This is a genomic window from Bacteroidales bacterium, from assembly GCA_021648725.1.
Classification (GTDB): Bacteria; Bacteroidota; Bacteroidia; order Bacteroidales; family JAADGE01; genus JAADGE01.
The window spans coordinates 1-53585 of sequence record JAKISF010000024.1 but is presented as its reverse complement, the minus strand read 5'-3'; the positions used below and the strand labels follow the sequence as shown (position 1 = coordinate 53585).

43 protein-coding genes and 1 pseudogene are annotated in these 53585 nt (G+C 30.8%); 24 read left to right on the top strand and 20 right to left on the bottom strand.

What is annotated here, in order from left to right; all coding sequences use genetic code 11:
• The first annotated feature begins 247 nt into the window (after positions 1 to 247).
• The 7 genes and pseudogenes from L3J35_09755 to L3J35_09725 all read left to right on the top strand — a co-directional run bounded on the left by L3J35_09755 (position 248) and on the right by L3J35_09725 (position 9395).
• The gene (locus L3J35_09755; protein MCF6366470.1) at positions 248 to 1228 is read left to right on the top strand and encodes a TPM domain-containing protein; all 981 of its coding nucleotides are present in this window, start codon (positions 248 to 250) and stop codon (positions 1226 to 1228) included.
• 32 nt (positions 1229 to 1260) lie between these two features.
• Entirely contained in the window at positions 1261 to 2178 is a 918-nt protein-coding gene (locus L3J35_09750; GenBank protein MCF6366469.1) for a TPM domain-containing protein, read from the top strand.
• Positions 2179 to 2200: 22 nt separating this feature from the next.
• Entirely contained in the window at positions 2201 to 2851 is a 651-nt protein-coding gene (locus L3J35_09745) for a hypothetical protein (protein ID MCF6366468.1), read from the top strand.
• Positions 2852 to 2927: 76 nt separating this feature from the next.
• Positions 2928 to 3488 carry a hypothetical protein gene (locus L3J35_09740; GenBank protein ID MCF6366467.1) on the top strand — a complete coding sequence of 187 codons (561 nt, stop codon included), beginning with the start codon at positions 2928 to 2930 and terminating at the stop codon, positions 3486 to 3488.
• Positions 3489 to 3602: 114 nt separating this feature from the next.
• A pseudogene (uvrA, locus tag L3J35_09735) lies at positions 3603 to 6011 on the top strand (excinuclease ABC subunit UvrA).
• 516 nt (positions 6012 to 6527) lie between these two features.
• Positions 6528 to 8513: an excinuclease ABC subunit UvrA gene (gene uvrA, locus L3J35_09730; protein ID MCF6366466.1), complete on the top strand. Its 1986-nt coding sequence runs from the start codon at positions 6528 to 6530 to the stop codon at positions 8511 to 8513.
• A 159-nt stretch (positions 8514 to 8672) separates the two neighbouring features.
• Complete coding sequence (locus L3J35_09725) at positions 8673 to 9395, top strand: geranylgeranylglyceryl/heptaprenylglyceryl phosphate synthase (protein ID MCF6366465.1); 723 nt, start codon at positions 8673 to 8675, stop codon at positions 9393 to 9395.
• Here the strand turns inward: L3J35_09725 and L3J35_09720 are convergent.
• The 15 genes from L3J35_09720 to L3J35_09650 all read right to left on the bottom strand — a co-directional run bounded on the left by L3J35_09720 (position 9392) and on the right by L3J35_09650 (position 29981).
• Entirely contained in the window at positions 9392 to 9781 is a 390-nt protein-coding gene (locus tag L3J35_09720; protein ID MCF6366464.1) for a DUF1987 domain-containing protein, read from the bottom strand. The genes L3J35_09725 and L3J35_09720 overlap by 4 nt on opposite strands.
• Positions 9782 to 9858: 77 nt before the next feature.
• A complete protein-coding gene (locus tag L3J35_09715) occupies positions 9859 to 10260 on the bottom strand; it encodes a DUF1987 domain-containing protein (GenBank protein ID MCF6366463.1) in 402 nt (133 codons plus the stop codon).
• A 43-nt stretch (positions 10261 to 10303) separates the two neighbouring features.
• The gene (locus L3J35_09710; GenBank protein MCF6366462.1) at positions 10304 to 10717 is read right to left on the bottom strand and encodes a DUF1987 domain-containing protein; all 414 of its coding nucleotides are present in this window, start codon (positions 10715 to 10717) and stop codon (positions 10304 to 10306) included.
• Between the two features lie 87 nt (positions 10718 to 10804).
• Entirely contained in the window at positions 10805 to 11218 is a 414-nt protein-coding gene (locus L3J35_09705; protein MCF6366461.1) for a DUF1987 domain-containing protein, read from the bottom strand.
• Positions 11219 to 11256: 38 nt separating this feature from the next.
• A complete protein-coding gene (locus tag L3J35_09700; protein ID MCF6366460.1) occupies positions 11257 to 11649 on the bottom strand; it encodes a DUF1987 domain-containing protein in 393 nt (130 codons plus the stop codon).
• A 2-nt stretch (positions 11650 to 11651) separates the two neighbouring features.
• Positions 11652 to 12737, bottom strand: coding sequence for a SiaB family protein kinase (locus tag L3J35_09695; GenBank protein ID MCF6366459.1), 1086 nt, complete (start codon positions 12735 to 12737; stop codon positions 11652 to 11654).
• Positions 12738 to 12818: 81 nt separating this feature from the next.
• Positions 12819 to 14258 carry a 23S rRNA (uracil(1939)-C(5))-methyltransferase RlmD gene (rlmD, locus tag L3J35_09690; GenBank protein ID MCF6366458.1) on the bottom strand — a complete coding sequence of 480 codons (1440 nt, stop codon included), beginning with the start codon at positions 14256 to 14258 and terminating at the stop codon, positions 12819 to 12821.
• A gap of 279 nt (positions 14259 to 14537) precedes the next feature.
• Entirely contained in the window at positions 14538 to 16592 is a 2055-nt protein-coding gene (locus tag L3J35_09685; protein MCF6366457.1) for a LamG domain-containing protein, read from the bottom strand.
• 27 nt (positions 16593 to 16619) lie between these two features.
• A complete protein-coding gene (locus L3J35_09680; GenBank protein MCF6366456.1) occupies positions 16620 to 18491 on the bottom strand; it encodes a T9SS type A sorting domain-containing protein in 1872 nt (623 codons plus the stop codon).
• Between the two features lie 226 nt (positions 18492 to 18717).
• Complete coding sequence (locus L3J35_09675) at positions 18718 to 20757, bottom strand: T9SS type A sorting domain-containing protein (protein MCF6366455.1); 2040 nt, start codon at positions 20755 to 20757, stop codon at positions 18718 to 18720.
• A gap of 231 nt (positions 20758 to 20988) precedes the next feature.
• Entirely contained in the window at positions 20989 to 22074 is a 1086-nt protein-coding gene (locus tag L3J35_09670) for a hybrid sensor histidine kinase/response regulator (GenBank protein ID MCF6366454.1), read from the bottom strand.
• Positions 22075 to 22092: 18 nt separating this feature from the next.
• Positions 22093 to 24165 (bottom strand): OmpA family protein, encoded by a 2073-nt coding sequence (locus tag L3J35_09665; protein MCF6366453.1) that lies wholly within the window; start codon positions 24163 to 24165, stop codon positions 22093 to 22095.
• A 13-nt stretch (positions 24166 to 24178) separates the two neighbouring features.
• Entirely contained in the window at positions 24179 to 25195 is a 1017-nt protein-coding gene (locus L3J35_09660; GenBank protein MCF6366452.1) for a PorP/SprF family type IX secretion system membrane protein, read from the bottom strand.
• 6 nt (positions 25196 to 25201) lie between these two features.
• A complete protein-coding gene (locus L3J35_09655; GenBank protein ID MCF6366451.1) occupies positions 25202 to 29539 on the bottom strand; it encodes a PKD domain-containing protein in 4338 nt (1445 codons plus the stop codon).
• Positions 29490 to 29981 (bottom strand): hypothetical protein, encoded by a 492-nt coding sequence (locus L3J35_09650; protein ID MCF6366450.1) that lies wholly within the window; start codon positions 29979 to 29981, stop codon positions 29490 to 29492. The genes L3J35_09655 and L3J35_09650 overlap by 50 nt, the downstream gene beginning before the upstream one ends.
• A 414-nt stretch (positions 29982 to 30395) precedes the next feature.
• Between L3J35_09650 and L3J35_09645 the strand changes: the two genes are divergently transcribed.
• The 5 genes from L3J35_09645 to L3J35_09625 all read left to right on the top strand — a co-directional run bounded on the left by L3J35_09645 (position 30396) and on the right by L3J35_09625 (position 38795).
• Positions 30396 to 34637 carry a PAS domain S-box protein gene (locus L3J35_09645; GenBank protein ID MCF6366449.1) on the top strand — a complete coding sequence of 1414 codons (4242 nt, stop codon included), beginning with the start codon at positions 30396 to 30398 and terminating at the stop codon, positions 34635 to 34637.
• Between the two features lie 19 nt (positions 34638 to 34656).
• Positions 34657 to 35031: a response regulator gene (locus tag L3J35_09640; GenBank protein ID MCF6366448.1), complete on the top strand. Its 375-nt coding sequence runs from the start codon at positions 34657 to 34659 to the stop codon at positions 35029 to 35031.
• 12 nt (positions 35032 to 35043) lie between these two features.
• Entirely contained in the window at positions 35044 to 36129 is a 1086-nt protein-coding gene (locus tag L3J35_09635) for a response regulator (protein MCF6366447.1), read from the top strand.
• A 163-nt stretch (positions 36130 to 36292) separates the two neighbouring features.
• Complete coding sequence (locus L3J35_09630; protein ID MCF6366446.1) at positions 36293 to 37477, top strand: response regulator; 1185 nt, start codon at positions 36293 to 36295, stop codon at positions 37475 to 37477.
• A gap of 37 nt (positions 37478 to 37514) precedes the next feature.
• A complete protein-coding gene (locus L3J35_09625; GenBank protein MCF6366445.1) occupies positions 37515 to 38795 on the top strand; it encodes a DUF1343 domain-containing protein in 1281 nt (426 codons plus the stop codon).
• 28 nt (positions 38796 to 38823) lie between these two features.
• On the opposite strand, the gene L3J35_09620 is transcribed toward L3J35_09625, so the two are convergent.
• Genes L3J35_09620 through L3J35_09610 form a run of 3 tightly spaced genes read right to left on the bottom strand, consistent with a single transcriptional unit; the run spans position 38824 to position 41557 of the window.
• Positions 38824 to 39399: a pentapeptide repeat-containing protein gene (locus L3J35_09620; protein ID MCF6366444.1), complete on the bottom strand. Its 576-nt coding sequence runs from the start codon at positions 39397 to 39399 to the stop codon at positions 38824 to 38826.
• 3 nt (positions 39400 to 39402) lie between these two features.
• Positions 39403 to 40236 (bottom strand): hypothetical protein, encoded by an 834-nt coding sequence (locus L3J35_09615; protein ID MCF6366443.1) that lies wholly within the window; start codon positions 40234 to 40236, stop codon positions 39403 to 39405.
• 43 nt (positions 40237 to 40279) lie between these two features.
• Positions 40280 to 41557 carry a DNA/RNA non-specific endonuclease gene (locus L3J35_09610; GenBank protein ID MCF6366442.1) on the bottom strand — a complete coding sequence of 426 codons (1278 nt, stop codon included), beginning with the start codon at positions 41555 to 41557 and terminating at the stop codon, positions 40280 to 40282.
• Positions 41558 to 41616: 59 nt separating this feature from the next.
• Between L3J35_09610 and L3J35_09605 the strand changes: the two genes are divergently transcribed.
• The 5 genes from L3J35_09605 (at position 41617) to L3J35_09585 (ending at position 44809) form a co-directional block, all read left to right on the top strand.
• Positions 41617 to 42975 (top strand): hypothetical protein, encoded by a 1359-nt coding sequence (locus L3J35_09605; GenBank protein MCF6366441.1) that lies wholly within the window; start codon positions 41617 to 41619, stop codon positions 42973 to 42975.
• 51 nt (positions 42976 to 43026) lie between these two features.
• Positions 43027 to 43452, top strand: coding sequence for a very short patch repair endonuclease (locus L3J35_09600; GenBank protein ID MCF6366440.1), 426 nt, complete (start codon positions 43027 to 43029; stop codon positions 43450 to 43452).
• Positions 43453 to 43502: 50 nt separating this feature from the next.
• Positions 43503 to 43916: a Holliday junction resolvase RuvX gene (ruvX, locus tag L3J35_09595; protein ID MCF6366439.1), complete on the top strand. Its 414-nt coding sequence runs from the start codon at positions 43503 to 43505 to the stop codon at positions 43914 to 43916.
• A gap of 3 nt (positions 43917 to 43919) precedes the next feature.
• Positions 43920 to 44483, top strand: a complete 564-nt coding sequence (gene def / locus L3J35_09590; GenBank protein ID MCF6366438.1) for a peptide deformylase — start codon at positions 43920 to 43922, stop codon at positions 44481 to 44483.
• 101 nt (positions 44484 to 44584) lie between these two features.
• A complete protein-coding gene (locus L3J35_09585; GenBank protein ID MCF6366437.1) occupies positions 44585 to 44809 on the top strand; it encodes a hypothetical protein in 225 nt (74 codons plus the stop codon).
• Positions 44810 to 44817: 8 nt separating this feature from the next.
• Here L3J35_09585 and L3J35_09580 read toward each other — a convergent pair whose 3' ends face one another.
• On the bottom strand, positions 44818 to 45618 hold the full coding sequence (locus L3J35_09580) for an alpha/beta hydrolase (protein ID MCF6366436.1): 801 nt from the start codon (positions 45616 to 45618) through the stop codon (positions 44818 to 44820).
• 31 nt (positions 45619 to 45649) lie between these two features.
• On the opposite strand from L3J35_09580, the gene L3J35_09575 reads away from it, so the two are divergent.
• The 7 genes from L3J35_09575 (at position 45650) to L3J35_09545 (ending at position 52001) form a co-directional block, all read left to right on the top strand.
• On the top strand, positions 45650 to 46498 hold the full coding sequence (locus tag L3J35_09575; GenBank protein ID MCF6366435.1) for an MBL fold metallo-hydrolase: 849 nt from the start codon (positions 45650 to 45652) through the stop codon (positions 46496 to 46498).
• Between the two features lie 70 nt (positions 46499 to 46568).
• Positions 46569 to 46949, top strand: a complete 381-nt coding sequence (locus L3J35_09570; protein ID MCF6366434.1) for a DUF6150 family protein — start codon at positions 46569 to 46571, stop codon at positions 46947 to 46949.
• Between the two features lie 145 nt (positions 46950 to 47094).
• Complete coding sequence (locus L3J35_09565) at positions 47095 to 47829, top strand: type III pantothenate kinase (GenBank protein MCF6366433.1); 735 nt, start codon at positions 47095 to 47097, stop codon at positions 47827 to 47829.
• Positions 47819 to 49090, top strand: coding sequence for a hypothetical protein (locus tag L3J35_09560; GenBank protein ID MCF6366432.1), 1272 nt, complete (start codon positions 47819 to 47821; stop codon positions 49088 to 49090). The genes L3J35_09565 and L3J35_09560 overlap by 11 nt, the downstream gene beginning before the upstream one ends.
• Before the next feature lie 69 nt (positions 49091 to 49159).
• Complete coding sequence (locus L3J35_09555) at positions 49160 to 50929, top strand: hypothetical protein (protein ID MCF6366431.1); 1770 nt, start codon at positions 49160 to 49162, stop codon at positions 50927 to 50929.
• A gap of 119 nt (positions 50930 to 51048) precedes the next feature.
• Complete coding sequence (yihA, locus tag L3J35_09550) at positions 51049 to 51645, top strand: ribosome biogenesis GTP-binding protein YihA/YsxC (protein MCF6366430.1); 597 nt, start codon at positions 51049 to 51051, stop codon at positions 51643 to 51645.
• A gap of 17 nt (positions 51646 to 51662) precedes the next feature.
• Positions 51663 to 52001, top strand: coding sequence for a hypothetical protein (locus tag L3J35_09545; protein ID MCF6366429.1), 339 nt, complete (start codon positions 51663 to 51665; stop codon positions 51999 to 52001).
• Between the two features lie 44 nt (positions 52002 to 52045).
• On the opposite strand, the gene L3J35_09540 is transcribed toward L3J35_09545, so the two are convergent.
• On the bottom strand, positions 52046 to 53585 hold a 1540-nt coding region (locus L3J35_09540; protein MCF6366428.1), incomplete at its 5' end, for a BamA/TamA family outer membrane protein.

Genomic DNA, 53585 nt, shown 5'->3' with positions numbered 1-53585 from the left:
TTACCCCCTATATATACCGTAAAAATAAATACTATTTTTAAAAAGCAAAATTTCAAAGAACTTTTTATTATATTTTTCTTATTTTTACACAGTTATGATTAATCCTTAACTAAACGACATTGATTCTGCTATATAAGAATTATACCGTTTTTTGTTCTCCTCAAAAAAAACTGCATTATCAATTTGTAATATTTTTTTGTTTACAATATTTTCATTATTTTTCGAATTTAATGCAAAGAAACCATAAATGAAAATTGCGAAATTTTTTATAGTTTATCTATTTTTAAATATCACAAATTTTATTTCGGCACAAACTATCCCTATTCCGGAATTAAAAAGCCCTGTTACTGATTTAACCGAAACCCTAAGCCAAATTGAGATAATTCAATTAGAAAACAAATTATTGAATTTTGAGAAAGACAGTTCAAGGCAAATTGCTGTATTAATGTTGCCTACTACCGGAGAAGAAAGTATTGAAGAATATTCAATTCGATTAGCCGAAAAATGGGAGATAGGGTCAGCAGAAAATGATGACGGTATCATTCTTTTAATTGCAAAAAACGACCGAAAATTAAGAATTGAAGTCGGCTACGGACTCGAAAATAAAATCACTGATGCAGATGCTGAATACATTATTGATAACATCATAACACCGGAATTTAAAAACGGTAACTTTTATAACGGAATTTATAACGGAATTGATGCAATTTCAGAATCAATAAAAGGAAATATTAATATTCAAGAAACTTTTGTCGAACTTAAAGTAAAAGAAAAGCCTGAAAAAGAAACAAAAGATGTTAGTATGCTGTGGTATGTAACAGCTATTATATTAATGTCGTTAACAGCTTTTATGCCATATGTTTTTTTAAAGAAAGGTATACTTTTTTACCTGATACTAATGATATTGATAGTCGGAATTAATCTGTTATTAGGTTTCTCATCCGGATTATTACTATTTGGTTTTATCTATTCCGTATTTTCTGTATTCCCTATTTTAATTATTTTAATAATAAAGACAGCTGCATATATTTGGGGAAAGAGAACCGGAAATGATCCGTCAGGTTTTTTCTCAAGAAGTTCGAGTTCTCATCCAGGTTCGTCAGGAAGTTGGAGTTCTTCTTCCGGTTCGTACAGTTCGGGCTCATACAGTTCAAATTCATCAAGCAGCTCAAGCTATAGCGGAGGAGGGGGCAGTTTCGGAGGAGGCGGTGCAACCGGTTCGTGGTAAAAACAAACAGATACATTTTAAAATAAGTTTATATGAAAAAAACAATACTGATAATAATAACATTAATAATTTGCAACCTTTCTTTTGCTGAAAAGATTCCTATTCCTGACCTTAAAGGTCCGGTTACTGATTTAACATATACGCTGTATGATTTTCAACTTAAGAACATTGAAAATAAACTAATGCAGTTTGAGCAAAATAACAGCGGGCAAATTGTTGTGTTTATGTTGCCTACAACAGGCGAAGAAAGTATAGAGGAATATTCAATACGATTAGCTGAAAAATGGAAAATAGGATCGGCGGAAAACGATGGCGGAATAATTTTACTGATAGCAAAAAATGACAGAAAACTCAGAATCGAAGTCGGATACGGACTTGAGGCAATAATAACAGATGCCGAAGCACAATACATTATAGATAATAAGATAACTCCTCAATTAAAAAGCGGAGATTTTTATGAAGGCATTGACGCCGGGATTGACAGAATTATCGGATTAATTTCAGGAGTATTGCCTACTGTTGATGAAATTTCAGAGATTAGTACTCCTGAAAATTCTTCCGCAGATAATTTGATTATAACTTTATTTATTATAATAGTGCTGACAATGTTTGTTCCCTACTTTTTGCTTAAATCAAAGTTTTGGGTAATGTCTTTGGTTATTATCGGAATTTTAGGAATCCAATTGCTCGCAGGAATTATTAGTAATGATTTTAGTGTGGCATACGCATTTATGTGGGCTACAGGCTTTATAAATATAATTCCGTTTTTAATTAATTTGATCGGAACATTAACAGGAAAAAAGAAATACTGGAACTTTTCAAGCGGAAGCTCATATAGTGGCGGCTCTTATTCATCAAGTAGTTGGAGCTCCTCATCAAGCAGCTCAAGTTCAAGTTACAGCGGAGGCGGAGGCAGTTTCGGAGGCGGAGGAGCTTCGGGTTCTTGGTAATTAAAATTAAAAAATAAAGAAAATGAAAAAAATAAAATTTACCGAACAAGAAAAACAAAATATTAAAGAAGCGGTAAGAAAAGTCGAAAAAACAACTTCGGGAGAAATAGTTACCTTTTTTGTAAAAAAAAGTGATAATTATAACGGAACGGTTGCATGGGCAAGTCTGTTTGCAAGTATTTTATTCCTTATAATTATTAATGCTCTTTCTTACTTCTGGCTTTTGCCTTTTAAGTTTAACATTCTTAATTACAGTATTTTCCAGATTGTACTCATGGGTTTAACATTTATTTCGGTAAGTTTTATTCCGTTTATTAAAAGAGTATTAATAAGTTCGAAAAAGAAAGAAGAAGCTGTTCATAAAAAAGCAACCGAAGCTTTCATAAACGAAGAAGTTTTTAATACGAAAGACAGAACCGGAATATTAATTTTTATCAGCGAATTTGAACACCGGGTAAAAATTATTGCAGATTCCGGAATTAATCAAAAAATTGAAGATAAGGAACATAAAGAGCTTGTAGATACTATTGTTTCAGGAATAAAAAAGAATAAAACAGCCGAGGGAATAATAACGGCCATACATTTGTACGGCAACCTCTTGTTAAAAAATGGTTACTCAATTAAACCTAATGATACTAATGAACTTAAAAATGATATAATAATTGAAGAATAAATAACAGAATATTTTTTATAAAAAAGTTTCTTTATTAATTTGCAACATATTATTTAACAATTCTAATTTAGATAAAATGAAATTCTTTAAAATCATTTCAACATTAATTTTTCTTATTTTGTTTGCATGCAAATCTGAAAAAACAGACAAAATACAAAAAACAGATACCGGAGATAACAAAAAAATAAATACCGAACTTGTTAATGCAAGTGACTCGGCAGTTGTTATTGCTGACAGCATAATGTATATTACAAATGTTATTAACCCCGAGCCCTCAGAAGAATACTATATGAAAGATTGGCTGGGAGGTGCAAAAACCGAAATACTTGCAAACCATATTTTTAAAGCCGTATATGACGGAAAACTCAAAGCATACGAATATACTACGGGTAAAGAAATGACAATTGAAGAAGTAAAGGAGTTAGATAGTCAATACAGCCGAAAAGATATAGGACAAATATTATTTACTGAAGATTGGTATTTCGATGAAAAACAATTAAAAATGTATAAACAAGTAAATTCAATAATGCTGGCCTATTTCAGATATGACGATGAAGGAAATATTATAGGAAATAAAGCCGGAATAAGAGTTTACCTTAACGGAACAAAACCGATGAGAGGTGCTTTGGATTATTAATAATCTCTTTCCGGAATATATAAGCAGCAAAATAAATTATTTTTTTACTTTTTAACTTGATGTACCACCATACCTAAGTATTGTACTTCCTTTGTATTAATAATTTAATCTAATTTGAATAAAAAGCTGAAAATAACCGGAGCATCCGAATATAACCTTAAAAATATTAATGTCGAAATTGAGCATAATAAAATTACTGTTGTAACCGGTGTTTCAGGGTCAGGAAAATCATCTTTGGTTTATGATATTATCTGCAACGAAGGGCAAAGACGTTACCTTGAATCATTTTCAACGCACGTAAGACAATACTTTAAACGGCTTAATCGTCCCGAAGTCATTAAAATAACCGGGTTACCGCCTACAATTTCAGTTAATCAAAAAACTGTTATTCGCAATCCGCGTTCAACGGTCGGAACAATGTCTGAATTGTACGATTATTTACGATTACTGTTTGCTCGCTTAGGAAAACCTGTACAACCTGCCAAAAAAAAGATTGAACGCCGATTATTTTCATTTAATTCACATTACGGAGCTTGTCCCAATTGCAAGGGCTTAGGTGTAGAGGATAAAATTGATGTTAATAAACTCATTGAAGATGATTCAAAAACTTTACGCGAAGGAGCATTAGTTATCACAACACCGAGTGGTTATACCGTTTATTCACAAGTTACCATTGATGTAATGAATCAAGTCTGCAATGCACACGGGTTTAACGTAGATATTCCCTGGAAAAACTTAGCAGAAGAACAGAAAAAGATAATACTTTACGGAACCGATAAAATAAAAGTTCTTTTCGGAAAACACTCTTTAGAAAGTCGTATGAAATGGAGCGGTATTACCGTAAAACCTCGTGAAGAAGGTTTTTATAAAGGAATAATTCCGGTAATGGACGACATCCTTAAAAGAGACAGAAATAAAAACATATTACGATTCGTTACAACGCAAAAATGTTCGGTATGCAAAGGTAAACGACTGAATAAAGATGCTTTAAACGTAATGTTTTACGACAAAACAATTGCCGATTTTACAGAACTGAATATTTCAGAATTACATCACTTCTTTAAAATAACCTTATTTGATTCTGAGAAAAAGAACATTGTAAACCCTGTTCGCAATGAAATTTTAAAACGAACAGATTTACTTTTACGCCTCGGATTAGAATATTTAACTTTAAACAGAGAATCAACAACACTTTCGGGCGGAGAAGCACAACGAATAAGACTGACAAATCAAGTTGCATCACAACTTCGGGGAGCTTTATTTGTTTTAGACGAACCTTCAATCGGTTTGCACCCGAAGGATAATAAAAAGTTGTTGTCAGTATTGCAAGAACTTACCGCCAACGGAAATACGGTTTTAATTGTTGAACATGATGAAGATACAATCAGAAATGCCGACCGGATTATCGATATAGGAACTTTTGCCGGTATAAACGGCGGAAACTTATTGTTTTCCGGCAGTATGAATGATTTTCTGACAAAAGATATAAAAGACAGCATCACACACGATTTTCTTTCCGGAAAACGGCAAATTAAAATTCCTTTACAAAGACGAAAAGGAAACGGTAAATTCATTAAAATAACCGGAGCATCTCACCATAACTTAAAGAATATTAATGTTGAATTTCCGCTTGGTGTGTTAAATGTTGTAACCGGGGTTTCGGGTGCGGGGAAATCAAGTTTAATTCATGATATTCTGGCAAACAAATTAAAAGCCGAATTGCAAGAAGCAACAAAATTGGTTATCGGAAAGCATATTGATATTCAGGGTGTTGGGCATATTTCAAAAATCATTGAAATTAATCAGTCACCCATCGGCAGAACGCCGCGAAGCAACCCCGCAACTTATACAAAACTGTTTGATTATATAAGAGATTTATTTGCCGATTTACCCGAATCAAAAGAAAAAACATGGAAAAAAGGTCGCTTTTCTTTTAATAACAAAGGCGGAAGATGTGAAACCTGCGAAGGTGCCGGTGTACAACAAATAGGAATGCACTTTATGGGAAACGTGAGCATTATTTGTTCTGAATGTAACGGAAAACGATTTAATAATGAAACACTTTCCGTTAAATATAATAGTAAAAGCATATACGAAGTTCTTGAAATGTCCGTAAATGAAGCTTGCGAATTTTTTAAAGACCAAACGAAGTTGATGCAGTATTTATCAACTTTGAAAGAACTGGGCTTGGGATATATTACACTCGGACAACCGGCAACAACGCTGTCTGGCGGTGAGGCTCAACGCGTTAAATTAGCTTCCGAATTAAGTAAAAAAGCTAAAGGGCATACACTTTATATTCTTGATGAACCAACCACAGGCTTGCATTTTTATGATATTGAAATTTTGCTGAAGTCATTAAATAATTTAGTCGATGCAGGAAATACGGTTATTATTATCGAGCATAATATCGATATTATTAAATCGGCCGATTATGTGGTTGATATAGGTCCGGGAAGCGGTTATAAAGGCGGTAAAATTATTGCAGTAGGAACCCCCGAAGCACTTATTGAAAACAAAAAATCAGTTATCGGAAAAGAATTAAAACAAATATTTGAAAATAAGCATTCTAAATCAATTAAGAGAAATCATTTTAATACATCAAAACCGATTGAATTTAAGGGGGTTACAACGCACAATTTAAAAAACATTAATGTTTCTATTCCTGTTAATAAACTAACTGTTATTACCGGTGTATCAGGAAGCGGAAAATCTTCTTTGGCATTCGATACAATTTTTGCAGAAGGTCAGAAACGTTATTTCGAAAGTCTTTCAACCTATTTGCGAACTTTTATAAAACAAAAAGAAGATGCTTCTTTTGAAGAAGCAAAAGGAATTACGCCGGCAATTGCAATAAACAGTAAGTCGAAAACACAAAATCAACGATCAACACTCGGAACACAAACAGAAATTTATGATTATTACAGACTTCTGTTTTCAAGAGCGGGAACAACTTATTGTTCCGATTGCGGAAGCAAACTTAACAAAAGAAGGTGCAGAAAATGTAATTCAGAAGAACATGAAATTTTAACAAGTTCAATGTTTTCATTTAATCATGAACAAGGAGCTTGTTCTACTTGCAAAGGTTTGGGTTACAGTATTGTTTGCGATGTTGAAAAATTAATTTCAAATCCTGAACTTGCTTTCGGGAAGGGTGCAATGAGCGGGCATAAAACCGGTAAATTTTACGATGATTATTTCGGTCAATATATTGCAATTTTATATGAAGTCGGTAAAACACACTTAATTGATTTTACACTTCCGTGGAACAGGCTAAGCTCTGATGCACAGGATATTGCAATGTTCGGAACAGGTAAGCAAACTTATGATGTTGATTGGAAATATAAACGGAAAAATGTTGAAGGCTCACACAAATTCACGACAAAATGGCTTGGGTTTTTAAAACTTGTTAATGAAGAATTTGAAAGAAAACATGCAGATAAAAGAGGCGACAGCATGCTGCCGATTATGAAACAAGAACAATGTAAAATATGCAAAGGAACACGTCTTAGAAAAGAGTCAACTTCGGTAAAATTTGCAGAAAAAAATATTGCTGAACTATCAGCTTTATCGGTTAAACAAAGCATTACTTTTTTTAATTCGCTTGAAAATATAATTAAAGATAAAGGCACTCTGAAGATAATTAAAAATATACGTGTCGAAGTTCTGAACAGATTAAATGTTTTAAATGACATCGGTCTTTCGTACCTTACAATTGACAGAAGAAGCAATACATTATCCGGCGGAGAATCAAGGCGTATGCAACTTGCAGGACAACTTGTTTCGGGTTTAACCGGCATCACTTATATTTTGGATGAACCGAGCATAGGGCTTCATTATAAAGATACGAAAAAACTGATAAACTTATTATACAAGCTTCGTAATGAGGGCAATACGGTAATTGTTGTTGAACACGATGCTGATATAATTTCTTGTGCCGATAATATTATTGACCTCGGACCCGGAGCAGGAAGCGGAGGAGGGGAGATAGTTGCAGAAGGAAGCCTGCAAAATATTATTTCTGCATCAGGCTCATTAACAGGTAAGTATCTGAGAAATCCGATAAGTTTAAATTTTAAGAAACGAAGATTAAGCAAGGGTATTTTAATTGAAAATGCTTATGCCAATAATCTGAAAAATATTAATGTTGAGTTTCCTTCGGGCGGAATTACGGCAATTACAGGTGTTTCGGGAAGCGGAAAATCAAGCCTTTTATTTGATGTGCTTTATAAGTCGGCAAATGCAAAACGTCCGGTAAATTGTAAAAATATTAAGGGTTTTGAAAAGTTCAGTAAAATTATTTATGTTAATCAAAACCTTCCGGGAAAAAGTGCGTCAAGCAATACGGCAACTTATATCGGCTTTTTTGACATAATCAGAACTTTATTTGCAGAAGAAGAATCGGCAAAAGAACAAGGCATTAAAAAAACGGATTTTTCGTTTAATACAAAAGGCGGAAGGTGCGAAAACTGCAAAGGAACAGGAAAGATAAAAACCGCAATGGATTTTTTGGCAGATGTTTATACAATTTGTGAGGAATGCAAAGGAAAAAGATTTCAGAATAAGGTGTTGAATATCAAATATAAAGATAAATCAATTTTTGAAGTTATGCATCTTACGGTTTCAGAAGCAAGTAAGTTTTTTTCAGATAATAAAAAGCTATTGTCTTATTTTTATGTGCTTTCGCAAATCGGACTTGATTATTTAACACTCGGGCAAAGTCTTAACACATTTTCCGGAGGAGAATTGCAACGTATAAAATTAGCTTTATCATTATCTGAAAAGCAGCATGGTAAAACCCTGTATTTATTTGATGAACCGACAACCGGGCTTCATTTTAAAGATACGGAAACGCTTTTAAAACTAATGGATTATATGTGCGATAAAGGAAATTCAATTATTCTTACCGAGCATAATCGAGATATTATTCGTTATGCTGATTATGTAATTGAATTGGGTCCGGAAGGCGGTAACAACGGCGGACACCTTATATCAAGTGATGATTTGAGTCAGTTTTTTATATAATTGAAGCAATAAGCATTTATTAATCGTATAAAATGTTATGCTTTGTTGTATTTTTAAGTTTACCTTTAAACTTTCGTTCATAATTCAAATTAAAAGTTATGTTTTCCGAAAAAAATATTTATTTTTGATAATGCTTATGTTATAAAATTAAACTATAAAGTGTTATATAATTCTATATTTAATTCGAACAGAAAGAAACTTGCAGTTTTAATAGATCCTGATAAACAATCGAATGACAGGCTTGCATTTGTTTCAGAGAAATCGCAGAATGACGGTGCAGACTTTTTTTTGGTAGGCGGAAGCCTTGTTTCTTCCGGTTTGGATGATACAATTGAAATTATTAAACAAAATTCAGACTTGCCGGTTATACTTTTCCCCGGCAGTATTTTGCAAATTTCTGATAAAGCAGACGGAATTTTACTTCTGTCCTTAATTTCGGGAAGAAACCCGGATTTATTGATAGGAAATCATGTAATTGCCGCACCTTTTCTTAAAAAAAGCAAATTAGAGATTATTTCAACCGGTTATATTTTGGTTGACGGAGGTAATAAATCATCTGTTGAATATATGAGTAACACAAAACCTATTCCGTTTAATAAACCTGATATTGCCGCTGCTACTGCAATTGCCGGAGAATTAACAGGTAATAAATTAATTTATTTGGAAGCCGGAAGCGGTGCAATAAATCATGTTGCCGAAGAAATGGTTAAAGAAGTCAAAGGCTCTATTAATATTCCGTTAATTGTCGGAGGCGGATTTAAAGATGTTGAATCTGTTGAAAAGGTTTGCCGCTCGGGAGCAGATATTATTGTAACAGGAACTGCTTTTGAAAGAAAACCGGAGTTAATTAAGCAATTTTCAGAGAAAATCCATTCTTTTTAATTGCTTAGTTCTATTTCTTGCAGTTTAAAATCAAGTTTTGTTGAGTTTTGAAGCTCTTTGCCTATTTCATATATTAATTCGTCATCATTTTCATACAGCCAAATTATCTTTATTTCTTTTTCGGCATCTTCATTTTTTTCTAACAAACTCATTAACCGATTAATTTGTATTGAAGATGATGAGTTTAAATATTCAAGTTGTAACTCTAATTTGGTGCATTTATTAGGATTTGTAAGATACTTTTCAAACCAAAGTATTATTTGTGAATAAAATTCGGCTGTATTAACTGTTATTGATTTGCCCGAAATTTTAAAAATATTTTTTTGTTTATCTAAGATAACTTCCGGTATAAGTTTTGACTTGTGAATTTCTAAAGGTTCTAACATACGTTTTGTTTTTGGTGTTATTCTATAGTAGGTTTTTATGTGTGTTTAATTTTGTTTTTAGATTTTGCGTTTAACAATTAAAATTCTAAATCAAATTCTTCGGCATTAAATTTTTTCACATCAAATTTCAGAGTATTTGAATATTGAAATTCTTTGCCCGTTTCTTTCATGGCTTCATCATCTTCGTCATATAACCATGTGATTTTTAGCTGATTACCCTTTTTGTTTTCTGAGAATAAGAATATAAGATTTGATATTTGAAGTGCCGATGAAGAATTAAGATACTCAATATAAAATATTAAATGTGTGCTTTTGTTCGGTTTTTTAAAATATTCTTTAAACCAATTCAGTATCGGGGTATAAAAATCATGTGCATTTTCAACAATAGATTTTCCGGACAAACAGAAAACCCCTGATTCTTGATCTAATACTACTTTAGGAGAAAGTGAGTCCTTTTTTATTATTATCGGAGCAAGCATTTTTTAATTTTTTAATTACTATAAAATTTAATTATTTTAGTGGTTATATTTCAAAATTAAAGTCCTCATTTAAATCAGCGTTGTAACTTTTTAACTTAAAATTAATTTCTGTTAATTGTCTGAACTCTTCTCCGCTTTCTTTTGCTCTTTCATCCTCTTTATTATATAACCATTTTATGCTCAGTATGTTTTTTTTATTTCTGTTTAGTTCAAATAAATTTATTATTTTAATAATTTGCAAAGAAGAGGGGGAATTCAAATATTCAATATTAAAAACTAATTCAGTCGTTTTATTCGGGTTCTCAAAATATTCTTTAAACCACTTTAATATCGGTGTATAAAAATTTAAAGCATCTAAAATAATCGACTTTCCCTTAACATGAAAAACATTGTTTTCTTTATCTAGGATTATTTCGGGTGTTTGCTCTGTTTTATTTAAAATTATCGGTTTAAACATTTTTTGTATTCTTTTTTTGAAAACAGAGTTTTATATCTCAAAAAAGTTTTTTACAGAAAACTATTTAGTGTGCCGAAATTTTTATTGTCAAAATTGAAAATCGAATTCTTCAAATTCTTCATTTTCAAAACCTTCCAGTTCGAATTTAATCGAAGTTGAATGCATTAACTCTTCTCCTCTTTCTTTAGACATTTCATCTTCACTATCATATTTCCAAGTTATTTTTAAATTAATGCTATCATTTTTATTATGTTCAAATAAAAAAATCATCTTCATAATTTGTAAGGAAGATGATGAATTTAAATAATCTAAGTTTAAAACTAATTCGGTACTGTTATTCGGGTTTTTAAAATATTCTTTTAGCCAAGATAATATAGGAGCATAGAATTCATGTGCATTTTCAACTATTGATCTGCCTGAAATTTGAAAAACACTATTTTCCTTATCCAATATTACTTCAGGTGTATTTTCGGTTTTTCCTAAAATAATTGGTTTAATCATATTGCCTTGAGTATTATAAATATTCAGAACTAAAGATGTCAGAATTCTTCAGCCGGGTATTCTTTAATCTCAAAATCTAATTTAGATACTAACTTAATTTCATCTCCTCTTTCTTTTGACATTTCATCGCCTTCCTCATACAGCCAATTAACCTTAACTTTTTTGTCAGTTTCATTAATTTTCTCTAATACCATAATAATTTCCATAATTTGCCTGGCAGATGAGGAGTTAAAATATTCTAAATCAAAGGTAAAATCGGTAAAATTAATCGGTGATTTTACATATTCTTCTAACCAGTTGTATATCGGCGAATAAAATTCTCCGGGGTCTTCAACTATGGATCTCCCTGCAATTTTAAAGGTACTGTTTTCTTTATCCAGAATAACTTCCGGACTGTTTTTTGTTTTTTCTCTTATAATAGGTTCCAACATAATTAAAAATTAACGGTTAGTGAAAAGAAAGAATAATCATCATTTACTTCTGTGAATTCATATTTAATATCATCGTCTGTTTCGCGAGCTAGGTCAATTAATCCCAATCCGGCACTTCCGGTTTTTGTCATTTTTCCTTCACGAAGAAATTTTCTGTATAATTCGTTTAATTCATCACGAGTTTTACTGTTTACCATATCAATTTGAGATCTTAAATTTTCAATCTCATTATTTGCGATAAAATTTCCGGTTCCTATATGAAATTTATTGTTATCAAAACCGATTTGGAATATTCCTTCATGTTTATCATTTATTTTATAGCTGTGTTTACTTATGTTTTGAAGTATTTCAACTAAAAAATGAAATATTTTTTTGTGCACTTTTAAAGAAACACTTTGCATATTTTCTTCTACCATCCTGAGCATAGGTCCTACTGCTTCTTCAGAAAAATCTCCTTTATGCATCATTAAAATGTTTTCTTCTGCAACCATTTCCTGAACAAATTTTGCATCTGATAAAGGAATGGGGTCAAAACCGTCATCAACAGAAGCATTTTTTAATTCAATTTGCATAAAAAACATAGATTGTTTATCATCTACTTTAACAAAATCAAAAGGTAATTTTCCTTTAGTTTTTCTTACCATTTCAATAAAACCTAAGCCTGCTCCTCCTTTCTCATTTATTTGTTTATTGGTAAGAACTTCTCTGTAAAGCATATTTAACTCTTTCTTTTCGAGGGTATTAACTCGTTCAAGTTTTTCTTTTACCGTAGGTATCTTATCGTTGTCAATTAAGTTTGCGGAGATAATATAAAATGTATCGCCTATATTTCGGGTCATGAAAAATTCACTTGTTTCATCAAGATTTATATTGTCTTCTTTATCGGCATACCTTGATATATTTTGGAAGCTTTCTATCATTAAGAATGATAATTTATTTCTGAGCCTGTCATGTTCTTCTCCCAAATTTTCTTTGAAAAGTTGTGTTGCCATAGTAAGAACATTATTCGAAAAACTTCCTCTGTAACTGAAACTTATATTATCCTTTTCCAGTAATTTGTAGAAATCAAATATTGTTTTTGTAGTCATAGTATTTATTTATTTGTCGTAAAAATATTACATTAAGAGTTAAAAAGAAAATTTTTTTTACTTAATATGCAATTTCGGTGTTTAAAAATCATTTTTTTCTAATAAAACAACATTTTCAACATGGTGTGTATGCGGAAACATATCAACGGGTTGCACCTTAGTTACTCTGTATTTTTCGGCTAACAGTTCAATATCTCTTGCTTGTGTTGCAACATTACAACTTACATAAATAATTTTTTCAGGAAAAGCATTTAATATTGTTTCTATAACTTTTTTATGCATTCCTGATCTCGGAGGGTCAGTTATCATAATATCCGGCTTGTTTTTTTCGGAAATAAACTCATCTGTCAAAATTTCTTTCATGTCTCCGGCATAAAATTCAGTATTGTTAATAGAATTAATTTCTGAATTAATTTTTGCATCTTTAATTGAATCTTCTACATATTCAATTCCTATTACTTTTTTTACGTGTTTTGCAATGAAATTTGCAATAGTACCTGTGCCGGTATATAAATCGTAAATTGTTTCGCCGCCTTTAAAGTTTGCAAATTTTTTTACTACATTATATAAATTATATGCTTGTTCAGAATTTGTTTGATAAAATGATTTAGGGCTTATTTTAAAAATAATATCATCCATTTTTTCTGTAATATATTCCTTCCCCTTGTAATGAAGAACTTCTTGATCTGTGATGCTGTCGTTTAGCTTTTCATTAACTACATAGTTTACAGATGTGATTTCAGGAAACTTTTCGGATATTGCATTTAACAACTTTTCCATTTTTTCTTTATCATTATGAAAAAAAGTAGGAATTATCATTACTTCGCCGGTTGTACTTGTTCTGATTATTAATGTTCTCAGGAATCCGGTTTTTTTGTAATGATTGAAAAAATCATAATTGTTTTTAACAGCAAAATCTCTTATAAACAGACGAATACTATTTGATGGTTCTGCTTGCAACCAACATTTTTCGATATCTAAAATTTTATCAAATTTACCGGGTATATGGAAGCCGATGCCTTTAAATCGTTCAATTTCTATATCAGAATCTACTTCCTCTTGTGTTATCCAACGAGAGTTTGTAAAAGTATATTCTAACTTATTTCTGTAAAAAGTTATCTCAGGTGCTTTCAAAATAGGCATTATTTCCGGAAGCTCAATCTTTCCGATACGTTTTAAAGTTTCGATGACTTGTTTTTGTTTGTAATGAACTTGGTCGTCATAACTTAATTGTTGCCTTGTGCAACCTCCGCAAATACCGAAGTGTTCACAAAACGGTTCTGTTCTTTTTTCAGAATATTTATGAAACTTTACGGGATAGCCCTCTCTGTAATTTTTCTTTTTTTTGTTAATCTGAACATCAACTATGTCTCCGGGAACTGTTTTACTTACAAAAATTGTTAAATCGCCCTGTTCGGAATTAATATTTTTTACTTTGCCTATTGCTTTGCCTTCAAGAGCAAGGTCAATTATTTCAACATTTTCATATTTAGGAAATTTGCTTCTTCTTCGTCTTGCCATTTTATACTTAACTTAATAAATTTGTTAAGTGCAAAGATACAATTTAATTGTCAAATTTAGGGTCTATATTTAGAAACAAGTTGCCAACAGCAACCTCGTTAAATTTAACAATTATTTTGTTATGACTCTGTGTTTTAAGTTGATAAATATAATAAATTCCCCTCAATCCTTTATTTGACGTCAAATAAAAGATTGAGGGAATCAACTTTACACATTTGTAGGAATCTACTATTTAAATTTAAGGTAACATCTAAACAATTTTATGAAATGTTTGGTATGCTAATTTAAAAGTTCCCAAGCAATACCTGTCCAAACTTTTAACTTACTGTCGGTCGTATCAAAATATATACTTCCTATTTGCGGGCTTGTCGGAGGGGCTGATAAAACCGGAGCATTAAGTAATTGTGTCGCATTTATAGTGCCGCCGGTAAAAGTTCCGGTTCCTATATCCAGGTTATCGTTTGCCACATCAGGACTTATAGTATTTGTATTTCCGTCTCTTTGCCAATATTTTGCACCTCCGTTTGCTATTACAATTGGGTCTATATCCCATTTTACGGATAAGTTATCTCTAAGTGCTTTTCTTTCTGTTTCCGAAACAGCATTTGAGTAAATCATAATTTCTGCAAAATCACCGTCCCAAAAACCGACATTTGTATAATCTCCGCAACCCAATTTTAAATTTGCCGTTCCGTCAGAGATATCAGTTACAGGATTGTTGGCTGTTGCAACTAATACTCCGTTTATATATAACTCGAATGGTTTTCCCGGAGTCCATACGAATTCGGCAATTTGATAATCGTCAAGGTTCATACTCATATTTGTGTAAGTGTAACTTCCCCATGTTAAATCTTCAAACAAAAAGTTATTAGAGTTACCGAAGGCAAACTCTCTGTTGTCCGGAGAGGTTAAATATTTAGATAATATAGCCATTCTTTTGGTATCTGCCGGTTTAACAACAGCAATTATTGTCAGTCCCTGCAAGTTATTGTGGAGTTCTATGTCTCCGGCACTCATTACATCATTAATACCGTCAAAACGAACAACGTTTTTATTATTTTGAATACCTGTTTTTAATACAGGTTCCTCTCCGCTGAGGGCTGAAAATATATGTCCGTTTGCCAGATCTGTCCAAGAAGGTATTGCTGTGCCGTCAGTTCCGCTTAGTTGTGATGCATCCAGCCAGCATTCTAAATTGGCAATATCTGTCGGCGTTTTTTTGATTGTCAGATTTTTTTCTCTTACTATTCTTATTAAGCCGTTAATTTTTTGTAATTCAACGTAACCTCCCGGAGCAATAACTCGTGTTTCGGTAGAACCATCGATTGTATGTCCGTTAGGTATCCCAAATAATCTGTTTGAGCCGGTATTAAAAAACATTCTTGAAGAGCCTTCAGGAAAATCTGATATATCAGCAGGTAAGGTAACATTAACATCTCCGGCATCCGTATTTACAAGCAAATAGTCAAAATTCCAGTTATCCGTAGCAGTATAATCAACAGATGTTGTTATAACTATAGGTATATACCTTCTGCTGTCTTGAATTTTTAGCCATTCTGTTCCGCTGTCTGACTTTATAAAGAAACCTTTTCCTATACTTACTATCTGTGCAGGGTTGTCTCCGTCAATATTTTGTCCTCCGGTTGTCTGTATATTCAAAATGCCATCGCCGGAGCATTTATAAAGTCTCAGATAAAATCCTTCTTTAGCTAATGTAGCATCAGGAATTGTAATGGTAGTTGTGGTTGTATCTGCCATGATATAATAAATTTTATTTAATTCGGTTATGACTGCACTTCCTGATGTTGCATCTAAATGTGTTATGGGCTCTAATGAATTATCAAAAAGATTGTATTTTCCCGAAATTCCTAACCATCTTGAATCTAAACCGTCGGCTGTGGACAGTATGTATTTATTATCATCGGTATAAATTGCGGCAGAAGATTCGTATCTATAAAATGTTTCATTTGAAATTACATAGCATAAATCATTATCGTTACCTCCTGCTGCTTCTGCACTTGCTACGTCTGCATATTTTTTTATGTCTTGTCCCAGTAATTGCCAACTTGTTCCGTTGTAATAGTAGAAACCTTTCGTACCGTCGGTTTGATATACAAGTAAACTTGCGGCAGGTGTAGTTATACCGTTTTTTTGAAGTTCTGTTAAGCGAGGCAATAGGATACCTTGATTTCCTGCATTGCTTTTTATATCTAAAATTGCAGACGGGTCGGCATCGGTCCCGTCATCATTTACGGCTATTCCTTGTGAAAAAGAAATGTTAGTTTGTAAGAAGATTGCCAAAATAATAGTAAATGTTAATTTTATTTGTTTCATGACTTAAATATTTATAGGGTTAATATCTTATTTTTTTAATATAATTTTGTTTCTGTATGAGTTTCCGTCAGATAATTTTATTTCCAGAAAATATACTCCGTTTGACAATTTTGATAAGTCAATTTCATTGATTGATTCAGGATGATTATTTAAATAACATATTTTTCCGTCGGTTGAATTTATTTTTACGGATTCAAACAGCACATTTGAATTATTTATGAATTTAATATATCTGTTTGTAGGATTCGGGTATATTTTTATAGATTCTGATAAATTGGTTATAATGTCTGATGCGGGTAAGCGAAAAGTAAGAAAAAATCTATTTTCATTTTGTCCTCCGGAATAGTTGAATTTGTAAGAAATATCTTCGCTAAGATCAGTATAAGTATTTTCTTGTTTGTCAACTAAAAAAACATCATATTTGAAGAAGTTTAAATCTTTAATTTTTATATCATATTCGCCTTCACTTGCTTTTACTCCCAATTTTATAACTGTGTTAGGCAGTATAACAGGCAGGGAGTTAATAGCTGTTTTTTTATAATCTGTGCCGATAATATATATCTGAGGTATTGTTTCGTCAAACGGAAACAGTTTCCTTGCATCAAAATCGGGATCAAAACCGTTTGTTGAGTTATCAATAATACGAACAATTGTTTCATCATGCTTATCACCTGCAATTTGAAGTTTTATATATTCATCTGAAGGTGTTTTATAAAATGTTTGAACAGCATGTGTTCTGTATGTTTTATTTAGGCTTAGAACTACATTATCAGTATTTGTTTTAACAAAGAAACCCTGTCCCATCGGAATTTTTCCGTTAGCATCTTCAGTTCCTACACCATATGTGCCTCCTGTTGACGGGACATAATATCTGTAATTACTTTGGGCTCCGTCTCCTGTTTCATCATCAAAAAAATATATTGCATTTTCTGCACCGACAGGAACAGCTCCTCCTGAAACTGCTGCATCCCAATCTAATACGGATGTATAAGGATTGCCTATAAGATTCCAACCTTGGTAATCTAATGTTCCGGAAGTATACATTCTCAGAGTAATATTATAATCTCCGACATTTATTTTTCCTTCGTAAGGAATTGTTGTATCGTAGTAGTAATAGGCATATCCGCGAGCATTTTCCAGGTTTGTATTCCAAGCTTTCCACGGATTAAAATCTCCTGTTCCTGCCCAGTCCATTGATGCGTCCCACCACATAAAATTATTGGTATTAAAGAGTGTCAGCGGCGCAGAATCAATCGGGGATGATATATAGTGCCATCGGTATCCCGTAAGGTATCTGTTTACGGTAGCATCAACATTTTCTGTATATGATATCAAAGAGCCGTCCCCCAAAGAACTTGATTCAATTGAAATTTCGTTTGTTCCGGCATTGTTGGTAAGTGTATCAAGAACAGTTAAAGCTCTGTTTTCCGGAATTTTTAATATGTTTCCGGTATTGTTTACGGTTAAATTGCGTGTAATTGTGGGACTTGCGGTATCGCCCGTAACAGTCATACTCCCTGTTCCGTTTAGGATTAAATTGCCGTATGCCCAATTATTAATATTTTGGTTATTTCCGTCATAAATAACGGTACTTGAAGCATTTATGTTTGTGCTTCCTATTGTAAATGTTCCTGATGTTAAGTTTAACTGAGAGCCTGCATTGAGGTTAAGTTGTCCTGTTACGGTAATATTTGTTCCGTTTGTTTTAAATGTTCCTGAAGTTCCGTTTCCTATTGTTATATTTCCGGGTATTTTTAAGTAAGTGCCTGTTGAAACTATAAAATTTCTGTTATCGGGGATTTTAAGTTCCGTTTGAGCTTCTGAGGTAAAGGAAACCAAGATTGAAATAAAAAACACTGTCAAAACAGCCGTAAGTTTTTGTTTTTGTAATGTTTTCATTTTATATTTTTTTAAATGAATAAATATTTTATGTTTAAAATCATTTTCAAAGTTATATATTTGCAGATATTATTTTTACAGTAAAAAGTACCATATAAAACAGCGTTTATAAATTGGGTAATAATACTCAGAACTTTATTTCTTATAATAGAAAACGAGGATGATATATTCACCCTCGTTATTAATTAAAAACTATCTGCTGTTATGAAAAAACTTAATTGTTTTGTTATTTACGGATAATAAATTTTTCTGTATAAGTTTTATTGTTGCTGTCTGTCAGTTTTAAAAACCAAATTCCGTCGGAAAAGTTTCTAAGGTTTATTGTCGTTGTTTTATTGTTTAGCTCCGAAGAGTAAACAGTTTTACCGGTAACTGATAAAATTTCTATAGTTTTGGTTTCTTCGGATAAATAATTATTTATGTATTTTACGTTTAAGAAATCTTTTGCGGGATTCGGATAAATTTTTATTTCATTTAAGTCATAATCACTAATGTCAGAGTATGTATTCTTGTAAGTAAGAACAAATCTGTCATTGTTTTCTCCGCCTTGATGTTCAAAGGTGTATTCTTTATTTTGAATAATATCAATATAGTTTTTAAGGTAGCTGTCAAATAAGTATAATTTGCCGTCAGTATCCGGAAGAGTAAAATCTTGTATGTTTATACTGTATTGACCGGCAGGGGCTTTAAATCCTATGAAAAGTTTTGTGTCTTTATTTATAGCAGGTATTGAGTTTATTGCAATTTTCTCATCATTTTCTTTGTTGTAACTATATATTTGAGGTATATCTTCGTTACCGGAAAACAGTTTTATTGCATCATATTTTCCGTCAAAATAAGGAGATGCATCTTTTACTATTCTGTATATCAGTTCATCAGACTTGTTATTTCCCGTAATTTGCAATTTGATTATTTCTAAGGTTTTATTTTTGTAAAATGCTTGTGTGTTATGATTTCTGTATGTATTGTTAATTGTTAAATTTACATTATCTGTATTTGTTTTAATAAAGAAAGCTTGTCCGAGAGGGATTTTACCTGTAGCATCTGCTGTTCCTACACCGTATGTACCGCCTGTTGAAGGAACATAATACCTGTAATTGTTTTGTGAACCGTCACCGGCATCATCGTCAAAAAAGTATATTGCATCTTCGGCATCTGCAGGAACAGCACCGTCGGCTACTAAAACATCCCAATCTAAGATAGAAGTGTAGGGGTTTCCTATTAAATTCCAGCCTTGATAATCGGATAATCCTGTTGCACTTGTTCTTAATGTAATTGTGTAGTTGCCGACATTTATATTGCCTTTATATTCGATAGTGTCTTCATAAAAATAGTATGCGTAACCTGTTGCATTTTGCAGGCTTGTGTCGGATACTCCTTTCCACGGAGTGTAATCTCCTACTCCCGTCCATTCGATTGAGGCATCCCACCAGAGCAGATTGTTTGTATTAAAAAGGCTGACAGGTGCAGCATCAATAGGAGAAGAAAGATAATACCATCTGTTTCCTGCAATATATCTTTTTACTGTGGCATTAATATTTGGACTATTACTAATTAAAGAGCCGTCTCCTGAGGTATCTGATTCTATAATAATTCCGGAATAACCTACATTATTAATAATCGTATCTGTTACTGTAATAGCTTTATTTACAGGTATAACTAAAGAATTTCCCGTATTGTTTATTGTTAGATTTCTGCATATTGTAGGAGTTACATTATCTCCGGTAATTTGCATTATTCCGCTACCGTTTAAAACAAGGTTTCCGTAGTTCCAATTACATATTAGCATATCGGTTCCGGAATATGTAACAGAACTTGTGTCGTTTAAGGAAGTGCTTTGTGCATTAATATTGCAATTTGTCATATAAATACCTGCACTGTTATTTAAAATTAAATTTCCGGACACGTCTATCGTTTCATCAGAACAATTTAATATTCCTGATATGCCTTCTCCTACGGTCAAGTCTGTTCCTATATATAAGTATCCTCCTAATTGAATATCTAAACTTGCCCCATCTCTAATTAATAACGAATTACAAGAGTCTCCGAGGGTATTTATTACGGGAAAATATGTTGCAGTACCTTCAATAATAACATCGGTATTTATATCCGGAACTGTACTGTTTGACCAATTTGCCGTATTATTCCAGTCTGTGTTGCTCCCTCCTGTCCAGTAATTTTGTGCATTTACGTTAACATTTAACATTATTATACTTAAAAATAATAAAGTGCTTTTTAATCTGAGATTGTAAAATAAGTTTTTCATGACTTTGAGATTTAAATTTATATAAATAATTAACAGTTTCTTTTTATACAAATATAGACTGTTTTCAAGCTGTTTTTAAGGGCGGAAAAACCTAAATTACAGTATATTTCTAATTGAGTATTAATACCTAACAGGTTTTATGTATAAAAAACGAGGGTGAAAATTGTATTCACCCTCATCAAACTAAACTTTGTTGAATTATGAAAATCGTTTTGTGCAGCGTTTAGTTTATCATTTCTTTATAAATCTTTTAAAAGAAAGAATTACACTGAAAAATGTTTTTGGAATACTTTCTATTTCAAAGTCTTCGCCGTAGATATCTGTTATCATTTTTACAATTGAAAGACCTATGCCGGATCCGTTTTGTGCGTATTTGTGGTTGTTTATTTGGTTAAAGTCGTTAATTTGCATAACTTCTTCTTTTGATAAGCCTGATCCTTGATTTTTAATTTTAAGGATATAGCTGCCGTTTTCAATGTATGTATTTATAGATATTTTTTTTCCGGAAGAAGAGAATTTGACAGCATTATCTGTCAGTTCTTCAATTAAAAGTCTAAATAAGTGCTCTTCTATTTTTAATTCAACAGGTTCTGTCGAAATTTCAAAATCTTCTTTTCTGTGTTTAAATTTTTCTAAATCAGTTACTTCGTTAATAACTTTAACTGTATCTATATAATCGCAGTTTCTCATTTTTTTTATTCCGGAAATGTTTGTTGAATTCATTCTTAATTCAGAATAGATTAAGTATCTTTTAACCAACTTATGTAACCTTTTTCCTCCGCTATATATATTGTCGGCAATCTTTTTTATATTATCTTTTGAAAGTACATGTACTTGTGTCTTTAAGTAATCTGAAAAGCCGATAACGGCATTTAATGGCGTGTTTATTTCATGGTACAGAATATTAGTAATATCTGCTTTTATTATTTCGTACTTTTTTTCAAATTCTGAATATTTCTCTAATTTATTTTCCGTTGTTGTTACTAAATCGTCATAATCAACCGGTTTGGTAAGATAATCCTCAACCCCCATATTCATTCCTTTTCGAATATCCTCGTTAGTAGAAAGAGCTGACAAAAATATTATCGGGATTTGTGCTGTCATAGGATTCTTTTTCAATTCTTGGAACATTTTATAACCGTCTATTACCGGCATCATTATATCTGAAATTATTATGTCGGGTAAATTGTTAACAGCCTTTATAAAACCATCTAATCCGTTGGCAGCTTCAATTACTTCAAAATTTTCCATTTTAAATAAATCAGTCATTTCACTTCTGATTTGCTGATTATCCTCAACAATAAGTATTGTTTCCATAGAATTTTTTTTAATTAATTATTGGTTAATTAACACACTAATGACTCTGAATTCTATTCTTCTGTTTTTTGCACGAGCTTTAGGGTTATCCTCACCATTTTTTAAAACTTCCGGTACAATAGGACTTTCTTCTCCGTAGCCTTTTGCAATAAGCCTGTTTTTATTGATACCCTTTTGCATTAAATATTTAACAACGCTTTCTGCACGTTTTTCAGATAATGCTAAGTTGTATCCCGAATCGCCTATTCCGTCGGTATGTGCACTAACCTCAATTACTATATCTTTATTTTTTTCCATAACTTTATACAGAAAAGTATCTAAATAGAGTTTTGATTTTTCTGTTAAGTCCCATTTGTTGAATTCAAAATATATATTGTGCAGAGTAACAGGATTTTTTTGCACGGGGATAATTGTCAGAGATTTTAAATCAGATTTATTGTGAATTAAATTATCAGAGTTTAGAATAAGAGACATTGGTGTATAATTTTCTTTTTCAATTGTCAATTTGTAATTCTGATTTTTATCAATTTTAAAATGAAACTTGCCGTTATTATCGGTTGTATCGGTTGCTAAACAAATATATTTACCGTTATCGTTGTTTTTAATATGCAGTTTAACTATTGTGTTAGCAGATATCTTTTTTATTTTGTTTTTTGCTTTTTTGTTTTTTGCCAGTTCGTTGTAAATTTGTTTGTCAGTTTCAAAAATAGTATCAGAAATTTCAATTATTTTTTTATTTATAACTCCGTATTTAAAAATATCATAACAACAATGTCCTGTTTGCGTATTTATGTTACTGTCTCTGTTTGAGACAATAAAGCCGGCTGAATTATTTTTAAATTGTGTAAACCAGATATCATCAAAAGAGGAATTTACAGGTTTACCCATATTTTTGGGAGGAATCCAATTTACAAGTTCACCGAATGTTTTATAAATATCATATCCTCCGTATCCGGAATGTCCGTCAGAACTAAAATAAAGGGCTTTTGTATCATTATTAATATTCGAGGTAATTTCATTTCCGGGTGTATTAATGTAACTTCCGGCATTAACAGGAGTTTTATATTCTCGGGTTGTTTTATCGTAAACCGTATACCAAATATCGGTTTTGCCGTATCCTCCGGGTCTGTCGGATACAAAATAAATGACATCAAGGTCGGGATTGTAACATTTGCCTACGGCAGGTTGTGTTGATATATATTTTTTCAGGTTAATTTTTTCATTTAGTTTTTCCGGTTTTGACCATTTCCCATTTTTAAATGTACTTACATAAATAGAGCTGTGTATTCTTCCGTATATGTCTTTTTTTCCTGCGGCAAAATAGAAACGTTGTCGGTCATCAGAAAAAGCCCCCCCGGACATACTTAATTTTTTTAAGTTAATAAAAGGTTTAGGAGCGGGGAAGCCACCTTGCCAATAGTTGCCTGTTAATTTTGCAGAGTAATATTTCTCATTCGGTAAATTGCGGGTATTAATGTTTATTACGGGAACAGAGTCTATCATATATGAAGTGTATATTAAAGTAGTGTCATTCCAGATTACGGGAGATGCTTCTTTATATGAAGTATTAATTGATTGATTTAATTTTTGTATCGTGATTTTTTCGGAATCAGATTCTGATAAAAAATCTGCATCTTCGCATCCTTTAAGCTCTTTCTCGACTAAAAAAAGTTCTTGATTTTGTTCATTTTTTTTTAGTCTGTATATAAACTCATCTATATATATTTGAAAACAAACGGCAGCACTGTCAAAGTTTTCTTCAGCTTTTAAAGTTTGTCCGTATTTAAAGATTGATTTGGGGTATTTAAATTTATCTTTTTTATAGACAATGTAATAAAGAGGTTTTGCTTTTTTATAATCTTTAACGCTAAAATAAAGGTCGGCAAGTTTATATGCAATGTCAAAGTCGTCTTTTTTTCGGTTGTAATATTCCGAATAATATTTTATAGCAGTTATATCATCGTTATATAACTCCGCACTTTGAGCATAGCCTTTTAATTGCCAGTCTTTAAGTTCTTTAAAGTTGTCTGTTTGAGAAAAACAAATTTCTGCATATAAAAAAACAACAGTGAATATAATTAGTTTTTTCATGATTTTACGGGTTTTAAAAAACGGTACATGGTATTGTTTTATTTTTAATATTTGTTTCCGGTCTTTTGTAGCTTATTGACAGTTCAAAAGAACTTTTAGTATATGAGTAAAATTCATATCCCGGAATTTCGATATCATAACTGATTGCAAAGTCAAAATTTTTGTAATTAAAACCTGTTTTTACAATAAATGCATCGGGATTTCTTTTTAAACCGCCTCTGAAAAATGTTCCGATATAGGCATTTTTTGAGATTTTATTATCGAAAAACAGAAGTCCGGTATCGAAGCCTATTAATAATTCGGATGCTTTATTTTGATTGACATAAATTAATTTCGGTTTTATAAAATAATTGTTTAAAAATGCTTTTTCCGTAAATGCATGAAAAACATATCTCGGATTTAAGCGATAATCTGCCGAAGAGAAAGATTCTACGGGCTTATTGTAATGAAACATTGACATTCCGATTTCTGATGTGAATTTCTGAGTTTTATAACTCCAAATTAGTCCCCAATTTAAGTCTAAATAAGATATAGATTCATTTTGTAAAATTTCTATTGAAGGTATGTCGGGATTGAAATACCCTATTGACATATCAAATTGATCAGGGAATGTGATATTTGAATAATCTATCTTTTTACTCACATAACCTGCTTGCAAGCCCATATGCAGATATGATCTATGTGAGATTCTAATAAAATAAGCACTGCTTAAAAATAGTTTGTTAACAAATATACTGTTGTTTGAAGATTTGTCATTTATCCAAATAAAACCTAATCCTGCCCTTTCCTTATTTATATATACGGGAAAATCAAAAGCAACGGTTGAAGTAATATAGGCATTACCTATCTCTGCTCCTTGGCTTCTGTAATTTGAAATAAGGCTCCAGTTTCCGTGATAATTTGTTGTATTTGCAGGGTTTAATATTAAGGGTGCTGAGAAAAACTTAGAGAAATGGATATCCTGTGCATATGTACACGATGATAATATCGCCAAATTGAGTATAAATATTATTGCTAAATATTTTTTCATAATCTTTTATTTTAATAGTTTGACTGTCCCTCTTTTGCTTAGAAGACTGTTATCATAAGTTCTTACGGTAACCCAATAAGTGTATGTTTCAACCCCTTGCGGTTTTCCTTTGTAAGTTCCGTCCCATCCTTTGTTCTTATCGTTTGTTTCAAAAACAATTTCTCCGTATCTGTTAAAAATTTTAAAGAAATTTAGGTTTTCAATACCCCATCCTCTGACATACAAAACATCATTAATCCTGTCTCCATTAGGAGTAAAGGCATTCGGAACATCTACGGTATATTCTCTTACAATGTCAATATCAGCATTATATGTCAGAGTAAAACATTTTGCTGTATCAGTTACGGTTACCTCGTAAGATGTTTGTTCAAAAGGTGTAACAGTTACTGTCGGACAGTCATTACAAGATATGTTATAGTCCGGAAACCAACTATATGTTGCAATATCTTTTGAATAAGCATTTAAGATAACAGGTTCTCCTATAATTACAGTTGTGTCTGACAGATTTACCCTTGGTTCTTGTTGTACTTTAATTGTTACGGAAGATTCGTTTTTACAAGAATGTAAATCAGTTCCCGTAACATAATACGTAATCGTAGAATCGGGTTGTGCATAGGGAGTATCTGTATTTTGATTATCTAAATATATTTTTGGCAGCCACTCATATATTTGTGCTCCATTTGCTTCAAGTTTTATTTTGTCTCCTCTGCATATTAAAGTATCTTTAAGAGTTGTTATGTTTGGTAAATTAAAGACTTCTACCTCTGCTTCGGATGTATCTGTACAGCCAAAATCATTTGCTGTTATTAATTGTATGTTGTAATTGCCTGCATTTTGATAAATGTGTTCGGGAGCTGATATTGAGGAGTATGCTCCGTCTCCGAAGTTCCATGACCAAGTGTTTGCACCATCACAATTATTATATCCGTTAAAATTAAAAGGAACACATCCTGAAAATTGATTGTTGACAGAGTTAATATCAGAGGTTAGTATCGGAATATAAATTGAATCTTTAAGGTAGATATCACAAGTTCCCAGATTATCACTTTTTAATAACAAAACAGGGTATATATAGCCTGTATTATTGTAAGCATGGACAGCGGTATCATTATTTGAAGCAGCTCCGTCGCCGAATATCCATTGCTTCTCAAATATATCTTTTTGATTTTCGGCAATAAAAGTAATTTCCGAATTTTTGCATGCAGTATCCGTCACATTAATTTGAGCATACGGTCCGTTTATTACAATATATTGATTTTTAACATTATTTCCTTTGCATCCATTTGTGGACGTTAATTTTAAAGATACGTCATATTCTCCCGGTTTTGTATAAATATGTTCCGGAAATTTAAGATGTGAAGATGTTTCTCCATCACCAAAGTCCCATTGCCAATCAGCAATATCCGAATTATTAGTAGTATCCGAGAAACTTACAAACAAAGGGTAGCAAGTCGCCTCAGAATCTGTTACCGAAAATTTAGGTTCCGGATAATTTTGTATATTTATATAATTACTTATATATTTTGCAGAATCACAGCCTTTATCATCTACCAGAGTCAAAGAAACTGTATAATAACCTGTCGAATCGTATATGTGCTTCGGAAAAGCTTCGGAAGAATAATTTCCGTCTCCAAAATCCCAAAAATAAGATGATACCTTACTTGTGTCATTAGGAATAAATGATATCGTATCTTTAAAACAGACTGTATTATCATCAGCAATAAAACCGGGTATAGGATTTGTTGCTTCTATATAATTAGGTTTAAGCATTTCATTTATGCAGCCTAAGGTGTCTGTAATTTTGAGTTTTACATCATAGATTCCGTGTTTATTATATATATGAAGGGGGGTTTCTGCATCAGAAAATGTACCGTCTCCAAAATCCCAAAGCCAACTTGCAACCAAAGTGTCATTTATAGATAGGTTTTCAAAGGAAGCATTCATAGGCACACATCCTTCAATATTTTTTACATTAAATTCCGGTTCCGGATTATAAATTTTAATTATTCGAGTCAGGCTGTCTTCACATCCTCTGAAATCTTTTACAAATAATTTTAAGTTATAAGTTCCCTTCTTTTTATAGGTATGATAAATTTCGTAAGAATTTGTATGCAAACTTGTACTGTCACCAAAATCCCAAAGATATAAAGCGTAAGTATTATCATTTTTAAAATAATACTCATCTTGAGAAGTTTTACTGTTTATTTTGACTCTTAGATTCTCACAGCCATATGTGGTATCCATATAGAAATCAGATTTTATGTCTTTAATAACAACTATATTACTTGAATTATGCGAACAACCGTTTTTATAATTAACTGCAGTCAAGCTGTACGTATATGCTTTATTATCAGGATATGAATGAGACGGATAAAAATTAACAGAGTCAATCGAAGAGCCGTCACCAAAATCCCATATAAGCCTATCTGCATCTTTAACATTTCCGTCAAATGTAACAACATAAGGCATGTCACAATCTATTCTATACTCCGGGCTCAAAACAGGGCCCTTCACGTAAATAAAGTTTTTTTTCTCTTCAGCAACACCGCAACCATTGTGATATGCTTGTAACTTAACATTCATATAGCCTGTATCGATATACATATGTGTAGGATTTTCCTTCAAGGAATATTCCCCATCACCGAAACGCCAATACCATTCGTTTACCAATACTGAATCTTGAGAGTTGTTAAAAAAATCGACAGCTTGGGATGCACAAATTGTATCCGGCATATTTTTATAGAAATCAGCTGTTTGTCTAGTACCTGTTTTTATTTCAGAATAATAAGGTGAAGAAACGCACCCCCTATATGTAATATAATAATGTTCGACAAGATATTCTCCGACATCTTCATAAATATGTAAAGGGTTTTTTTCGTTGCTTTGTACCCCGTCACCAAAATTCCAAACAAAAGTAGCAATACTGTCAAATTCGCTATTATAATATGAATTATCGTAAAAATTCAAACTTAGTGGTGCACATCCCTTAATTTCCCAGGGGTCAGCAAATTGGTTAGGTGTAAAATAGGCTTTAGGAACACGAATAACCAAGCTGCTGTCTATTATTTTTATATCTTTACATCCCTTAGAACTGTATACGATAAGGGTGTCGTTATAAATCCCGTTTTTAGTATATACTACAGAAGGGTCTTTTTCATACGAAATATCTCCGTTTCCGAAATGCCATTCATAACTTACGGTATTTTGTGAAAGATTTTCGTAATTTATAGTAACGGGAACTTCACAAGCATAATTGTCCGACAAACTAAAATCAGCAGTAGCTTTTTCCACATTAATATCAACGGAGCAGGAATCTACACATCCTGAAATATGTATTGCTTTTAAAGTAAGTTTATAATTTCCGGACTCAGTATAAATATGGCTGGGATTTTTCTGCTCGGAAACTGTACTGTCTCCAAAATCCCACAAAAAACTATAAGCATTTACAGAAGTATTCGTAACTTTTAATTCTTCACCATAACATAAAGTATCCTCGTTAATTGTGAAACTTGCATCAACTCCCGATAAGTTTATGTAGCTTTCTTTCAACAATGTATCTGTGCAGGAGTGTTCATCGGTTACTACAAGAGATACATCAAAATTTCCGTTAAAATTATATGTATGAACAGGATTTTTCTCATTCGAAATATTTGAATCTCCAAAATCCCATAAATATAATAAATTACCATCACCATAGGAATTATTATAAAAACTGACATTCTGTTCAGAGGTGCAAGAATAAGTATAACCTGCCAAAAAATCGGCATATGGTTTATATACGGAAATAAGTGTATCTAAATACCCCACATCGCTGCAACCGTTAATATCGGTTACGGTAAGAGATACTCTATAATTACTTTGAAATAAATATACGTGTTGAGGATTTTGTTCATTACTTAAATTACCGTCTCCAAAATCCCAAATCCAATCAATAATATTTCCGTCACCCAAAATTGTTTGATCGCCAAATTGTTTAATTAAAGGTGCACACCCCGAGTAGTTATTGTCATCCAAGGAAATTTGGACATCCGGTATTCTATGAATATTTATGTAATCATTTTTTATAACAGTATCTGTACTTACTCCGTCTGATACAACAAGCTTTATCGTGTAACTACCCGGCATTGTGTATGCTACCGAAGGATTCCTCAGAACAGATGTACTCCCGTTACCAAAATCCCATTGATATGTTAAACCGGATGATGGTGTTGAGTTGTCTGTAAAAGATATAACAGCAGAATTGCAAGCAAATGTAATGTTTGATGAAAAATCTGCAATTATTTGTGCTTTTAATTTAGTTGACAGCATAAAGATTATAACTGTTGTCAGTATTATATATCTCATCTTTTTTTATTTTTTTATTTGCAAATACTAATTTGACAGTTTGTTTTTTTGACAGTTTACTTTCGTAGCAACAAGGCATAGTTTTGATTTCAACAACTACATCTCTTTCATCCTTGTTATAGAAAAGAATATTTTTTTCAAACTCATAGGCTGCGTTATCAAAAACTACTTTGTTACTTTCCTCCGGTATAGTAATTATACACTGAACGGGGCCCAGTTTCTTTTTACCTTTTAAGTATATAAAATAGTATCTGTTTTTACGCAACTTCATTTTCAGGTGATAAGTCTGTCCTTTTCTCATCTCTATTGTTCGGGACTTACTGCTGACTTTAAATGATTTATCAGGTTTCCGAGTCGGAAATAATTTTGCTGATAAAGCGAATGAACTTACTGACATGCTCAGTAAAGCTACTGTTAATATTAAACTGACTATTCTTTTCATGATTGTATATTTTATAATAAGTTAATAATTCTGAATTAAATTTTGCTTTTACAAAGGTACACCTGCAACCATTACACTTTAAGAGATAAAAAACTCAATAAAAACAAGTAAATGTAAAGCATGTTAAAACACCTAATCACAGAATCGTCGCAATGCACTGTTTGATTGTCCATTACGGATACAGTAGGTTTTTTTACGCACTAACAATCAAAACAATAATTAGTATATTATACCGGAAGGAACAATTTCATAGTTTGACACATAATTATTTTAAAAAATCATTTTTTTTTCTTAAATTTATCAGAAATAGGTATAAATACTTACTTTTATCTTTAATGTTTTTTGAGTAGATTCACCTAAAATTATATTGTTTTAAAAACATAACTTTGAAAAGTTTAATAAATTAATGTAAAAATGAACAGCACAATAAAAATTTTAATTGTAGAGAATAACAAAACTGAAATTCTGAAAATTGAACACTACTTGAAGAAATCGGATTTTAAGTATTTTGTTGAATATGTACATAGTTTACATAAACTAAAAAATACTTTAAACACCTTTAAACCAGACATTATACTGTTAGGCTGTAATTTTTCAGAATTTTTAAATTCTAATATTTCAGAAATTATTTTACAGTATAAAAATAACATCCCTTTTATCATTATTACAGATCCTTTAACCGACAAAACAATTGAGAAACTTTATCAAAAAGGCATTACAGATTATATTCTAAAAGAAGATTTAATACGTCTGTTGCCAACTATTAAAAGGGCTTTAAAGCAAAATAAAACAATCGATACTTTCGGAGAGAAACAATTCGAATTTATTTTTGAAGAATTTGAAGACCCTATTATAATAGTTGATGTTGCAAAAGACAAAATGCCTGTAGTAAAGAAAGTAAATAATGCCGTAAGTAAAGTATTTAAATTCAAAAAAGCAGATATAACAGGCAGCCCTTTAAACAAAATAGTGCCTCATATTCCAAAAAAAGAAATAATTGAGTGTGTAACCCTAATATTAAAAGAAAAAAAAATAAGAAAAAAAATATCCGTTAATATCCCCAATAATAAAAATAGTAAATTTATTCTTTTTGACTTTATTGCAAACATTATAATAATTAACAATAAAAAATATATAATAATCAAATCAAGAGAAATTACTGAACGACACTATTATCACACTAAAATCTCAAAGCAAAAAGAAACCTTAAAAAAACGGAATAAAACTTACTTGGAACAAAACATCAAATTATTTGATAAAATAATAAAACAAAAAAAAACACAAAAAGCACTTACAGAAAAAATAGATATTATTAACAACAGTCCTATTGTTTCTTTTTCTTTGAAGAATAAACCGGGATGGCCTGTATCTTATGTTTCCGATAATATATACAGAAATTTCGGTTATCGGATTTCTGACTTTATTAATAAAAATATAACCTTTGAGGATATAATATATAAAGAAGACATGCCTTACTTAAAAAATGAAATTAAAACAAATAATACAGGCAATAGTATAAGAATAAATCATAAGCCTTACAGGATTATTACAAAAAACAAAACCATAAAATGGGTAACAGGCAGCACGTTCATTATACAAAAAAACGGAGAAACAACAAACTTCGAAGTAATTGTTTACGATATAAGTGAAAATATTAAAAAACAAAAAGCTCTTCAAGAAAGTGAAAAGAAATATCGCTCAATACTGAATGCAAATCCGGATATTATTACAATTTGCAGTAAAGATAAAAAATTGCAATACATGAACACAGCAGCGGTTAATAAGTTTGGATACAAAGAAAACGGAGTAACTTGCTATAAGGCACTTTTCGGTTTTGAAAAAGTTTGTAGTTGGTGCGGACACGAATATGCAGACAAATACGGATGTTTTCAAAATGAAGTCGTTTTTCCTGGTGATTACAGGTACTTGCTGGGAACATTCTCTAAAATAAATAATAATGAAACAACTGACTACTTATGCTTATATAAAGATATTACAGAATTAAAATCATTGCAAAATGAACGACTTGACCTATTGAGTGCTTTAGAAACCGGATTAAATGAAGTTTACATTATAAACCCTTCATCCTTTAATATAATGTATGCAAATTCTAAATCGTATAAAAATCTCGGAATATCAAATATTGATATCTTAAAACATAAAATTTACTATTTTCAATCAGGTCAAAATAAAAAAACATACATAAAATATCTTAAAAAGCTTAAAGCTAATAAAGAGGTTTATTTTGAAACATCACATAAAACCTTAAACAATAAAAAATATCCCGTATCTGTATATCTGAAATTAGTTAAAAAAGGTAATAAACAAGTAATTTTGGCATTTGTAAATAATATTTCAGAAAAAAATAAAACGAAAGAAAAAATTAGGTTGTTATCAGCTGCAGTAACACAAGGCCCGGTAGGTATAATAATAACAGATACTAACGGAAAAATAAAATATACAAATCCCAAATTTACGGAAATGACCGGCTATACAGCCAAAGATGTGATAGGAAGAACCCCCGGAATTTTAAAGTCAGGAAAACAAACAGACACTTTCTACAAAAAATTATGGGATACCATTACTCTCGGTTATACCTGGAACGGGGAATTTTGCAACAGAAAAAAGAACGGAGAATTATACTGGGAAAAAGCAAGTATAAAACCTATTATCAATGACAAAGGAGAAATAATTTTTTTTGTTTCCGTAAAAGAAGACATAACTGCATATAAAATAATAAGAGAAAAACTGATAAAATCGGAAAAACACTTTCGTTTGCTTTTTGAAAACTCAATATTGGGAATGTACAGAACAACCCCAAACGGTAAAATAGTTAAAGCAAATAAAGCTTTTTGTAAAATACTGGGATATAATTCTTTTTCTGAAATTAAAAACTGTAACCTTGAAACAGACTGTGATGTTACCGTAAACAGATTAAAAATTAAAAACACCATAGAAAAGAACGGTTATATTACAGGTTTTGAGAGTATATGGAAAGATAAAAAAAATAAACTGAAATATGTAAGAGAAAATGTCGTTGAATTGCAAGACGAAAAAGGAGATATATATTTTGAAGGAATTGTTGAAAATATTACGGAAGAAAAAAGAAAAGAAAAAGAGCTTCAAGAAATACACGAACTTAATAAGCAAATAATCAATGTCGGAGAACTGGGCTATGCCATATACAAAAGAAACGGAGAATGTGTTTTTGTTTCAGATAATTATGCAACAATTCTCGGGACTGATACCGAAAGTATCTTAAACCAAAATTTCAGAGAAAAAAGAAATTGGAAAAAACTTCAACTTATTAATATTGCCATAGAATGCATAAAAACCGGCTCATCGGAAAAAAGACTTATAGAAGGAACGTCAAACTTCAATAAAGAAGTTTGGATAGAACTTAATTTCAGAAGAATATACAAAGGGGTAGAGCCGAGGTTATTGGTTATAATAAAAGATATCTCGTCTTATATGAGAGCTAAAAGAAAACAAATTCAAACTAAATCAGAATATCTCAGCTTAATAGGCAGCATAAACCTTCCTATTTTCGGAATAGATATTTTCGGAAAAATTAAAGAATGGAATAATGCCGCCGAAATGCTTACGGGGCACAGCAGAAATAAAGTAAAAAACAAACACTTTAAAGACATTTTTATTATACGAGAAGATTCTGTGTTTTCTAACTTAATGAGCTATATTTTATCCGGTAACAGTATTACAAACGAAGAATTAGATATAAAAACAAAAAAAGGAATACTTATAAGAATGCTTATAAGCAGCACAACACAAATTGATGAAAACGAAAACGTAAGTCGTATAATATGCATAGCACAAGATATTACAGAAAGAGAAATATACAAAGCGGATTTAGAAAAGAAAGTTGAAGAAAGAACACATAAATTAATCGAAGCACTGGAAAAAGAAAAAGAACTAAGCGAATTAAAATCACAGTTTGTATCAATGGCTTCTCACGAATTCAGAACACCTCTGTCAGCAATAAAATTTGCAGCCGGTTTTGTAAAAAAATATTACGACAGAGCCGAAAAGGAAAAAATATTGAAAAAAGCCGAAAAAATTGAAACACAAGTCAACCATATGACTAAATTACTTGAAGACGTTTTGACAATAGGAAAAATAGAAAACGGTAAAATTAAATACAACCCGCAAAGAATTGATATGATAGAAGAACTTGAAACTATCATTGAAGATGTTATAATAGCAACAAAAAACTCTCATAAGATTAATTTCAAATGCAATAAAAATAAATGTATAATAACCTCAGACACAAAGATTCTAAGAAATATTTTTATAAACTTGCTGAGTAATGCCATAAAATTTTCGCCTGATGCCGATGAAGTAATATTTAATGTATCTGTAAACAAAAAAGACATCAAATTCGAAGTCATAGACAAAGGAATCGGAATAAAAGAAGAAGAACTGAAAAGCATTTTTAATCCATTCAGAAGAGGAAGAAATGTTGAAACAATACAAGGAACAGGACTCGGACTTGCCATAGTAAAAGAATCTGTAGAATTACTAAAAGGTGATGTTACCGTAGAAAGCGACCAAAGAAAAGGAACAAAATTTACGATAATATTACAAAAACAACAACAAATCAGATTCCGTAACATATCAGAACAGTTTATTGAGAGTTAATCACTAATCAATATATATTATGAAAAATCAAATACTAGTTGTCGAAGACAATATAGCCGTTAGAGAAGAAATATGTGATATACTGTCAATGGAAGGCTATAATGTTACAGAAGCAAAAAACGGGAAAATCGGTCTTGAAGAAATAAGAATATTAAGACCAAAATTAGTGATAACTGATATTGTAATGCCCGAAATGGGCGGATTTGAACTATTCCGGCAAATCAGAAAGAATCCAAAAACACGAGATATTCCGGTTATATTCCTTTCGGCTAAAGCAGAAAAAACTGCTGTCGAAAAAGCAAAATGTCTAAATAACGATTTATACATAATCAAACCTGTCAGCTCAGAAATATTAATAAATAAAATTAAATTAATCTTGATTGGTAACAAATAAGAGAATATCAGTATGAAGAAAAAAAGAATTCTAATAATTGACGATTTTGCTCCACTTTTGGAAGAGGTTTCTGACTTTTTAACATTTGAAGGCTTTAAAACCTATACTGCAAAGAATGGAGTAGAGGGTGTTCAAATGGTAATACAACACAGTCCGGATTTAATTATATGCGATATAGAAATGCCTAAGATGGGAGGTTATGAGGTGCTTAAGACAATTGAGAAAATTCCTTCATATTCCGCCCCTTTTATTTTCTTAACAGCCAGAGCTCAAGTGGAGGACTTTAAAGCAGGTCTGAAATTAGGTGCTGACGATTACATTACAAAACCTCTGGAAATGGATAACCTTTTGTTTTGTGTAAAAAAAAGACTTGAAAAACATGAACACCTTAAAAATACCCATAAAAAAGAATTTGAATCACTTCTGCATAATCCGTTCATAGGTATTTTTATATTTAAAGAAGATCATTTCTTTCTTATTAACGAGAAATTGCAAGAAATAACCGGATACTCAAAACAAGTACTAAACAATATCTCTTTGAGTAAAATTATTATTAATGATCCCGAATTAATATTGGCAAAATTAAAATCCGTTCTTAATAAAATACACGACTCGGTCCAATTGAAAATTTCTTTTATCAACAAAACTAAAAAAGCTGTTTTTATTGATGTTTTTGCAAAACATATTGAAATAGGAAACCGGAGCTCTCTTATCGGAACCGTAAAACAAATTAATAATGCTTCTGAAAATACAAAAACTTATAATATCGAAAACAATGAGTTTCGAAAAATTGTAGATTTTTTGTTATCAACCGGAAAAGAAAAAATCGCCGAAGAAATTCTTAATATCAAAAATATTTTAACATTCGACGAAGAAACAAATCGAAACAAAATTAAAGAAAAAGTAAAATTGACAAAAAGGGAATTAGAAGTTTTACAACTTATATGCGACGGTTTTACAAATGTAAAAATTGCCGAAAAACTTTTTATCAGCAACAGAACAGTTGATAACCACAGAGCCAATTTATTATTAAAAACAAGCACAGGTAACACAGCCTCTCTTGTTGCTTTTGCAATAAAAAATAATTTCGTAAAGTAATATCCCTTTTTGTGTGTATTGTTGTTATTTGTTGATTGAAAACTTAAAACTTAAAAATATATAAATTGAATTTTTAAAATCAATTTACAATATCTACATTAGAGGCAAAATATTTGTAGTAACAATTACTAATTTTAATAATAACTTTCAGTTTTAAGAACGGATGATTAATCACGCTGAATATACTATACTTATTATATCTGACAATCAAGATGTTATAGGGCTTATTAAAAAAAGCTTTACCGATGAGGTTCAGTCATATTTAATTCTTGTTTCAAAGATTTCAGGCGAAGCTTTTGATATTATAAAAGAATATAAACCCGATATAATATTATTAGATATAAATTATGAAGATGATACAAAAGGTCTTGATATTCTTTTTGATTTGAGAGAAATTGATATTTCTGTACAAATTCCGGTTATTGTTATTTCAAATGATAATAAAAATATTGAAACAGCCGTAATGTTCGGTGCTGCTGATTTTTTAAAAGTCCCTTTTGAAAGATTAGAATTAACTGTCAGGGTTAAGTCAATTTTGTCGTTATTTAAGTTAATTGAAGGAATAACAGGGCAAGCAAGAGATTTAGAGCAACAATCAAATGAACTTGAACGACAAAAGAACCAACTTGAAATTGAAAAAAATAAAACAGATGAACTACTGCAAAATATACTGCCGTATGAAATTGCCGAACAATTAAAAAATAAAGGAGCTGTAAAAGCCAAGAAGTATCGTATGGTAAGTATTATGTTTACAGATTTTGTAGGTTTTACTAAAATATCTTCCGAATTAGAACCTGAAGAGATTATTAAAGAACTCAGTGTATATTTTCGCAAGTTTGATGAAATAACAGAAGATCATTTTATTGAAAAAATTAAAACAATCGGAGATGCATATATGGCTGTAGGTGGTTTGCCGCTAAGAAATAAAAGTAACCCGATTGACGTTGTTTTAGCTTCTTTAGAGATTCAAAAGTTTATGAAAGAATATAATGAATCAAGAGTGGCAAAAGGTTTAACCGGTTGGAGTTTAAGGCTCGGAATACATACGGGCAAAGTTGTTGCTGGTGTTATCGGCAGCAAAAAGTTTGCGTATGATATTTGGGGTGATGCAGTTAACACTGCCAGCAGATTAGAATCATCCGGCGAAGCAGGAAAAGTGAATATATCCGGAGTAACCTATGAATACATAAAAGACTTTTTTAATTGTACTTACAGAGGTAAAATTTCAGTAAAAAATAAAGGAGATATTGATATGTATTTTGTTGACGGTTTAAAAGATAAATACAGAGAGAAAGATGATTCTACCATGCCAAATCAGAAATTTCAGGAAGAACTGGCAAAGTTTTAAATAATCTGTTTTTTATTACATATTAATTTCTTTGATTTTGTTGTTTATAAACTACCTTAACATTAGGCTTTCTGTCATATTAATTGTTATTATTCTTTTTACATCGTGTTCCCCTAAGGCAACAGAGCACATTTTTGTTAAAAATGAATTTAACGAAATACTGCCTGAAATTTCCGATATTGAAAAACGTACACCTTTAGTTATATCTGATACAGAAACAATTTTAACCGGTGCCGAATGTACGGATAAGTATATACATCTTTTAAAAGACAAACGTGTAGGATTAGTTGTTAATCAATCGGCTCTTGTAAACAATATTCATCTTGTTGATTTTTTATTGATGCAAGATATTAATATTGTTAAAATATTTGCTCCGGAGCACGGTTTCAGAGGAAATATTGACAGAGGTAAACATTTTAATTCAAATATTGATGAGAAAACAGGGCTTCCTATAATTGCAATGTACGGTAAAAACCGTAAACCTAAAAAAGAACAATTAGCAGATTTAGATGTTGTTATGTTTGATATTCAAGATGTCGGTGTCAGATTTTACACATATATCAGCAGTATGCATTACATGATGGAAGTTTGTGCTGAAAATAACAAGAAATTTATTGTATTGGACAGACCAAATCCTCTCGGCGATTATGTTGACGGACCTGTTCTTAAATTAAAATATAAATCTTTTGTGGGGATGCATCAAATACCTGTTGTACATGGTCTTACTGTTGGTGAATTAGCAATGATGATAAACGGAGAAGGCTGGCTAAAGAACGGAATAATATGTGATTTGGAAGTTGTAAAAGTAAAGAATTACGATCATTCAAAATCTTGGTCTTTGCCCGTGAAACCTTCACCGAATTTGCCTAATGATTTGTCTGTAAGACTGTATCCTTCTTTGTGCTTTTTTGAAGCAACAGATGTAAGCATAGGGCGGGGGACAAGTTTTCCTTTTCAGGTAATAGGTTATCCCGATAAGTCTTTCGGTTCTTTCACTTTTGTTCCTGAGGATATTACCGGAATGCAAATGAACCCCATACAAGAGAATAAAATTTGCTACGGTATTGATTTAAGAAAAGAGGAAATGAATAATTATTTTACTTTAAAATACATCATTGATTTTGCCGATAAGTTTAAAAATAAAGATGAATTTATTACAAAGAAGAATTGGTTTAATTTGTTAGCAGGTAACGGAGAGTTGGCAGAGCAAATTATTGAAGGAATGACCGAAGAGCAAATCAGAGAAACTTGGCAAAAAGATTTAGATAATTATAAGAAGTTGCGAAAAAAATATTTATTATATGTTGATTTTCAGTAGGATGTAATATGAACTGTTTTGATGCAAATCAATTAACAATTTCAATGTCATATTTATCCAATAGTCCGGTTATTCCGGGAAATGAAAATTTTGCTTTTCTAATCCGGTTTATTTCAGGGTTGATTGAATAATTGTATGAAGAAATAAAATCAGTTTTTTCAAGTTTCGTATTTTCAAATATTGCTCCGGATAAATTGCAATCACTAAATTTACTTTGAGAAAAATTTGCTTCGGAAAAATCAACTTCACTCAAATTACATTCTGAAAAATAAGTTTCTTTCAGCATTAATTTATAAAACGAAGATAAATTTAATTGACAAGAAATAAATTGAAAAGACAATAAGAATTTATTACAATCATCAAATCGCAAACCTAACATTTTGCAATTTTCAAATCTGACATCTCTGAATATTGTATTTATAACCAGGACATTGCTTATATCACAATTTTCAAAAACACATTCAGCAAAACTAAATTCTGATAAGTTACAGTTAACAAATTTGCAATTTTCAAAAGTGCAATTTTCATATTCTCCTTTCCTTAATTCTTCTTTTGAGAAATCAATTAAATTGAACGTTTTGTTTTCTGTAAAAAAGTCATCCATAATTTACAAATATTCAATAATCCTTTCAATTCCTTGCAAAGCTCCTGTTTGAACTTCAACACCTTTTATGTAAGAGGGAATTTGAAAATCACGAGGATTTATACGAATTAATGTTGCATTAAAATCTTGTGCTAATCGTTCAGATTTCATTCTTACGGTAGGCACGGCTCTTCCGGCTCCCGTTTCAATAATAATAGTTTTTGCAGAATTTTCTTTCAAATTATTTAACCAATGATGAAAATTTGTGTTTTGTTCGTTTGATCTTTGTGATAACCAAGACCAATCACCGAACATCAATATATTCGGGCGAGCAATTGCTCCGCATTCAGGACATTTCGGCAAAGGTTCTTGGGATTCAAAAAGTTCTTTGTCAATTTCAATGTGTAAATCCGTTGCTTCCCAAATCTCAGATGTGCAGGGAATACTGCACTGCATGTGATTTATTGAACCGTGAACTTCTTCGATAAATTCATCGGAATAACCGGCATGTTGAAATTGCCCGTCAACATTTGAAGTAAATGCAAAATAACCATAAGTTTTTGCTTTTCCGAGTTCCAATAACATATCAAAACCTTTATGAGGAACAGTCTCATTATAAAGGTTATACCTGTGTCCGTAAAAAGCCCAGGCAAGTTTTGGGTTCTCCTCAAACCAACGAGGGTTTGCCATTTCAGAAAATGAAATTCCGAGGTGTGAAATTGCGGGATATTCTTTCCAAAAGCCTGAGTTGCCTCTAAAATCAGGCAGACCGGAATCAACTCCCATACCTGCACCTGTTGTTATTATTAATGCATCTGCATTTTTTATTGCTTCGGCTGCTTGTTTGAAATATTGCATTTTATAATAATATGATTTTGATATTACTTAATTCGCAGTACAATTACTTTCTCTTTTTAGCCATTTCTTCGTCATATAATGTAATTTGGTTATCATTATATAAACTCATTGAGGGTTTCCCGTATTTTTTCTTTACTGTTCCTTTAATGCAAATCTTTTTATTTAAAAGATATTCTTCCGGATTATAACTGAAATTTACAATATTATCTTTCCAGATTGTACACCAAAACAGTTGCTCCGGAAAATCTTGATCAAAATTTAAGAAAATATTACCGCTTTTAGTTTCGTGAACACCAACAACAGTTCCGCAAACTTTTGCTTTGCTGTCAAAATAAGATCTTGCCTGAACTGTGTTTATTGCATTCTTAGGTAATTTATTTCTGTTTATTGGTGCCAGGTTTTTCTTTCTGTTTTCGGTTTGCCAATGTTTTACATCAAAATTTGATTCAAGTTTATTTTCAATATCATCGGATAATGCAGGGAAAAAATCAATTCCTGTTTTCTTTTCAACTTCATCAATTGATACCGCATAACTAATAACAGGATATTCACATTTTTCATTAGGAATTATAAAAGCTATTCCTGCTTTTGAGTCTCCGTCAATATCAAGAACAACTTTATAAAATTCTTCGGGAATACTAACTTTGTTAACACCTCTTTCAATCTTTTTCAAGTCATCTTTTAAAATACCGCCGGTAACAACATATACTTTTTCATCGCTTTCGGCAACATACTCTCTTATAAAGCTCTCTAGTTTTGCCCAAATTTCTCTGTTAAATTCCGGACGCTGCGGTGACATATTTGAATAATAGTAAGATTCGCTCATGGCTTCTTTGCACCATCTGAAATCTGCCGAGGGAGCTAAATGCCCTCTGTCATAACCAAATCCGTCATATTTGTATGTGCTGTCAGCTTGTAAATATTTCAGGAAAAAATCTTTTTCGCAAGATGAACCGGTTTTTACGGCTGTATCTTCTCTGAAATCATTTGTTCGGGAAAAACCTTTCCCTTTAATGTCGGGTGTAATAATATGGGCAACCCAATTAGCTTGTTCGTGTTTCTCATTATATGATAAAGATAATGCCGAATGATGAATTATTTCTTCTCCCTCCTTTATTGCGGGCATACCGTTTTCCAATAGGTCTTTTTGAATTATATTTAGTCTGATTCCTTTTATTTCAGACAATAACAGTTCTCGTTCAAGTTCAACTTTTTTTACTATACGCTTAATACTGTCAATTTTTTCTTCATTATTTTGTGCAATACCTATACTTGATAAAAAAATAATTAAGAAAATTAATCTAAGCTTTTTATGTTTCATAATATATATGTAATTTTACAATAAATATTTCTTTCGTCAACATCAAACATATCGTAAAAATGTCAACTTTAAATCAAATCACAAATTTAGAAAAACTAACCGGAAAAAAGTTTAAAAATTGCAAGTTTAATATTGACGGTTGGATTTTTGATGAATTTGGCAGATTTCAAGTAAATGAGAAAGATGAAATTATTAAAATAAAGTTAACAGGAGCAAAATTAACCGAAATACCTAAATTAATTTTTGAAATTGATACTTTACAAGAATTGTCTTTGGAAGAGAACAATATTTCATCAATTCCCGACGATTTGAAATTGCTAAAGAACCTTAGATATTTAAATTTAGCACATAACAGTTTTGAGAAATTTCCGATGCAAGTTGCGAGTATTGAAAAACTTGAAACTTTAATACTTACAAATAACAATATTACAAAGTTACCCTGTGAAATAAAAGATATTAAAAATTTATTAGAATTAAATATAAGCCAAAACAGATTTAATGAACTTCCCGAATGTATAAATAACTACTCAAATTTATCATATTTGAATATTTCGCAATGCGATTTAAGTAAGCTTCCTGAAAATTTTTCAAATCTTCATAATTTACAAGAATTAGACTTAAGCAATAACAAATTTACTGAAGTCCCCGAAGTTTTGTGTAAATTACCTATTTTGTACAGGTTGTATATGACAGATAATAGGATAACTGAAATTAACGAATGTATTTTTTCTTCCGAAAAGCTTGAGTTTTTGAATTTAGGCTTTAATCAAATTTCAACTATTCCCGAAACTATTGATAATTTAAGTATTATCAGAACTCTTGCATTTGATTATAATAAATTAACAAAACTTCCGAGTAATATAAATAAGTTAAAAACACTTCGTAAATTAGATTTAGCAGGTAATAAACTTGTAAATTTCCCGAAAGCTTTAACTGAGTTAGAAAATTTGCAAGAGTTGAGCATGATTGATACAAAACTTATTGAAATACCGAAAGATATAAATAAAATGCAAAATTTAAGGGTTTTGCTTTTGATGGGAAATCAAATTGAAACAATTCCTGAGGAAATTTGTGACTTACAACATCTTATACATCTTGAATTGGGGATGAATGCTATCAGTAAAATACCTGATTCAATTAATAAATTAAAACAAATTGAAACAATTTCACTCGCAGATAACTTTATAAGACTGTTACCGGTTGCAATTTCTGAATTAAAAAATCTGAAAGAAATTGATTTATCAAACAATAATATGGAATTTTTACCTGCTTTTATTTTAAAATTAAACCTGCAAATTAACTTCGATGCAAATGAAGACGGTATTATTCTGCAAAACAATCCTATTACATATCCGCCTGTTTCAATTATAAAAGAAGGAAATGTTGCAATAGAATCTTTTTTTAAAGCTAATGAATAGAAGTTATTTGCAATAATTAAAGAAACTATTATTACAATTATTGTACAATTAATGGATAAGCACAGCCCCGAGCAAAGGCGAAAAAATATGCAAGCTGTTAAGTCGTCAGGTTCTAAGATTGAAGATGTGCTTGCAAAAGCTATGTGGACAAAGGGGTTGCGTTACAGAAAACAAGTAAAAAACATATTAGGGAAACCGGACTTTGCTTTTAGAAAATATAAAATAGCAATATTTTGCGACAGTGAGTTTTGGCACGGTAAAAACTGGGATACAAAAAGGTCAGAAATAAAATCTAATCAAAAATTTTGGCATAAAAAAATTGAAAGAAATATTCAAAGAGATAAAGAAGTAAATGCTGCATTAATTTCACAAGGCTGGATTGTGTTAAGATTTTGGGGTAAAGAAATATTAAATAACACGCAAAAATGTTTGCAAATTATTGAAAAGGCAATACAAACAAGAAAATCAAAGTATTAAAGTTCCGTATTTAAAAGAAAATTATAATTTTGCATTTCAAAATTTCAAATTTGGGAAGAATTTTAGCAATAGATTACGGGCAAAAAAGAGTCGGAATAGCCGTTACCGACATCTTGCAAATTATTGCAAACGGTTTAACAACAGTTCACTCAAAAGATATTTTTTCTTTTTTAGAGAAGTATTGTAGAGAAGAAGATGTAGAAACTATTGTAGTAGGGTACCCTTTAACCTTAAAAAACGAAGGAGCACAATCTTTAAAATATGTAAATCCTTTTTTAAAGAAGCTACAAAAAAAATTCCCCGACTTGAACGTTGAAATATATGATGAACGCTTCACTTCAAAATTAGCTAAAATTGCAATGATTGAAGGAGGAATGAAAAAAAAAGACAGACAAAACAAAGCATTGACAGATAAAATCAGTGCAACTATTATTTTACAATCCTTTATGGAGTCAAAAAAATAAAAGATGATATACCCGATTCATATAATAGGCTCATCAGTACTAAGAAAAAAAGCCGTTGAAATTGATGAAAATTACCCCGGTTTAAAAGAATTTATTGAAAATATGCACGAAACAATGCATAGTTCAGAAGGTGTCGGTTTAGCAGCACCGCAAGCAGGAAAAGCAATAAGGCTTTTTGTAATTGATGCAGAACCGATGGCAGAGGATATTCCTGAATTAAAAGATTTTAAACGAACTTTTATAAATCCTCAAATTATAGAAAAATCTACTAAGAAAACACGCTCGGAAGAAGGCTGCTTAAGCATTCCCGAAGTAAGAGAAGATGTTGAAAGGCACACAAGTTTAACAATTGAATATTATAATGAGAACTTCGAAAAAATAACAGAAAAGCTGGAAGGAATGGCAGCAGTTATTATTCAACATGAATATGATCATCTCGACGGTATATTGTTTACTGATAAAGTATCAGCATTACGAAAGAAATTTTTAAAAAGAAGACTTGCAAATATTGCAAAAGGAAATTTTAATAAAAGATATAAATTTATACTCGGAGAAAAGTTCAGGTGAAAATTGTACAGTTTTTGTTTGAACATTAAATATGTACCACTTTACTTTGTAATTTTGATTTTTGTAATATTAACTATACTCATAATTATAATTGAATTAAAATGAGTAAAAACTGTCCTAAAACTGAAAATTGTCCTTTATTTAGAGGCGAAATGTTAGCAAGTAAAAAAGCACAAGAAATATATATGAGAATATATTGCACTTCCGGAGAAACAGGAAGAAACAGATGCAAAAGATTCCAATTGGTAAAAGAAGGCTATAAGCCAAATCCTGATTTAATGCCGAATGATGACAGAACCGCAGAAGATATAATAAAAGATATGTAAGTTAAAATTTACAAATAATTTTCACAAAAGTCATTGATATATTTTAATGACTTTTCTTTTTCTTCAACCATTCCCATATGTCCTGAATTATCCAAAACAGCAACTAAATAATCTTCCGGAAAATCAATTTCATTTATAACATCAAAAGGAATGAAGTTATCTTTTTTGCCGATAATATACAGAAAAGGAACATCTGAGATTTCTACGATATGAGAACGGTCATCTCTGTTTTTCATAGTTAAAAGAGACGCGATTACACTTTCAGGGGATAAACTTTTTGCAATTTTTTCACCATAAGCAATTTCTTTTGCAAAAATACTCTTATTCTCATTTGAATATACAGCCTTTGAGTGAACAGAACATATATTATTTAGTTCTCCGTTTTCAATTTGCTTAATCATTTCTGTTCGAGCTGCTCTTTTTTCATCACCATCAGCAAACGGTGTTGAATGAAACAAGCACAATCCTGATAATCTGTCCGGATAATTATCAGCAAATGCCAACGCAACATAACCTCCCATTGAATGACCGATAATAAATGCTTTCTCTGTTTCTTCTTCATCAATTATATATTTTATTGCTTCGGCATATTTACACATTGTGTAAGGTTCTTCGTGCAAATCGCTGTTTCCGTGTCCGGGTAAATCAATTGAAATAACTCTGTTTTTTTTTGATAATTCTTTGCTGAAATCTGTCCAAGTATCAGATGTTTCCAAAAAACCGTGAATTAGAATAATAGTACTGTCATTTTTCTTTCCCTCGTCTTTGTAAAATATATTTTTATTATTTTTATATATTTGTTTTTTCATAATATTTTATTTCTTCAAAAGTAAGCAATACATGAAATTATACAAAATTGAAACAGGAAATTTAAAATTAGACGGCGGAGCAATGTTCGGGGTTGTGCCGAAAGTTATTTGGCAGAAAGTATATCCTGCCGATGAAGATAATCTTTGTAACTGGGCTATGAGATGTTTGCTTGTCGAAACTGATACGCATAAGGTGCTGATTGATACCGGAATGGGCAACAAGCAAAGTGATAAGTTTTTTAACCATTACTTTCCTGACGGAAATGAAACTCTGGAAAAATCATTAAAGCAAAATGGTTTTACTTATGAAGATATAACAGACGTAATTTTAACACATCTGCATTTTGACCATGTAGGCGGAGCAGTAAAATATAGCGAAAACAAAGAACTTGCTCCGACTTTTCCTAATGCAATATATCATGTCAGTAAAACTCATTGGGAACTTGCAAATAACCCTAACAGAAGAGAAAAAGCATCATTTTTACCTGAAAATTATTCAGCTTTGCAAGAATACAATCAACTTAATTTAATTGAAAGCGAAGGAGAATTATTACCCGGTATAGAAATAAAAATTTTTAACGGGCATACAATAGGGCAAATTATTCCTTACGTAAAATATAATAATACGAAAATAATTTTCGGTGCCGATTTATTTCCTTCAACTGCTCATATTCCCATGCCTTATATTATGGCTTACGATACACAACCTTTAATTACCTTGAATGATAAAAAACGATTTTTTGATGATGCAGTAAAAAATAATTACACAATATTTTTTGAACACGATTTATATAACGAATGTTGCAATTTAATTGAAACTGAGAAAGGTGTAAAAACAAATGAAATGTACAGCTTGCAAGAATTTATAAGAAATAACTAATTTTTTATGGAAATCGATTCAATTTAGCATCTTATATTTACTGAAATGTTTATTAATTAAAAAAGGTATTATGAAAATTCGATACATTATCCTGTTTTTCTTAGGTGCATTATTTATTTCTTCATTTGTTCCTTCAAAAAAAAATAATTTAAACATTAATAAAACTAACGGCGGAACAAAAGTTTTTGTAGTTGACTACGATTATCAAGCGGATATAAAAGTATATGTAGTCGATTATGATTATCAAGCCGATTTAAAAGTTTTTAAATCAAAATATGATTATCAGGCAAATAAAGACGGAATTTGGTTTTTTACTGATTATGATTACCAAGCCGATAAAAAGATTTTTTTTACAGACTATGATTATCAGGCAGATTTAAAAATTTATTTTGTTGATTATGATTATCAAGCAGGATGGAATAATAATTCTAAAACTCATTTACTGTACTAATTCATTTTTTAAAATTTTGGTTTGCTTTTCGGCTTTTTTAATAAAAAATGCAATTAAAAGACATTGATTTTTTTCTGTTTCAATGTCTTTTTTTATCTTCGCAACTTTTTAGAAATATAGTATTTATTTCAATTGTTCTTTATTAATGAACTTAATTTTAGATTTAGGAAATTCTTATACAAAAGCAGCATTGTTCAGAAGGGGGGAGATTTCTCATTTGTCTTCATTTAAAACGTGTGAAGAGATTACAGATAAAATTAAGAAGCTAACAGAGCAACAATCAGTAAAAAAAGTTATTTTATCAAGTGTAAGTTCTGAATTTATTGAATTAGATAATTTTTTATCTGAAAACTTTGATTTTTATTTAAAACTAAATCATAAAACAAAAGTTCCGATAAAAAATTTTTATGAAACACCTGAAACACTCGGTAAAGACAGACTTGCAGCAGTTATTGCAGCAAGCAATATTTTTCCGAATACCGACGTTTTAGTTTTTGATGCAGGAACAGCTTTAACAATTGATTTTATAAATCAAAACAATGAATATTTAGGCGGCAGTATTTCTCCCGGTATAAATATGAGATATGAAGCATTGCATTATTTTACGAAAAAATTACCAAAACTTACAATTGATGAAAATATTGACAGTTTAACAGGGAAAAACACAAATGAGTCAATTATTACCGGTGTACAAAACGGAATATTAAATGAAGTTGAAAAATATATTGAGAAATATTTGATAAAGTACCCCGAGTTAAAAGTCGTTTTTACGGGAGGTGATACATATTTCTTTGAAAAACGAATAAAAAATAAAATATTTACAGACCCGAATATTGTACTGAAGGGTTTAAACATAATACTTGAATATAATGCGACATAAATTTCCGATTATAACAATTTTTCTGTTTTTGTTAATTTTTGAGGCAGCAGGACAAGTTAATACAAGTTCACCTTATTCTCGATACGGAATTGGAGAAATTGCAAATCAATCGCTGGGAAGATCAATAGGGATGGGCGGAATTTCTTACGGTTTAAGATTACCTTTTGAAATAAATATAAATAACCCTGCCTCATATACTGCAATTCCTCAAAACATCTTTCTTTTTCAAGTAGGCATAAAATCTCAAAGAACTGATTATGCAACCGAAAATTCAAAAATAACTAACTATGATTTCGGCTTATCCTCATTAAATGCAGCATTCAAAGCAAATAAATATTGGGGAGTAAGTTTTGGGTTAACCCCTGTCAGCAATGTAGGATATAATATACAAACGCAAGACTCCGTCACTCTTGATGATTATACATCAAAATTTGAAAATCACTATATCGGTAACGGAGGAATTTCTCAGGTGTATTTTGGCAATTCGTTGAAATATAAGAGTTTATCTGTCGGGTTTAATGCCTCTTATTATTTCGGAACATTGAGTAAAAGAATTGAGTCATTAATGACAGATGTTAATTATATCTCTTCTTTACTTGATGTTGAAGATGTTAAAATTAAAGATTTTCGATTTAAATACGGAATTCAATATAGTGATTCTTTATTCAAAAAATACAATTTTACAATAGGCGGTTTTTTTGAAAACAAAACTGATTTAAAAGCTGAAATATTTAAATATTCAAACAGGACTTTAACTATAGGAGGAATTACCAGTATTTCAGATACTATTCTTAATGATACAATCAGTTCAGGACAAATAGGGTTGCCAATGTCTTACGGTGCAGGATTTACTTTTATTTCAAAGCAATTTATAATCGGTTTTGACTATGCTGTTAGCCAATGGGAAGATATCTTAATGTTCGGAGAAAATCAAACCGGATTAACAAATAGCTCTAAATTTTCTTTTGGGGTTGAATATACAAATGATTATACATCAAAACAGTATTTCAAAACTATAAATTACAGACTCGGCGGTTATTACAGAAATTCAAACTTATTTATTAATAATACACAAATTAAAGATTTAGGTATTAATTTCGGTATCGGAATTCCGACTAAAATCGGAACAAAAGTTAATATTGCCTTTGGGGTGGGACAAAGAGGAACAACAGAAAATAATCTTATTAAAGAAACTTATTATAATATAAATCTGAATTTTAATATGAGTGACCGTTGGTTTGTAAGAAGAAAATTTTTCTAAGAAAAACCGGCATAATTAATGAAATAATAATATTAACAAAAGTAAAAAAGAATCAAAAATACAAGAAAGATGAAAAAGTATGTAATTGTAATTGTAAGTTTATTGTTTGCATTTAATATTAATGCTCAAACAGCAGATGAAGTTTTTAAACAAAAATTTCCTGAATTATTCGGAAATCTAAAACCAAACGGAAATACAAAAGTAACAGATAATAATATTGAGATGTTCAGAAGTCAATATAAAAAACTTAATACTGCCGTAGATGAAATTGAAATGTTTAAATTCGGAGGTTTCCCTGTTGACGGAGGAGAAATTTTTGAAGACAAGGAATTAAAATCACTTCAAAAAAATAATCAATTGTTAGTTTTAGAAGCAAAAATTAAGAAATATATTGTTGATATGAAACTTTTTTTAAGTGATAAAAATAAGTGGGGAGTTGACAGTATTGATTGTATTCAACAATATTCTAACTTTAAAATGCGAATGAAACAAAAAGATTATAAAGCTGCGTGCAGTTTTTGGAGAGAACTAATGACTTATTACCCGATGTCATTCTCCGGTTTATATTCGCAAGGTGATGTGTTAATGAGAAAGAAAATACAAACGGTTACAAATGAAGCTAAAAAAGTAGGAGATGAAGCAAAGAAAGCTTATGAAGCAAAAAAGTTTGACGAATCAAAAGAATTTGTTAAAAAACAAAAAGAATTAATAACAGAAAGAGAACTTTGGATTGATACATTACTATATATATATGACAAAAGAATTGAATATTTCGGAAACTCAAAAAAATACGGAAAAGCATATTCGGAAGGCAAAAAAGGAAGTTACCTGTATAAATACAGAAAAGATACTGCTTTAAGCGAAGCATATAAACTTCTTGAAAGCTCTGTTATGTCAGAAAAAGAAAAATCTCGTTTTACAATAATAAAAACTTTCTTTGATGTAAGTATGGATATGACAAAGGCTGAAAAAATAGGAGCTGAAAAATTAGTTAACGACTATAATGTATCAACAGGTTTTCTTAAGGCAAGTACTGATAAATACTCAGGTTACATCGAGAAAGAAAAAAAGAAATCAAAACCTAATGAAAAGAAAATAAAAAATTGGCAAAAAATAGTTGATAATAACAATAAGGTTTCTCAATATGTAACAGCCAGATTTGCAAAATCAGAATTCTCAAAATGTGAATATTTAGTTCCTGCCTTCAAAGAAACTTTTGATGAAAACAAAACAAATATTGAATGGTTAGAAAAAATATTAGGCATATTAAAATGGAAAGAATGTACAGAAGATCCTTTTTATTTAGAAGCCGCAAAAGATTTATATAAACTTAAACCTTCTGCAAATGCTGCGGCAATGATTGCTTTCGGTGCATTAAAAAATAAAAACTATTCTGATGCCGGCAAGTATTTTGAAGAAGCATATAACGGGGAAGAAGATGTTGAAAGAAAAGCTGAGTATTATTATTACGGTGCAGTTGTTGCATTTGCTCAAAACCAAAAAAGCAAAGCTCGAACATTAGCATTAAAAGCAGCAGGATTAAAAGAAAATTATGGTAAACCGTATGTTCTTATTGCTAAACTATATGCAGGAAGTGCCGGTTCATGCGGTGAAAAATCATTTGATAAAGCAACTGTATATTGGACTGCTGTTGATAAATTAATTAAAGCAAAATCTGTTTCAAAAGATGAAGACGTAATTAAAGAAGCTAACGGCCTTATTAACAAATACAGCGGAAGATACCCCAGTCAAGAAGAAGGTTTTATGAGAGGTGTTTATGAAGGAAATACCGTTAAGGTAGGATGTTGGATTAATGAAACAACAAAAGCAAGATATTAATTGTCGAATTTTTGATAAAAAAGTCCTGATAACAGTTATCAGGACTTTTTTATATTTATACTTTTATTTTAAAAAAAAATAATGAAACTTATTTTAGATACTATTCGTAAACTAAATACATGAAAATTAAAACAGCAGATTTTGTAATAAGTAACACAGACATAAAAAAATGTCCGAAACCGGATAAACCGGAATATGCATTCATCGGCAGGTCAAATGTAGGGAAATCTTCATTAATTAATATGCTTACAAACAGAACAAAATTGGCAAAGATTTCAGGAAAACCCGGAAAAACACAACTGATAAACCATTTTATTATTAACGAAAAATGGTATTTAGTTGATTTGCCCGGATACGGTTATGCAAAAGTATCAAAACAAGCAAGAAAAAATTGGGCAGGCTTTATTAAAGAATATATTTTGAAAAGAGAGAATTTACTGAATCTTTTTGTTTTAATTGATTCCAGGATAGAACCGCAAAAGAACGATTCTGAGTTTATGGAGCAATTAGGAATAAACGGCATTCCTTTTGTTATAATTTTTACAAAGGCTGATAAACTTTCTGACAAGCAATTAATTAAGAATATTAATACTTATAAAAAGCATATGGCTGAAACATGGGAAACTATGCCTGAATATTTTATAAGTTCAGCAACAGATAAAAGAGGGAAAGATGAAATTTTAGATTTTATTGATAAAACAAATAAATTATTTTAATTTTTTAAATAAATGATATGAAGTTATCAGAATTAAGCTATGAGACATACAGGTACCTATTTGATATTAAGTACTTTGCAAAGCAGCTAAAAGATTCCGATTACGAAGAACCTGATATTGATGATATTATTAAAGATGCTGATTTATTATATAGAATTTTTTTAAAAACAATAGAAGATAAAGCTGTTGAAGAGCAAAAACAAGAATTGAAAAAGGCTCATATATTGGCAGGTAAGATATTAAAGCAATTTAAAAATCTTAAATGCAAAGATGATTTTATAAACGAAAAAGTTGATCTGATAGTTGAAGCTTTTGCAATTAAAGAAAAAACGGAAGTTTTTATAAACAGAATTTAGCTGTTTCTTATATCGAGCCCTTTTTAATATTATTGCAAATAATATTAAAAGGGAGCTTCAAAATGCAAATAAAAACCTCTTTCCTTTAAGTGGTTTATTGAGTAATCCAACCTTAACAAAGCATCATAATAAGTTAATATATTTAAACTCAACCCCGAACTGTACAACAATGTATTGTCTAATATATTGGTTTGACTGTAAGAGATATCAGAATTTTTCACATAAGCAGCATCAGCAAAAATGCTTGCATAAACAGTAAAATGAATTTTATTAAAGCGTTTAAACGGTATTTTTTTTAAGTAAATAACCTTTTTCGGAATAAGTTTAAAATTTAATGTGTTTTTGGTTAATGCAAAGTTAGTTCCGTTAACTACATAATACTCATAACCTCTTATGTTTGAATTGTAACCTATGCCCGAATTTAAGAAAAAAGCCGTTTTGTTATTTGCTTTAAATTTAACGGTAATATGGTTTCCTAAATAAAGTTTTTCAGATAATTTAGTATATTTTGAGAATTCACTTTTAATATAAAAAGAGTTAATCTCATCCTCAGGTAATAAAAATAATCCGTTTTTTACAGTTGTTATTTTGATATAATGCCCTTCCGTAGGAAATATTCTGGAATTTCTTTTGTCGCGTTTAAAAATATATTTTAAAAAGAAGTAATTAATTTCAGTTTGAGAATTTACTGTATAATCCGGACTGAAAAATAATAAACTGTCCGATAATTTTCTGTTCTCAAAACCGTAATAAATTGAATGTGAGTTGTAAAAATCTTTTCTGTAACTGTATTTTACACTTAAACTATAAGATTTTAAAGCATATTCATTCTGTAATTTAATTTGTGTTAATTTATCATTCTCAATTTTGCAACCTGTTTCTTTTCTTTTTAATTGCTTTAAAAATATTCCTATTGAGTGTTGTCTGTTTTTATCAATAAATATATCTCTGTAATTCAACATTAACTCCTCATCATATCCGAAAATTGAATAAAAGCTCAACTTTTCATTTCTTCCTCTGAAATTATATTTTTCCAATCCGGCTCCGAAATCAGTTCTTGTAAAATCTCTGTTTTTAATCCAATTACTGAAATTTCTGTCGGCATAATAAACAGCAATTTGCGGCCATAAGTACCAACGTTCTTCTACATTTATTTCTATTTCAATGTTAGAAGTCGAATCGTTTAAAATATTAATATCTACAAAATTAAATAAAGGCGTGTTCTGTAAATTTTTTTTGCTTTCTTCTGTTTTTTGCAACAGTTCTTTTTTAGAAATACTGTCTCCTTCCGAAAAGGTCAACTCTCTTAATATAGTTTCAGTTTTAGTTTTATTATTACCTTTAATATCTACGGTTTTAATATAAAAATCATGATTCACTTGAGAATTTGCAGAATAAAATAATAATGCAAATAACACAAGTAAAGATAACTTTTTTGCAAATTTTATATTTTTAATCATTGTTGTCCGATAAAACTTTTTAAAAGCGGGAAACTCGATTGAGAAATCCCACTTTTTTATATCTTTATTTTTCACTATAAAAATTAAGATATGAACAAAGATACAAATTTTATCGGACAGCCGA

Coding starts and splice junctions, on each gene's coding strand:
- L3J35_09605 (MCF6366441.1), top strand. CDS start 41,617: ATGTCAACTTTAAATCAAATCACAAATTTAGAAAAACTAACCGGAAAA.
- L3J35_09620 (MCF6366444.1), bottom strand. CDS start 39,399: ATGGATGACTTTTTTACAGAAAACAAAACGTTCAATTTAATTGATTTC.
- L3J35_09695 (MCF6366459.1), bottom strand. CDS start 12,737: ATGACTACAAAAACAATATTTGATTTCTACAAATTACTGGAAAAGGAT.
- L3J35_09585 (MCF6366437.1), top strand. CDS start 44,585: ATGAGTAAAAACTGTCCTAAAACTGAAAATTGTCCTTTATTTAGAGGC.
- L3J35_09705 (MCF6366461.1), bottom strand. CDS start 11,218: ATGATTAAACCAATTATTTTAGGAAAAACCGAAAATACACCTGAAGTA.
- L3J35_09640 (MCF6366448.1), top strand. CDS start 34,657: ATGAAAAATCAAATACTAGTTGTCGAAGACAATATAGCCGTTAGAGAA.
- uvrA (MCF6366466.1), top strand. CDS start 6,528: ATGTTTTCATTTAATCATGAACAAGGAGCTTGTTCTACTTGCAAAGGT.
- L3J35_09745 (MCF6366468.1), top strand. CDS start 2,201: ATGAAAAAAATAAAATTTACCGAACAAGAAAAACAAAATATTAAAGAA.
- rlmD (MCF6366458.1), bottom strand. CDS start 14,258: ATGGCAAGACGAAGAAGAAGCAAATTTCCTAAATATGAAAATGTTGAA.
- L3J35_09655 (MCF6366451.1), bottom strand. CDS start 29,539: ATGAGATATATAATACTGACAACAGTTATAATCTTTATGCTGTCAACT.
- L3J35_09635 (MCF6366447.1), top strand. CDS start 35,044: ATGAAGAAAAAAAGAATTCTAATAATTGACGATTTTGCTCCACTTTTG.
- L3J35_09615 (MCF6366443.1), bottom strand. CDS start 40,236: ATGCAATATTTCAAACAAGCAGCCGAAGCAATAAAAAATGCAGATGCA.
- L3J35_09555 (MCF6366431.1), top strand. CDS start 49,160: ATGAAAAAGTATGTAATTGTAATTGTAAGTTTATTGTTTGCATTTAAT.
- L3J35_09755 (MCF6366470.1), top strand. CDS start 248: ATGAAAATTGCGAAATTTTTTATAGTTTATCTATTTTTAAATATCACA.
- L3J35_09685 (MCF6366457.1), bottom strand. CDS start 16,592: ATGAAACAAATAAAATTAACATTTACTATTATTTTGGCAATCTTCTTA.
- L3J35_09740 (MCF6366467.1), top strand. CDS start 2,928: ATGAAATTCTTTAAAATCATTTCAACATTAATTTTTCTTATTTTGTTT.
- L3J35_09650 (MCF6366450.1), bottom strand. CDS start 29,981: ATGAAAAGAATAGTCAGTTTAATATTAACAGTAGCTTTACTGAGCATG.
- L3J35_09665 (MCF6366453.1), bottom strand. CDS start 24,165: ATGAAAAAACTAATTATATTCACTGTTGTTTTTTTATATGCAGAAATT.
- L3J35_09570 (MCF6366434.1), top strand. CDS start 46,569: ATGAAAATTCGATACATTATCCTGTTTTTCTTAGGTGCATTATTTATT.
- L3J35_09660 (MCF6366452.1), bottom strand. CDS start 25,195: ATGAAAAAATATTTAGCAATAATATTTATACTCAATTTGGCGATATTA.
- yihA (MCF6366430.1), top strand. CDS start 51,049: ATGAAAATTAAAACAGCAGATTTTGTAATAAGTAACACAGACATAAAA.
- L3J35_09715 (MCF6366463.1), bottom strand. CDS start 10,260: ATGCTTGCTCCGATAATAATAAAAAAGGACTCACTTTCTCCTAAAGTA.
- L3J35_09670 (MCF6366454.1), bottom strand. CDS start 22,074: ATGGAAACAATACTTATTGTTGAGGATAATCAGCAAATCAGAAGTGAA.
- L3J35_09720 (MCF6366464.1), bottom strand. CDS start 9,781: ATGTTAGAACCTTTAGAAATTCACAAGTCAAAACTTATACCGGAAGTT.
- L3J35_09680 (MCF6366456.1), bottom strand. CDS start 18,491: ATGAAAACATTACAAAAACAAAAACTTACGGCTGTTTTGACAGTGTTT.
- L3J35_09750 (MCF6366469.1), top strand. CDS start 1,261: ATGAAAAAAACAATACTGATAATAATAACATTAATAATTTGCAACCTT.
- L3J35_09630 (MCF6366446.1), top strand. CDS start 36,293: ATGATTAATCACGCTGAATATACTATACTTATTATATCTGACAATCAA.
- def (MCF6366438.1), top strand. CDS start 43,920: ATGATATACCCGATTCATATAATAGGCTCATCAGTACTAAGAAAAAAA.
- L3J35_09580 (MCF6366436.1), bottom strand. CDS start 45,618: ATGAAAAAACAAATATATAAAAATAATAAAAATATATTTTACAAAGAC.
- L3J35_09675 (MCF6366455.1), bottom strand. CDS start 20,757: ATGAAAAACTTATTTTACAATCTCAGATTAAAAAGCACTTTATTATTT.
- L3J35_09600 (MCF6366440.1), top strand. CDS start 43,027: ATGGATAAGCACAGCCCCGAGCAAAGGCGAAAAAATATGCAAGCTGTT.
- L3J35_09545 (MCF6366429.1), top strand. CDS start 51,663: ATGAAGTTATCAGAATTAAGCTATGAGACATACAGGTACCTATTTGAT.
- L3J35_09560 (MCF6366432.1), top strand. CDS start 47,819: ATGCGACATAAATTTCCGATTATAACAATTTTTCTGTTTTTGTTAATT.
- L3J35_09710 (MCF6366462.1), bottom strand. CDS start 10,717: ATGTTTAAACCGATAATTTTAAATAAAACAGAGCAAACACCCGAAATA.
- L3J35_09610 (MCF6366442.1), bottom strand. CDS start 41,557: ATGAAACATAAAAAGCTTAGATTAATTTTCTTAATTATTTTTTTATCA.
- L3J35_09700 (MCF6366460.1), bottom strand. CDS start 11,649: ATGTTGGAACCTATTATAAGAGAAAAAACAAAAAACAGTCCGGAAGTT.
- L3J35_09575 (MCF6366435.1), top strand. CDS start 45,650: ATGAAATTATACAAAATTGAAACAGGAAATTTAAAATTAGACGGCGGA.
- L3J35_09645 (MCF6366449.1), top strand. CDS start 30,396: ATGAACAGCACAATAAAAATTTTAATTGTAGAGAATAACAAAACTGAA.
- L3J35_09565 (MCF6366433.1), top strand. CDS start 47,095: ATGAACTTAATTTTAGATTTAGGAAATTCTTATACAAAAGCAGCATTG.